Genomic DNA, 55,825 nt, shown 5'->3' with positions numbered 1-55,825 from the left:
TGCGTAAGGCCTCGGACGCAGCCTTCGGCAGCTGCTACGGGGTTTACAGGCCGTACAGCTCGCGGTACTCGTCCCAGCTCATGCCGGCCATCTCGGCCACTTCCTTGTGCACCTCCAGGCGCTGCGCCTGGAATTCCTCTGGCGTCGCCGCCGTCAATTGCAAGGTCAGCTCCCAGGCGAACAGGCCCTGGGCCTCGGCTTCCTGCTCGAACGCCTCGTGCAGGCGCTCGGCGCGGTACTGCGCGGCGGTCATGCCGGCCGCCTGGGCTTCCAGCGGGTTGAGGTGGTCCAGCTGCTGGCGGAGCTCGTCGCGGGCGGCCAGGAAACGCTCCAGGGCGGCGGGGTGACGCTGTTCGGGGTCGATCATCATGTACCTGATGGGCAGTGGCAGTGCCCCTAGTCTACGCCAGGCTTTCTTCCTGATGCACCGCCAGCGTGCCCTTGAGCAGGTCGCTGCGGCTGACCACGCCGATCACCTCGCGGCTCTGCGCGTCGCGCACCACCGGCAGGCTTTCCAGCCCCAGCGCCACCATGCGCCCGGCCACGGCGCGGCAGGTTTCCCGGGGCAGGGCGAACGCCTGGCCGGCCGCCAGCGGCACCTGCGCGTGGCTCATCACCTCGCTGACCTCGTGGCGCTCCAGCGGGTCTACCGAATACTCGCGGTAGATGTGCAGGCCGCGCCGGGCGATTTTCTCGGTCATGATCGAGCGCTTGGCAATCACGATGGTGACCGTGTACGCCACGGTCACGGTCAGCAGCAACGGCAACAGCGCATTGAGGTCGTGGCTCAGGCCCAGGGCGAACACCACCGCCGTCAGCGGTGCGCCCAGCACCCCGGCCAGGGTAGCCGCCATGCACACCAGCGGCCACAGCGCGCCGTGGTCGCCGGGCAGCACGTGGCCCAGCGCTGCGCCCAGGCCGGCGCCGAGCATCAGCAGCGGTGCCAGTACGCCGCCCGAGGTGCCGGAACCCAGGGCAATCACCCAGATCACCGCCTTCACCAGCAGCAACGCCAGGGCCGCGCCGAGCAGCAGGTGGTTGTGCAGCAGGTCGCCGATCACATCAAAACCGATGCCCAGCGCTCGTGGCTGGAAATAGCCGCCAATGCCAATGGCCAGGCCACCCAGGGCCGGCCACCACATCCAGTGCAGCGGCAGCTTGCCGAACAGGTCTTCCACCCGGTACAGCGACCACGACAGCAGCGTGCACAGCAGGCCGCTGGCGATGCCCGCCACCAGGCAGCCGAACAGTGCCTCGGGGCCCACCGGCGCGGTCTGCACGGCAAACAGCGGCTCGCTGGCGATCAGCAGCGGGCGCAGGAAGCCGGCCACCGCGCAGGCGATAGCCACCGGCACCAGGCTGCGCGGGCGCAGTTCGAACAGCAGCAGCTCCACCGCCAGCAACACCGCCGCCACCGGCGTGCCGAACACCGCGGTCATGCCCGCCGTGGCGCCGGCCACCAGCAGGGTCTTGCGCTCGGCGGCGCTGAGGTGGAAGCGCTGGGCAACCAGCGAACCCAACGAGCCGCCGGTCATGATGATCGGGCCTTCGGCGCCAAACGGGCCGCCGCTGCCGATCACGATTGCCGACGACAGCGGCTTGAGCAGCGCCACCCGCAGGGACAGGCGGCTCTGGCCGAACAGAATCGCCTCGATGGCCTCGGGAATGCCGTGGCCACGGATCTTGCTGGAGCCGTAGCGGGCCATCAGGCCGACGATCAGGCCGCCCAGCACCGGCAGGCCGATCACCCACAGGCCCAGCTGGTGCTGCGCCGGCGAACTGTTGGCGAACGAGAAGCGCTGGTAGAAAAACAGGTTGCTGCACAGGTGGATCAGCCCCAGCAGCACCGCCGCCGCGCCGACCGCCAGGGCGCCGATCACGGCGGCCAGCAGCACCTGGCGGAACAGCCGCCGGTCCACGGAAAAATCTGCTTTGTGCTGCATGGGCTTACTCCTGCTCGAACGGCACGCGCAAGCGCTTGCCGGCACTTTTCAGTTCTTCACGGTGCAGGAAGGCCAGCTTCGCCAGCACCTCGCTGCCCTTGGCGGTGAGGCTGACGCGCACCTCGCGGCGGTCCTCGTCGCTGCGCTGGCGCTGCACCAGGCCTTGCGCCTCGCAGCGCTTGACCAGCGCGACCGCGCCGTGGGGCACCATTTGCAGGCGCTCGGCCAGCTCGCCGACGGTGGCCCAGTCGCGGCCGTCGAAGCCCATGGTGTGCAGCATCAGCAGGTACTGCTGGGGCGTGACCCCGTGGGCCTGCACGGCTTCCTCGGAAAAACGCAGGAAGCGCCGCAGCTGGTAGCGGAACTCCGACAGGGCTTCGAAATCGGTCTTGGCCAGGGCATCGCTCATGGGCGTGGCTCCGAATGCAGGCGGGCGAGGGTGGCGGTGACGATGGCTTCCAGGTCGTCGGCGTCGACGTCGATGAACTCGTCGCGCTCGTCCAGCACCGCCTGCAATGCCTGGTGCAGCTGTTGGCTGGCGGGCGACACGGCACGGGCGGCGGCGGGCGCCGGCACGTGGCCGTGGGGGTAGCGGTGGCGGCTGAAGCTGTGGAACACCAGGGCCACGCCCAGCAGCACCGCCGAGTTGAGCAGCACCGGGTCGAGCACGAACTGGTAGCCGGCGGCATGAATGCCCGGCCCGCCCAGCACCGCTGTCAGCGCCACCGCGCCCGACGGCGGGTGCAGGCAGCGCAGCGCCAGCATCAAGGCGATGGCCACGCCCACCGCCACGGCGGCGGCGACGATCTCATTACCGATCCACGCCGCGCAGGTCACGCCCACCAGCGACGCCACCAGGTTGCCGCCCAGCAGCGACCAGGGCTGCGCCAGCGGGCTGGCGGGGGCGGCAAACAACAGCACCGCCGAGGCGCCCATGGGGGCGATCAGCAGCGGGATATCGGCGCTCAGGCCCAGGGCCCAGGTGCACAGGGCGGCGGTAAGGCCAATGCCCAACAGCGCGCCGAAGGCTGCACGCAACACTTCACGGGGGCTTAGGTGCAACGGCGCGGGATGCAGGCGTTGCAGGAGGGAGGGGAGCTTCACGGGGCGGGTACCTTGGCTGAAAACGCGGGCATTTATATCACGATGTGATGTATTTACCTAGCCAGACGCCGCCTTGCGGCAGCTGCTACGGATCAACCCGTAGCAGCTGCCGAAGGCTGCGTCCGAGGCCTTAGAACTCCACATATATCCATTAGGTCTTTAAAAATTTATTTAAATGGCAATAGGATATATGTCATCGGGCCACCGAATTCTACAAACACGACACAAGGATGATCGCCACCGTTCGCCATACGGATCGCTCGCCACGAGAGATTCCAGGAGCGGTACATGCAAGGATTCCAACGTCACCCGCTGGCGGCAGCGCTGCTGTCGGCCGGCCTGTTCTGCAGCGTCGAGGCCTTCGCCGACGCCACGCCCGAGGACGGCGCCAAACTGGACATGGTGATCGTCACCGGCACCCGCGCCCAGGAGCGCACCGCCAGCCAGTCGCTGTCACCCATCGATGTGATCTCTGGGGAAAGCCTGCGCAACAGCGGCTCGGACGAGCTGGGCACGGTGCTGGCGCGGCTGATTCCGTCCATCAACTTCCCGCGCCCAAGCCTGGTGGACGGTGCCGAGCTGGCGCGGCCGGCGCAGATGCGCGGGCTGTCGCCCGACCAGGTGCTGGTGCTGGTGAATGGCAAGCGTCGCCACACTGGGGCCTTCGTCAATCTGGGCGGGGCAGTGGGCCGCGGTTCGTCGCCGGCCGACCTCAACGCCATCCCGCTGTCGGCTATCGACCATATCGAGGTGCTGCGCGACGGCGCCTCCGCGCGCTATGGCTCGGACGCCATCGCCGGGGTAATCAACATCATCCTCAAGGACGCCAACCACGGCGGCTCGTTGTCGGCCAAGTACGGTGGCTACAAGAAGGGCGACGGTATTCAGCGTGAACTGGACGGCAACACCGGCTTCGCCCTGGGCGACCGGGGTTTCTTCAACGTTTCCGGCGAGGGCGCCAACAACGACTACACCGACCGCGCCGGCGACGACTACCGCACCGCCAGCATCGGCTCCACTACCTACGGCCAGCACGTGTTCCGCCAGGGCGAGCCGGCCACCAAGGATGGCAAGGTCTTCTTCAACAGCGAGTTCGACCTCAACGACAACGCCCAGCTCTACAGCTTCGGCGGCTACAGCCACCGCAGCGGTGAGACCGCGGCGTTCTACCGGGCCAGCAATGCTTCCAACAACATCCCGGCGCTGTACCCCAACGGCTACCTGCCGCTGATAGAGGGCACGCTAGAGGACCGCTCGCTGGTGGTGGGCGTGCGCGGCCAGTGGCTGGACGACTGGCATTACGACCTGTCGGCCAACTACGGGCAGAACAGCTATGAGATCAACACCCGTACCATCAACACCTCGCTGGGCCTGGCCACGCCCACGCACTTCTACAACGGCACGCTTGAGAACGACCAGAAGCAGCTGAGCCTGGACCTGTCCCGCGAGTTCCGCCTGGGCTGGCTGGCCAACCCGGTGTCGCTGTCGGTGGGCACCGAGTACCTGCGCCAGGACTACCAGATCAAGGCCGGCGACCCCGATTCCTACTTCGGCAGCGGCAGCTCGGGCCTGGGTGGTTTCCGCGCCGCTGACGCCGGCAGCTACAGCCGTCACGACGTGGCCGAGTACCTGGACCTGGAAACCGACTTCACCGACAAACTCAGTGGCTCGGCCGCAGTGCGCCGCGAGGACTACAGCGACTTTGGCGCCAACACCACCGGCTCGCTGTCGGCGCGTTATGCCTTCACCCCGCAGGTGGCGCTGCGCGGCAGCATATCCACTGGCCTGCGCGCGCCGTCCCTGGCGCAACAGAACTTCACCTACACCTCGTCGCAGTTGATCGGCAATACCGTGCAGGAGGCCGGCACCTTCCCGGCCAACAGCCAGGTGGCGCGCCTGCTCGGCGCCGAAGACCTGAAGCCGGAAAAGTCGCGCAACTACAGCCTGGGCCTGGTGCTACAACCCACCGACAACCTGACCCTGACCGCCGACGTGTACCGCATCGACATCGACGACCGCATCACCCTGTCGTCCAACCTGGTGCTCAACAACGCCGCCATCGCCTACCTGCAGGCCAACGGCGTGGGCGACATCAACTACACCAGCGCCCGCTACTTCACCAACGCCGTCGACACCAGCACCGACGGCATCGACCTGGTGGCCAACTACCGCTACCAGTTCGACAACGGCGTGCGCTGGAACAGCACCCTGGGCTACAACTACAACCACACCAGGGTCACCGACGTGAAGGCCAACCCGGCAGTGCTCGACGCCCTGGCGGTGAACCTGCAACGGGTGGACCGCCGCGAGAAGGACGGCCTGCTGGGCGACACCACGCCTGAGCACAAGCTGACCCTGGGCAACGACTTCAACTACGGCAACTGGGCGCTGCACAGCACCCTGGTGCGCTATGGCGAATACACCAGCTACCAGGCCGACGCCGTCAACGACCAACACTTCCAGGCCGCCTGGGTGCTGGACCTGGCCGTGGACTACCGCTACAAGAACTGGTTGTTCACCCTGGGCGGCGACAACGTCACCGACCAGTACCCGGCCAAGCTCAACGCCTATTCCTCCAGCGGTGGCAACCTGGCCTACAGCACCTTCTCGCCGTACGGCTACAGCGGCGCGTTCTACTACGCAAAGGTGGGCTATAGCTGGTAGCTCCCGAGGGCCCAACCCTCCGTAGCCGCTGCCGCCAGGCTGAGCTGGCCCTCGACATCACTGGAGATTTTCAGGGTTCATGAAGGCCAGCGCAGCCTGCGGCAGCGGCTACGGATTCGCATATTAGCTTATGAGTTAAATGAATTTAAGTTATTAAAAGTCTAGTGTTAAGGTTTTGAAAAATCCCTCGGCGACCGTGCGCGCGGACCCGAACATCCCCACGCTTGCCCAGGGAACCCCCCATGCCATTCAACACCTTGTCGCGCCGCCACCTGCTCGGCCTGGGCGCCGCCGCCCTGGCCAGCCCGCTGCTGCTGTCCTTGCCGCGCAGCGCCTGGGCCGAAGACCACGACCCCATGCAGATGGGCGCCGAGCCGCCCGGCACCGGCGACTTCATCAAGCTGGACGCGCCCTACAAGCTCAAACTGGCCATCAACCTCAACGCCGTGTGCCTGGCGCCGGTGGTCATCGCCCACGGCGAAGGCTTCTTCACTAAGCACAACCTGGACGTGGAGTTCGTCAACTTCGGCAACTCCACCGAAGTGCTGCTCGAAGCCATCGCCACCGGCAAGGCCGACGCCGGCATCGGCATGGCCCTGCGCTGGCTGAAAGCGCTGGAGCAGGGCTTCGACGTCAAGCTCACCGCCGGCACCCACGGCGGTTGCCTGCGCCTGCTGAGCGCCACCAATGGCCCCATCAACAGCCTCACCGACCTCAAGGGCAAGGCCATCGGCGTGACCGACATGGCCGCGCCCGACCGCAACTTCTTCTCCATCCTGCTGAAAAAGCACGGCGTCGACCCGGTGCGCGACGTGGAGTGGAAGCTGTACCCCGCCGACCTGCTCAGCACCGCCCTGGCCAAGGGCGAGGTGCAGGCCATCAGCGGTGCCGACCCGTTCATGTACCGGTTGCTCAAGGATGGCCAGGCGCGCGAACTGTCCACCAACCTGGTTGACGAATACGCCAACCTGTCGTGCTGCGTGGTGGGGGTGACCGGCAAGCTGGTGCGCGACAACAAGCGCGTGGCCGCCGCCTTGACCCAAGCCATCCTCGAAGCCCACGACTACGCCGTGCAGCACCCGGAAGCCGTGGCCAAGGGCTTCCAGAAATTTGCCGTCAACACCAGCGAAGCCGAGGTGCAGGCCATCCTCCATTCCCACACCCACGGCCACCACGCCGTGGGCGCGGCGCTGGCCACCGAGATCGTCACCTATGTCGACGACCTGAAGACTGTGGAGGTGTTCGATGCCAGCACCAACGCCGTCGACTTTGCCAAGGAGATCACGGCCAATGTCTTCAGTTGAATTGAGCCATGCCGCTACCCGCGCCAGCACCCCGCGTGCCCGGGTGGGCTGGCGCCCGGCCGTGGCGGTGGCCGCTTGGCTGCTGGCGGCGCTGTTGACGCGCTGCTACCCGGACGCCACCCGCCACTGGCCGCTGACCGAGGGCCTGGCCAACGTCGAGCTGGCCCTGGCGGTGATCGTCGGCGCGCTGGCGGTGCTGGCGCCGCGCTCGGTGCACCTGGCTCGACGCTTGCGCCACCTGGCGCCTTGGCTGATTGCGCTGGCGCTGCTGCTGAGCGTCTGGGAACTGGCGACGGCGAAACTGGCGCTGCTGCCCGTGCCGTTCTTCGCACCGCCGCAAGCCTTGCTCAACGTCTACCTCAGCGATTGGCCACGGCTGTTCGACAGCCTCTGGCATTCCGCGCTGCTGCTGGGCAGCGGCGTGGCCTTGGGCGCGGTGTTCGGCTTCATCGCCGGGGTGTCCATCGGCTGGTCCCGGGCCATCGGCTACTGGCTGCACCCGGTGCTGCGCATCCTCGGCCCGGTGCCGTCCACGGCGCTGCTGCCGCTGTGCTTCTTCCTGTTCCCCAGCAGCTGGAGCGCCAGCGTGTTCCTGATTGCCCTGGCCACCTGGTTCCCGGTCACGGTGCTGACGTGGTCGGGGGTGGCCAGTGTCGACAAGGCCTACTACGACGTGGCCCGCACCCTGGGCGCCAAGCCCGCTTTCCTGATTTTCAAGGTAGCCATTCCCGCGGCCTTGCCCCATGTATTCGTTGGCCTGTTCATGGGCCTGGGCGCGTCGTTCTCGACCCTGGTGGTGGCGGAGATGATGGGGGTCAAGTCCGGCATCGGCTGGTACCTGCAATGGGCCCAGGGTTGGGCGGCGTACGCCAATATGTACGCGGCGTTGCTGGTGATGGCGCTGGCCTGTTCCGGGCTGATCTCGGCGCTGTTCCATGTGCGAGATCACTTGTTGGCGTGGCAGAAAGGAGCGGTCAAATGGTAGCCCTGCACAAACCCCACAACGCAGGCCTGGCGTTGCACATCGAAGGCCTCAGCCACGCCTTTCACCTGGACGGCGAACCGTTGCCGGTGCTGGAAAACGTCAGCCTCGATGTAGCCCCCGGCGAATTCGTGGCCTTGCTGGGGCCTTCCGGCTGCGGCAAGTCCACCTTGCTGCGCCTGGTCGCCGGCCTTGAGCCCGCCGACCGTGGCACCCTGAACGGCGACGGCCAGCCCATCAGCGGCCCCGACCCGAGCCGCGTGGTGGTGTTCCAGGACCCCACCCTGTACCCGTGGCGGCGGGTGTGGGACAACGTCGCCGTGGGGCTGGAAGCCCAGGGCGTGCTCAAAAGCCAGCGGGGCAGGGTGGACGCCGCCCTGGCCAAGGTGCACCTGACCGAGTTCGCCCGCGCCTGGCCACGGCAACTGTCCGGCGGCATGGCGCAGCGGGTGGCGCTGGCACGGGCGCTGGTCAACGAACCGCGCCTGCTGATTCTCGACGAGCCGCTGGGCAAGCTCGATTCGCTGACGCGCATCGCCATGCAGAAGGAGCTGATCGAACTGTGGCAGCGCCAGGGCTACACCGCGCTGCTGGTGACCCATGATGTGGAAGAAGCGTTGTTGCTGGCCAACCGCATCATCGTCTTCAGCGAGCGGCCGGCGCGGGTGAAGGCCGAGATTGTCGTGGAGCGTGGCTACCCCAGGCGGCGCGATGACCCGTACCTGGTGAACCTGCGTACGCAGATTTTGCAATCACTGGGGCTGGGCGACGCGTGAGGCTACGGCTGCTACACGCGATCTCGTAGCAGCGGCCGCAGGCCGCGTCCTGGAGCAACGCAGGACCGCCGCCGGACGCAGCCTTCGGCAGCTGCTACAGGGGCGCGCCATGCAGGCGCCGGGCTACGCCGAGAAGTGTTGTGCTTCGCGGGCCAGGACATCGGTGACCCACTGGTTGATGCTTTTACGTGCAAGCTCCGCTTTCACGGCAACCGTGGCATGCAGGCTGGGCTCCAGGCGTAGGCTCAGTTTGCCGGAGTAGGCTTTTTGCGGTTCGCGCCCAAGGGTTCGGCAGGTGTCGAGGTAGTCGATGACGGCTTCCTGAAAAGCCTCGCGCAACTCGGAAACCGACTCCCCATGGAAACCGACGATGTCTTTGATCCCGGCGAGATGGCCCACCAGCAGGCCGTCCTCGTCGCTGTATTCGATGCGGGCGGTATAGCCCTGATAGTGCATCACATTCATGGTGTGACTCCTGCTTGTTCCAGAAAACGCCGCGCACCCTTGACCTGATAGGCCTTGGCTTCCTTGGCCGGGTGAGGGCGGTGGAAGGTGGCGACGATTCCATTGAGTTCGAAACGAACGCGCGACCCATGGCCTTCCACCACCATTGCCCCAGCGGCGATAAACAGGCTTTCGATGCGCGACCATTCCAGCGTAACGGGCACAGGGGTGGCAAAGACAGCCACCAGTGTGCTGAGTTGTCGATTATTCATGGTATCAGATTGTGATACCGTAAGCGGGTTGAAGATGTCAGTCACGTGCAGCGCAATCCGTAGGAAACATCAGCTGTTGCCCCAGCAACACCCCTTGTTCACTTTGCCCCATTCGCGACTTCCCATCCCACGCAAACCCCTGTAAACCGGGCCTCCCGCACCCGGCACGGGTTGTGCAATCACTCCCTCAGGATCATTCGCCGAGGGACGTCCGTGCATTCAACCTTCAAGACTTTCACCCTGGCCACGCTCTGCGTGGCGCTGGCTGCCTGCGACCGCAGCGGCCAGGTGGCGCAGCGCAGTAGCACGCCGGTCAGTGGCGGCACGCTGGTGTACGCCACCGACCGCGAGCCCACCTGCCTGGACCCCCACGTGGCGGGCGACATGCCGCAGGTGTTTATCGGCCAGCAGTACCTGGATTCGCTGGTGTCCATGGACGAGAACGGCAAGATCGGCCCCTGGCTGGCGGAAAGCTGGGAGGTGTCGGCCGACGGCACCACCTACACCTTCCACCTGCGCAAGGACGTGCACTTCACCGATGGCACGCCGTTCACGGCCGCGGCGGTGAAGGCCAACCTCGACCACATGGCCAACCCCAAGACCCAGTCCAGCACCGCCGGTGGCTATATTCGCCAGTACCGCAGCACCGACGTGGTCGACCCGTACACGGCAGTGGTGCACCTGGCCACGCCGTATGCGGCGTTCCTGGAGGTGTTGGCGCAAGGCTTCCTGGGCATCGAGTCGCCCACCGCGCTGCTGCGCTCGCGTGACGAGAACTGCGAGTCGCCGGTAGGCTCGGGGCCGTTCAAGGTGGTGCGCTGGGACCGCCAAAGCCAGGTAGAGCTGGTGCGCAACCCCGACTACCACTGGGCGCCGCCCACCGCCAAGCACAACGGCCCGGCGTACCTGGACCGTATTGTGTGGAAATTCATTCAGGAGCCGTCGGTGCGCTTCGCCTCGCTGCAGGCCGGCGAGGTGGACGTCATCGAGGCGCTGCCGCCCGAGTCCCACGAGGCGGCGCGGCACAACCCTGACCTCAGCATCCTGATTGCCCAGCGCCCCGGCAACCCCACCAACGGCACCCTGAACATCACCCGCGCGCCGTTCAACGACGTGCGCGTGCGTGAAGCCTTCGTGCGCAGTGCTGACATTGATGGCGCGCTGAAAAGCGTGTACTTCGGCGAGTTCCCCCGCGCCGGCGGGCCGCTGAGCGTGGCCACGCGTTTCTACAGCCCCGACTTCGAACACGCCCAGGACTACGACCCGGCCCGCGCCGCCCAGCTGCTGGACGCCGCCGGCTACACCCAGCGCGACGCCGAGGGCTACCGCACCAGGGACGGCAAGCGCCTGCAGGTGCACGTGGTGATGGGCAACCGCACGGCGCCGTCCGAGCAGACCCTGTGGGAGCAGGTGCAGGCCACCACGCGCGCCGCCGGTTTCGAGCTGATCATTGACCAGATGAGCGACACCCAGGCCACCGACCGCCAGTCCAAGTGGGACTACGACGTGCGCCTGGGCTACTGGAACACCAACACCGCCGACGTGCTGCGCATCATCTTCAGCTCGCAGTTCCTGGCGGCGGCCGGGGTAGGCGGGTACCACCAGAACACCGCCGGCTACAACGACGCGCATTTCGACCAACTGGTCGAAAGTGCCCTGGCCACCCAGGACCCGGCCCAGCGCCAAACCCTGTACTACCAAGCCCAGGCCCAGGCCAGCAAGGCCTACCTGGAACTGACCACCTACCCGCAAAGCACGCGCCTGGGCATCTACAAGACCACCCAAGGAGTGCGCATCGAGCCGTCCCTGGCGGTGACCTACCTGTATGACGCCTGGGTGGACAAAGGGCAGAACAAAGGAGTGAAGCCATGAATGCCATCGTGACGCTCGACAACCCCCGGCGCCAGCGCCTGGTTCACCTGGGCCAGCGCGCCGCCTGGCGCATGGGCGGCGCCGTGCTGGTGCTGTGGGCCGTGGCCACCCTGACGTTCTTCGCCCTGCGGCTGATGCCCGGCGACCCGGTGCTGGCCATTCTCGGCGGGCCCAGTGGCAACCCCACGGCGGAAACCATCGCCGAGGCCACCCGCGAGTTCGGCCTGGACAAGCCGCTGGCCGTGCAATACGGCGTGTACCTGTGGAAGCTGCTGCACGGCGATTTGGGCGTGTCCTACTCCCAGCACCAGCCGGTGACCCAGGTGCTGGCCGAGCAGAGCGGGCCAACCCTGGAATTGCTGGTGCTGGCCCTGGTGCTGGCGTGGCTGCTGGTGCTGGCCTGGACCCTGGTCACGGCCGGGCGCCGCTCGTGGCTGAGCCAGCTGGGCTCGCTGGCCGAGACCCTGGCGGCGGCCTTGCCGCAGTTCTGGCTGGGCATCGTGCTGCTGGCGGTGTTCGCCTTTGGCCTGAAGTGGTTCCCGCCGGCGGGCAGCGACGGCTTCGCCACCCTGGTGCTGCCGGCCTTCGCCCTGGCGTTTCCGCTGGCCGGGTTCATCGGCCAGGTCACCCGCGAATCGCTGGAATACACCCTGGAGCAGCCCTTCGTGCTCACCGCCCGCACCCGTGGCCTCAGTGACCTGGCGGTGCGCTTCAAGCATGCGCTGCGCCACGCCGTGTTGCCGGGGGTGTCGCTGTCGGGCTGGGCCATCGGCGCGCTGATCAGCGGCGCGGTGGTGGTGGAAGTGATCTTTTCCCGCAAGGGCCTGGGCCGCCAGCTGTACCAGGCGGTGCAGGCCCAGGACCTGCCCCTGACCATCGGCATCAGCCTGGTGGTGGCCGCCGGCTACGTGCTGGCCAACATTCTCATCGACCTGCTGTACGAATGGATCGACCCACGCCTGGCGGAGCAACGCCCATGAGCCAATTAGTCCTTGAAGCACCGGCGCTGGCCCTGTCGCGGCCACGCCTGACCGTCCGCTGGGGCACGCTGCTGGCCGGCCTGTTCATTGCCTGGCTGCTGGCCGCAGCGCTGGTGCCCGGCCTGTTCAGCCACAGCGACCCGCTGGCCATCGTGCCCCGCGACGCCTTCCACCCGCCCAGCTGGGCACACTGGTTCGGCACCGACCAGTCGGGCCGCGATATCTATGCGCGCATCGTCCACGGCGCGCGGCAGTCGCTGTTCATCGGCGTTGCGGCCACGGCGTTGGCCATGTCCATCGCCATCAGCCTGGGGCTGCTGGGCGGCCTGCTGGGCGGCTGGACCGACCGCGCCATCGGCTGGCTGTTGGAAGTGCTGTTCGCCTTCCCGTCGCTGGTGTTGGCGCTGCTGTTCGTGGCGGTGTTCGGCAGCGGCATCGGCCCGCTGATCATCGCCACCGGCATCGGCGGTGCGCCCGGCTACGCGCGCATGGTCCGTGGCCAGGTGCTCAGCGTGCGCAATGCCGGCTACATCGAGGCCGCGCGCGCCCTAGGCCACCGCCCGGCGCGCATCATCCTCCGGCAGCTGCTGCCCAACGCCCTGCGGCCGCTGGTGGTGACCATGACCATGGGCGTCGGCCAGGCCATTGTCTGGGCCTCGGCCCTGAGCTTCCTGGGCCTGGGCGCCAAGCCACCGGCACCGGAGTGGGGGACCATGCTGTCCATGGGCCGCGACTTCGTGGTCAACGCGCCGTGGCTGACCATCGTCCCGGGCCTGTTCATCGTGCTCACCACGCTGTCGACCACGGTGCTGGGCCGCTACCTGCAACAACGCCTGGAGGGCCGCCTGTCATGAGCCGCAAAACCCTGATTGTCGAAGGGCTGTCCATTCGCTTTGGCGAGCACAGCGTGGTCCGTGACCTGAGCTTCACCCTGGCGCCGGGCAAGACCCTGGCGCTGGTGGGTGAGTCCGGTTCGGGCAAGAGCGTCACCGCGCGCAGCCTGATCGGCCTGGCCGGCGCCGGCGCGCAGATCAGCGCGCGCACCCTGCGCTACGGCGACCACGACCTGCTGCAACTGTCCGAACGCCAGTGGCGCCAGCTGCGTGGCCAGGCCATCGGCTTCGTGCTGCAGGACGCGCTGGTGTCCCTGGACCCGCTGCGGCCGGTGGGCAAGGAAATTCTCGAAGTGCTGACCACCCACCAGTGGGGCACCGCCGTCAGCCGCCCGCAGCGGGTACAACAATTGCTGGACCGCGTGGGCGTGCCGGAGCCGGCGCTGCGTGCGCGCCAGCGTCCCGACCAGTTGTCCGGCGGCCTGCGCCAACGCGCGCTGATCGCCAGCGCCCTGGCCCTGGACCCGCACCTGGTGATTGCCGACGAACCGACCACGGCCCTGGACGCCACGGTGCAGGCACAGATCCTGGAAGTGCTGCAGGCGATCAAGGCGCGGGGCGATTCGCTATTGATCATCAGCCATGACCTGGCGGTGGTCGCGCAGCTGGCCGACGAGGTGCTGGTGCTGCGCCACGGCGAAGTGGTGGAGCAGGGGCCCACCGAACAGGTGCTGCGCCAGCCCAGCCACCCCTACACCCAGGCGCTGCTGGACGCGGTGCCCGGCGAGCACGGCCGCGCGGCGCGGCCAGCCACCGGCGAGGTGCTGTTGCGCGCCAGCGGCCTGGGCAAGCGCTACGTGGGCCCGGACCGCCAGGTGCGGCAGGTGGTCAACGACGTCAGCTTCGAACTGCGCGCGGGGCAGACCCTGGGCATTGTCGGCGAGTCGGGCTCGGGCAAGACCACCGCCGCGCGCATCGCCCTGGGCCTGCTGACCCCGGACGCCGGCACCGTGAGCTTCGCCGGCCAACCCTGGAACGCCGTCGGCGATACGGTCAGCGAGGCTCAGCGCCGCTTGCGCCGCCGTGACATCAGCGTGATCTACCAGGACCCGCTCAGTTCGTTTGACCCACGCTGGAGCGTCGGCCAGATCCTCGCCGACGCCCTCGACGTGGCCGGCGTGGCCAAGGCGGAGCAGGGCGCGCGCGTGGCCAAGCTGCTTGACCAGGTGCGCCTGCCCGGCGCCCTGGCCAGCCGCCGGCCGCTGCAACTGTCCGGCGGCCAGCGCCAGCGCGTGGCCATTGCCCGGGCCATCGCCAGCAACCCCAAGGTGATTGTCTGCGACGAGCCGGTGTCGGCGCTGGACGTGTCGGTGCAGGCCCAGGTCCTGGATTTGCTGGCTGACCTGCAGGCCGACCTGGGCATGGCCTACCTGTTCATCTCCCACGACCTGGGGGTGATCCGCCAGGTCAGCGACCAGGTGCTGGTGATGCGCCACGGCCAGGTAGTGGAAAGCGGCCCGGTGGCGCAGGTGTTCGGCCAACCGCGCCACGCCTACACCCGCCGCCTGCTGGCCGCCGTGCCGCGCCTGCCCGGCGCGGGCGTGGAATGGGTGGCACCGCCCCAGGAAGACGAAAACCCGCTGTGGCTCTTCGACGAGTCGCGGCTATGGAAGATTGCCATTTGAACTGCCCAGGAGTACCCATGACCGTTCAGGCCCTGAAAGACCGCATCAACGCCTTGCTGCCCGCCATCGAGGCCGGCGCCGCCGCCCGCGAGCGCGACCGCCAGTTGCCCTACGACGCCGTGCGCCAGCTGGCCGAGGCTGGCCTCTACACCTTGCGCATCCCGCAAGCCGCTGGTGGCCCCGGCGCCAGCGTGCGCGACACCATCGAAGTGCTGCTGGCGGTGGCCAGCGTCGACTCCAACACCGCCCAGGCCCTGCGCCCGGGCCTGGCGTTTGTCGAAGGCCTGCTGGCCAGCAGCGCCGAGGACGCCGACGCCGAACGCCAGCGCTGGTTCGCCCGCTACCTGGACGGCGCCGTGCTGGGCAACGCCGGCTGGGAAGTGGGCGGCGCCAACGGCGCGATCAGCGCGCGCATCGTGCGCCAGGGCGACCACTACCGGGTCAACGGCAGCAAGTACTACAGCACCGGCTCGCTGTACGCCGACTGGATCAGCGTGGTGGCGCTGGACGAGGACGACCTCCCGCGCTCCTTCGTGCTGCCCCGCGACCGCCAGGGCCTGGTGCTGCTGGACGACTTCGACGCCATGGGCCAGCGCCTCACCGCCAGCGGCACCACGCGCCTGGACGACGTGATCGTGTACCCGGACGAGCTGCGCACGCGCACGGTGGAAGAGGGCACGCGGACCATCGTCACGCCGTTCCTGCAGCTGTTCCTCGCCACCGTGCAGGCCGGCATCGCCCGCAACGCCTTTAACGACGCGGTGCGCTTTGCCCAGGACCATGCGCGGCCCATCAAGCACAGCAGCGCCAGCCGCTCGGTGGATGACCCCTATGTGGAGCTGAGCGTGGGCGAGATCGCCGCCCGCGCCTACGCCGCCGAAGCCGTGGTGCTGCGCGCCGCCGACAGCATTGACCGCGCCTGGGCCGCCGGCCAGGCGCCGGCGCTGGTGGAGCAGGCCGCGGTGGAAGTGGCCCAGGCGCAGTTCATCACCGCCGACAGCGCACTGAAGGCCGCCGAGCGCCTGTTCGACGTGGGCGGCGCCTCCACCACCAGCCGCCAGCACAACCTCGACCGGCACTGGCGCAACGCCCGCACCGTGGCCAACCACAACCCGCGCGACTGGAAGGCCGCGGCGGTGGGCGCCTGGGCGCTGAAAGGCACGCCCCCGCCGACGTCCGGGCTGTTCTAAAGGCAAACCGCGTCGCCTGTATCGCGACTAAAGTCGGCTCCTACCACGGGCAGCGTAGGAGCCGACTTTAGTCGCGATGCAGACGACGCGGTCCGCTTGGTGGACGTTTGTACCAACTCTGGCACATTTCATGATTGTCATGCTCGCCACCGTATCCTGCGGATGACTTGCCAAGGAAGCGCTATCCCATGTCCCAGAGCACTGCAACGCCCGAAACATGGAAGGTCGACCACCTTCCGGGCACCCCGTTGGGCTTCGTCCTGCTGTTCCTGCGCCGTTTCAAGGGCTGGTACCTGGCCATCCTGCTGCTGCAGATTGGCGCAGCCGTGTGCACGATCCTGGTCCCCTGGGGGCTGGGGCGCCTGACCGGGCTGATCAGCCACCTGGCCGATATTCACCAGGCCTTCGACGTTCTGCAAACGCCGCTGCTGCTGTTCGCCGGTCTGCTGGTGACGGAAATGCTCATGCTGCGCATCGGCAACGGCTGCCACATCCACGTGGTGCCTATCCAGCGCCGCGCGGTCACCCAGACGCTGTTCGCCTACCTGCAGCAGCACTCCCACCGCTTCGTCAGCAGTAAGTTCGCCGGGGCCCTGGCGCACAAGGTGTCGGAGGTGTCGATGGGGGTGAACATGACCATTGCCATCGTCCTGTTCGACCTGATTCCGGTGGTGGTCACCCTCAGCGTCTCGGTGCTGTTGCTGTACCTGGCCGCCCCGGCGCTGGGCCAGTTCATGCTGGTGTGGGCGCTGCTGTTCACCGGCATCAGTTACTGGCTGGCGCGCCGCAGTCAACCGCTGGCGCAGCAGTTTTCCTCGGCGCGCAGCCTCAGCAACGGCAAGGTGGTGGACGCGGTCAGCAACCTCACCAACATTCGCCTGTTCGCCCGCCACGCCTATGAATACGACTACCTCAACGGCTACCTGAACCGCGAGATGAAGGCCGCCTACCGGGCCTTCATCTACATGGAGAAAATCCGCTGGCTGCTGTCCGGGCTGGGCGTGGCGCTGAAGCTGGGCATGGTGCTGCTGGCCCTGTACCTGTGGCGCGCCCAGCGCCTGGACCTGGCCGGTTTTGTCATGGCCACCAGCTTGTCGTTGCTGATCGTCAACGACGTGGGCAACCTGGCGCGGCGGCTGCTGGATTTCTTCGAGGCCGCCGGCAACATCGCCAACGGCGTACGCACCCTGGTGCGCCCCCACGAGGTCACCGACCAGGCCACTGCCGGGCTGCTGCAAGTGAAGCGCGGCAACATCGAATTTCGCGACGTGACCTTCGGCTACCGCCCCGGGCAGGCGATTTTCCAGGGCTTCAACCTGACCATTCCGGCGGGCCAGCGCGTGGGCCTGGTGGGCTCTTCGGGTTCGGGCAAGTCGACCCTGCTGAGCCTGCTGCTGCGCCTGTACGACGTGCAGGGCGGCGCGGTGCTGATCGATGGTCAGGACGTGCGCCAAGTCACCCAGCATTCCCTGCACGGGCAGATCGGTCTGATTCCCCAGGAGCCGGGGCTGTTCCACCGCACTATCCGTGAAAATATCCATTACGGCCGCCTGGACGCCAGCCACGAGGAGCTGGACGCCGCCATCCACCGCGCGGGCGCCCAGGGCTTCATCGGCGAGATGGAGCACGGCTACGAGTCGCTGGTGGGCGAGCGCGGGGTGAAGCTGTCGGGCGGGCAGCGGCAGCGCATCGCCATCGCCCGGGTGATCCTCAAGGACGCGCCGATCCTGGTGATGGACGAGGCCACCTCGAGCCTGGACTCCATCACCGAGCGCTTCATCCAGGACAAGCTCGACGAGATCATGGACGACAAGACCGTGCTGGTGGTGGCCCACCGGCTGTCGACGGTGGCACATCTGGACCGCATCCTGGTGCTGGACCACGGGCGGCTGGTGGAGGATGGCAGCCATGAGCAGCTGTTGGCCCAACGCGGGCACTACTTCCGGTTGTGGAGCCGCCAGGCCCAGGCCGAGGTAGAACTCACCTCTTGAGAATCGCGATGCCTGCATCGCGACCAAGGTCGGCTCCTACCGCGTGCGTGGTAGGAGCCGGCCTTGGCCGCGATGACGCCGGATCGTTCCACGCGCAAGCACATCGATATATTCTTTGCAGGAATATCAAAAGCACAATCAATTCCTTTTGATTTTAACCGGGCTGGGGCACAGTAAACCCATCGCGGCACTGGGCCGCAGCTTCCATCACAAGGGAATCGTGCCATGACCATCAAAGCCATCAACGTACGCAACCAGTTCAAAGGCGTGATCAAGGAAATCATCGAAGGCCCGGTGGTGTCGGAAATCGACGTGCAGACCGCTTCGGGCATCGTTACCTCGGTGATCACCACGCGCTCCATCCATGAGCTGGAACTGAAAGTGGGCAGCGAAGTGATCGCGTTCGTGAAGTCCACCGAAGTGTCCATCGCCAAGCTCTGACCCAGCTCCCGGCAGCTATCCATTGACCGCGCGGCGCCACGAGACGAAGATCGTGGTGCAGCGAGGCACAAGGAGGCTGGCCATGAACAAATTCGCCCATTACGCGCGCAACCCCAGTGGTCGCGACTTTGCCGTGGGCGATATCCATGGCCACTTCGGCCGCCTGCAAGCCACCCTCGACCGCGTGGGCTTTGACCCGGCCACCGACCGCCTGTTCAGCGTTGGCGACCTGGTGGACCGCGGCCCGCAAAGCGAAGCGTGCCTGGAGTGGCTGGACCGCCCCTGGTTCTTCGCCGTGCAGGGCAACCACGAGGCCCTGGCCATCCAGCACCAGGCCAACATCAGCGTCGACGAGCGCATGTACCGCGCCAGCGGCGGCGCCTGGTTCATTGACGCCAGCGCGGAAAAACAGCAGCTCTACGCCCAGCGCTTCAGCCAGCTGCCGGTGGCCCTGGAAGTGGAGACCAGCCGCGGCCTGGTGGGCCTGGTGCACGCCGATTGCCCGTTTCCCACCTGGCGCCAGTTGCGCGACTTCCTCCAGCACCGCTGGCCCGGCGAAACCTACACCGACGAGGGTTGCCAGTGGTCGCGCGCGCGCATCAAGCGCGGCGACGGCAGCGGCATTCGTGACGTGCGCGCGGTGATCGTCGGCCACACGCCGCTGCGCCGGCCGCGGCGCCTGGGCAACGTCTGGCACATCGACACGGCGGGCTGGAGCGAAGGCTATTTCACCTTGATGGAGCTGGGTGCCCTGGAGCCTTTGAACGTACCTGCCCCCGTGGCGCGCTAAGCGTCACACCTGCTGCGGCTCTGGCTGCACCTGGCGCTGGGGTTGCGGGGGGTAGAGGCGGTTGCGGCCGTGGTGCTTGGCCTGGTACAGGGCCTGGTCGGCCGCCTGGATCAGCAGGTGCGGCTGGGTGTCCTCGCCCTCGGGCACCCACACGTGCACGCCGGCGCTCAGGGTCACCAGGCCACCGTCGTTGCCGGCATGGTGGATGGTTAGCTCGCGCACCCGCTCGAGAATATTGTTGGCCACCAACCAGGTGCCGGCCCAGTCGCTTTCCGGCAGCACCACCAGCAGCTCCTCGCCGCCGTAGCGCACCACCAGGTCGCTGCTGCGGCCCACGCAGTCCAGCACCGCGCGGCCCACGGCGCGCAGGCACTGGTCGCCGGCGGGGTGGCCGTACAGGTCGTTGAAACGCTTGAAGTGGTCGACGTCGAGCATGATCAGCCCCAGCGGCTTGCCGTTGCGCCGCGCGCGGCCGATCTCGTGGGGCAGGGCGGCGTCCAGCTGGCGACGGTTGGCCAGGCCCGTGAGGGCGTCCTGCATGGCCAGGATCTCCAGCGCCGCGTGGGCGTTGCGCAGCTGCGCCTCGGTGCGCTGGCCGTGGCGCAGCTGGCGAATCAACGCCACGCCGAACACCGACAGCGCCGCGCCCACCACCAGGATGAACGCCGCCGAGCGCAGCAGGTTGGCGTGCCAGGTGGCATAGATGGCGTCCTTGGACTGGGCGGCCTCCACCACCAGCGGGTATTTGTCCAAGGACTTGTAGCTGAACAGCCGCGACACGCCGTCGATCAGCGACGGCATCATGCTGCTGCCCGAGGGCTGGTTGGGCAGCAGTTCGCTGAACACCCGGCCCTTGGCCAGGCTGGTGCCGATCACGTGCTCGTCGAAGGGCCGCCGGGCCAGCACTGTGCCGTTGGCCAGGGCCAGCACGATCACGCCCTGACGGTCGAGGTCGAAGGACTGGTAGAAGCGGTTGAAAAATTCCAGGTCCAGGGTCGCCAGGGCCACGCCGGCAAAGGCGCCGTCCGGGCCTTCGATGCGCCGTGACACGGGGATGATCAGCTGGTTGTTGGTGCGGCTGCGAATCACCGGGCCGATGTGCACGGCGTTGCCGCGGTTGAAACGGTGGAACTGGAAGTATTCGCGGTCGGCGTTGTTGACCCCGGCCGGGTCGACGTCGTTGGAGGTCACCAGCCAGCGGCCGTCCTTGTCGTAGATGAACAGGCCGTGCAGTTGGGTGAGTTCGTGGGTGCGCGCCTGCATCAGGCGGTGCAGCCGGGCCAGTTGCGCCGGGCCGGTGCCGTCGGCCTGGACCCGTTCGGTGAGGTCGGCCAGCACCGAGTCGGCTTCCTGCACGGTGCTTTCGGCGTGCTGGGCCAGGGAGCGGGCGAGGTTGGCGGTGTGGGTCTGCGCCACCCGCAGCGCCTGGGTGCGGGCGGTCCAGCTTTGCCAGGTGTCCAGGCCCAGCAACGACAGCAGCACCAGGGCCATGAAGCCGATGGCCAGGCGCTGGGCCGAGGGCCGAGCCTTGAGGATGATGCGCTGCTGCAGATTGTCCAGCATCGGCGGCCATATGAGCGAATGGGCGTCTGCCCAGTGTAGCAGCGGCCACGAGGCGCGGTATGCCTGGGAATACGCGGCGCCTGCGGACGCGGCCTGGCGGCCGCTGCTACGGGGCGTGGTTATCCGCGTAGCAGCTGCCGAAGGCTGCGTCCGGCCACGACGCGGTATCCCTGGGAATACTCGGCGCCTGCGGACGCGGCCTGGTGGCCGCTGCTACGGGGCGTGGTTATCCGCGTAGCAGCTGCCGAAGGCTGCGTCCGGCCACGACGCGGTATGCCTGGGAATGCGCGGCGCCTGCGGACGCGGCCTGGCGGCCGCTGCTACGGGGCGTGGTTATCCGCGTAGCAGCTGCCGAAGGCTGCGTCCGGGCACGACGCGGTATGCCTGGGAATGCGCGGCGCCTGCGGACGCGGCCTGGTGGCCGCTGCTACGGGGTGCAGTGTTACGGGTAATGGTGGAAACCGCGGCCGGCCTTGCGGCCCAGGTACCCGGCGGCGACCATTTCGCGCAGCAGGGGGGCGGCGCGGTATTTGCTGTCGCCGAAGCCTTCCAGGAACGCGTCCATGATCGCCAGCAGGGTGTCCAGGCCGATCAGGTCGGCCAGGGCCAGCGGGCCGATGGGCTGGTTGCAGCCCAGGCGCATGCCAGTGTCGATGTCCTCGGCGCTGGCCAGGCCTTCGCTGAGCACCAGGATGGCCTCGTTGATCATCGGCACCAGGATGCGGTTGACCACGAAGCCCGGGCGGTTGCCGGCGCTGATGGCGGTCTTGCCCAGGCGCCCGCTCACGTCCAGGGCCAGGGCATGGGTGGCGTCACTGGTCTGCAGCCCACGGATCACTTCCACCAGAGCCATCATCGGCACCGGGTTGAAGAAGTGCAGGCCGATGAAGCGCTCCGGCGCGTTGACGCTGGCCGCCAGCTGGGTCACCGACAGCGACGAGGTGTTGGTGGCGATGATGCACTGCTCGCTGACCTGCTCGGCGATTTGCTTGAGGATCTTCACCTTGAGCCCGAGGTTCTCGGTGGCCGCCTCGATCACCAACTGGGCCTCGGCGAGCCGCGCATAGTCGGTGCTGGTGGCGATGCGGGCCAGGGCCTGGTCGGCCTGCGCCGGGGTCAGGGTCTGCTTGCTCACCTGGCGTTGCAGGTTCTTGCCCAGGGTGGCCAGGCCCTTTTCGAGGGCGGCGTCGCTGATGTCCAACAGGGTGACGCGGTAGCCGGAGAGGGCGCACACCTGGGCGATGCCGTTGCCCATGGTGCCGGCGCCGATGACGGCGATGTGTTGCACGGTCATGTCATGTTCCTTCAATTAAACGCGTTCGAACAATACGGCGATACCCTGGCCGCCACCGATGCACATGGTCGCCAGGCCATAGCGGCCCTGGATGCGGTGCAGTTCGTGGATGGCCTTGGTGGCGATGATCGCGCCGGTGGCGCCCACCGGGTGGCCCAGGGAGATGCCCGAGCCGTTGGGGTTGACCTTGGCCGGGTCGAAATCCAGTTCCCGGGCCACGGCGCAGGCCTGGGCGGCGAAGGCTTCGTTGGACTCGATCACGTCCAGGTCCTGCACCCGCAGGCCGGCCTTGAGCAGCACCTGGCGGGTGGCGGGAATCGGCCCCAGGCCCATCAGCGCCGGCTCCACGCCGGCGTGGCCGTAACCCACCAGCCGCGCCAGGGGCACAAGGTTGTGGGCGCGCACGGTCTCGGCGGTGGCCAGCACCAGCGCGGCGGCGCCGTCGTTGAGGCTGGAGGCGTTGCCCGGGGTGACGGTGCCGTCCTTCTTGAACGCCGGTTTCATCTTCGCCAACTGCTCGGCGTCCACGGAGCGCACGTTCTCATCCTCGGCGAAGGTCACCGGGCCTTTGCGCGTGGCAATCTCGATGGGCACGATCTGCGAGGCAAACCGCCCCTCGGCAATGGCGCGGGCGGCGCGTTGCTGGCTGACCAGCGCCAGTTCGTCCTGCATCTGCCGGGTGATGCCGTACTTTTCGGCAATGTTCTCGGCGGTGATGCCCATGTGAATGCCGGCGAACGGGTCGTGCAGCACGCCCAGCATGTAGTCCAGCGCCTGGATATCGCCCATGCGCGCGCCCCAGCGGGTCTGCTGCAGGAAGTACGGGCCACGGCTCATGGACTCGACGCCGCCGGCCAGCACCGCGCCGGCGTCGCCCAGCAGCAGGCTCTGCGCCGCCGAAACGATGGCCTGCAGGCCGGAACCGCACAGGCGGTTGACGTTGAATGCAGGGGTTTCTTGAGGAATGCCGGCGTTGACCGCCGCCACCCGCGACACGTAGGCGTCGCGTGGCTCGGTAGGGATCACCGTGCCGAACACCACGTGGCCGATGTGCTCGGGGGCCAGTTTGGCCCGCTCAAGGGCGGCGCGGGCCAGGTCGGTGGCCAGCTGGGTGGGCGGTACATCCTTGAGCGAACCGCCAAAACTGCCGATGGCCGAGCGCGCGGCGCTGACCACGAAGATTTCCGGGGTGGACATGGGGAGGGCTCCTGACTGGGCGTGTTGTTTTTTGCCCAGTCTAGAGCGCTTAGAGGGGATTTGTCTCTTGCGGAAACTCAGCGGTCCGGGAGCGAACTGCCAGTCAGGCCTGGGGCACCATGGCGAAGCCCACGCCGAAGCGGTTCCAGGCATTGATCGTGGCAATCGCCAGGGTCAGGTTAGCGACTTCCGCTTCGTCGAAGTGTTCAAGCAGCGCTTCATATTGATGCTGTGGCGCGTGATGAATGGACAACTGCGTCAGGCTCTCGACCCAAGCCAACGCCGCACGTTCGCGTGGTGTAAAGAACGGCGTTTCTTCCCACACGGTCAGGGTCTGCAACCGGGCTTCGGTTTCGCCGGCCTTGCGCGCATCGTTGGCGTGCATGTTCACGCAATAGGCGCAGCCGTTGAGCTGCGAGGCGCGCAGGCGCACCAGTTCCAGCAGCGAGTTTTCCAGGCCGGACTTGGCCAGGGCCATCTCCAGGCCAACCATGGCCTTGTAGGCGTCGGGTGCGACTTTGGCCCATTCGATGCGCTTGTTCATTTCGGTGTCTCCGGGGTAGGTGGTGTGTGGGAGCTACCTTAACGCTCAGGCCAATTGCACCGAATAGCCAATGCGGCGCTTTACCGGGGGGCCAATTGCTGGAAGATGTCGCGCACCCGATCCAGGGCCGGGTCGATGTCCAGCAGGTCGATGGCGCCAAAGCCCAGCAACAGGCCTGGCACCGGCGTTTGCCGGCTGTAGAACGGGGTGATCGGGTACAGGCCCACCTCGGCCTGCCGCGCGACCTTGATCAGCACGCCCAGGTCGGCGTCCGACTGGCTCAGGGCGGTCAAGTGGTAGCCGGCAGTGGCTGGCACGGCGGCCAGCCAGGGCGCCAGGTCACCGGCCAGGCGCTGCAGAATGCGCTCGCGGCGGGCGCTGTACACCTCGAAGCAACGGCGCACGTGCTTGAGCAGTTCGCCCTCGCTGATGAACTTGGCCAAGGCCCATTGGCTGAGGGTGGGCGTGTGCCAGTCGGTCAACTGCTTGGCCACTTTCACCGCTTGCAAAATGGCCGCCGGCAGCACCGCGTAGCCCAGGCGCAGTTCGGGCAGCAGGGTCTTGGAGAAGGTGCCGATGTAGGCCACCAGGCCGTAGGGGTCCAGGCTCTGCAGCGAGTCCGTCGGTGGCCCCTCGTAGCGGAACTCGCTGTCGTAGTCGTCCTCGATGATGATCGCCCCCAGCTGTGCGGCGCGGGCCAACAGTGCCTGGCGGCGGGCGAGGCTCATGGGCATGCCCAGCGGGAACTGGTGCGAGGGGGTGACGTAGATCAGCCGGGTGCCCTCGGGGATCAGCTCTACGCACAGGCCTTCATCATCCACCGGCACGTCCACCACCTCGGCGCGCTGGGCGGCGAACAGCTGGCGGGCGAAGGGGTAGCCGGGGTCTTCCATGGCCACCTTGCAACCGGGCTCGATCAGCACCCGGGCGATCAAATCCAGGGCCTGCTGCGCGCCGTTGGTGATCAGCACGCTGTCGACGCTGGCGCGCACGCCGCGGGCAAAACCGATGTGCCGCGCCACCGCTTCACGCAGTTCCGGCAGGCCCTGGGGGTCGCCGTGCAGGGCGCGGGAGCGATTGAACTGGCGCAGGGCGTAGAGGGTGCAGCGCCGCCACTGGTCGAAGGGGAAGTGGGTTTTCAGCGACGCACCACCGATGAACTCATAGCGGGCGCGGCCCTGGGCGGCGGCGTGGCTGAGTGGCATGGGCATGTCCCGCCACAGCGCCAGCACGGCGGCGCTGGCCAGCGGCGAGGCTGGCTGTACTTCTGGCTGGGTGATGGGCCGGGCGTTGACGAAGGTGCCGCTGCCCACGCGGCCGCTGAGCAGGTTGTCGTAGGTCAGGCGCGAATAGGCATCGGCCACGGTCTTGCGCGACACGCCCAGCTGCGTGGCCAGCAGGCGCGTGGGCGGCAGCTGGGTGCCGGCGGCCAGGCGACCGCTGTCGATGGCGTCGTACAGCTGGCGGTAGAGTTGCTCGCCCAGGTCCTTGCGGGTGGGGAAGGTGATGTGCAGTTCCATGGGGGCAGGCAGGCAGCGGATGATCCCGCCATCGTAGCAGCTGCCGAAGGCTGCGTCCGGGGGCGGTCCTGCGTTGCTCCGGGACGCGGCCTCTGGCCGCTGCTACAGGTGCGATGTGCGCAGGATTTCGCGTAGCCGCTGCCGCCAGGCTGCGCTGGCCCCTGAGTTCACTGAAGGTCTCCAGCGAGGGTGAATGCCTGCGCAGCCTGCGGCAGCGGCTACAAATTCGCGTAGCAGCTGCCGAAGGCTGCGTCCGGCGGCGGTCCTGCGTTGCTCCGGGACGCGGCCTTCGGCGGATGGCCGCCCCGCCGCTGCTACCGGTGCGATGTGCGCAGGATTTCGCGTAGCCGCTGCCGCCAGGCTGCGCTGGCCCCTGAGTGCACTGAAGTTCTCCAGCGAGGGTGAAGGCCTGCGGCAGCGGCTACAGATTCGCGTAGCAGCTGCCGAAGACTGCGTCCTGCGGCGGTCCTGCGTTGCTCCAGGACGCGGCCTTCGGCCGCTGCTACGGGCGTTAGCGGCTCAGTCCCATTGGGGGGCGACGCTGGCGGGGCTGGTGAGGCGTTCGCCGCGGTCCAGGGCGGCGATCGCGGCCAGGTCGGCGTCGCTCAGGCGCAAGTCAGCGGCGGCCAGGTTGCTGGCCAGGTTGTCGCGGCGGGTGGAAGAGGGGATCACCGCATAGCCCAGCTGCATGGCCCAGGCCAGGGTGACCTGGGCGGTGGTGGCCTGGTGGCGCGCGGCGATGGCGGCGATCACCGGGTCATTGATGACCTTGCCGTAGGCCAGGGTCATGTACGAGGTGACCTGGATGCCCTGGCTGCGCGCGAACTCGGCTACCTTGCGGTTCTGCAGGTAGGGGTGCAGCTCGATCTGGTTGGTGGTGATCTCGCCGGCGCCGACCACGGCGATGGCTTGCTGCATCAGCTCAATGGTGAAGTTCGACACGCCAATCTGGCGGGTCAGCCCCAGCGCCTTGGCCTCGGCCAGGGCGGTCATGAATTCGCGCACGGCCACGGCGTTTTTCGGCGATGGCCAGTGGATCAGGGTCAGGTCGACATAATCGGTGCGCAGCTTGGCCAGGCTCTCGCGCAGGCTGGGAATCAGCTTGTCGGCGGCGAAGTTGTCGACCCAGATCTTGGTGGTGATGAACAGCTCGTCGCGGGGCACCTGGCTGTCGGCGATGGCCTGGCCGATCTCGGCCTCGTTGCCGTAGATCTGCGCAGTGTCGACGGTGCGGTAGCCCAGTTCCAGCGCGGTGCGCACCACGTCGATGACAACCTGGTCTTTGAGGCGGAAGGTGCCGAGGCCGAAGGCGGGGATGCTCATGGGGCGTTTCCTGTGACAGGTGATGGGGAATAGGCGGCCAGTATCCAGACCACGCGCTGGGGGAAAAATAGCCGCCCCGGCATTTGATATTTGCTTGATAGTCACGAATGGCTGCGCGACGGCGCCCCGCAGCGACGTAACCGCGCATAAACAAAACGCATGCCCCCCTCAAACGAACGCATTTCCCCAGCAAAATCCATCCATGCAAACCTCGTTCGACATAAAAACAACAACGAGGTACACCCATGAAATGGCTTGGCAAGCTATATGTCCAGGTGCTCATCGCCATGGCCCTGGCCATCGCCCTGGGGCTGCTGGCACCGGAGACCGCCGTGCAGATGAAGCCCCTGGGCACGGCGTTCATCGCCCTGTTGAAGATGCTGCTGGGGCCGATCATCTTCTTCACCGTGGTCCACGGCATCGCCCACATTGGCGACTTTCGCCGCCTGGGCCGCATCGGCATCAAGACCCTGGTGTATTTCGAGGTGGTCAGCACCCTGGCCATGCTCACCGGCTTCGTGGTGGTGTCGCTGGTGCGGCCCGGTGACGGCCTGCACCTGCACATGGCCGACACCCTGACCGGCGAGGCGGCCGGGCAAACCGCTGCCCTGGCCGCCGACAGTTTCAGCCTCAGCCACTTCATGCTGTCGATCATCCCGCGCACCCTGGGCGCGGCCTTCGTCGATGGCGAGATCCTGCCGGTGCTGTTCGTCTCGGTGCTGGTGGGCGTGGCCCTGGCCCAGTGTGCCAAGCCCGACTGGGTGGGCCTGCGCCTGCTCAACGAAGGGCAGGTGGTGATCTTCAAGCTGCTGGGCTACATCATGCGCCTGTCGCCCCTGGGGGCGTTCGGCGCCATGGCGGCGGCCGTGGGCAGCTATGGGCATTCGACGCTGCTGTACCTGCTGCGCTACGTGCTGACCTACTACGCCAGCGTGCTGATTTTCATCTTCCTGGTCCTGGGCAGTGTCGCGGCGCTGGCGGGGTTCTCGCTGCTGAAGATTCTGCGGGTGATCAAGGAAGAAGCGATCATCGCCATGGGCACCGCCTCCAGCGAAGCGGCGTTCCCGCGGCTGGTGGACAAGCTCAAGCAGGCCGGTTGCGATGAAGCGGTGGTGGGCTTCGTGCTGCCGGCCGGCTACAGCTTCAACATCGACGGCGCCTGCCTGTACATGGCCTGCGGCCTGGGCTTCCTGGCCCAGGCTACCGACACCTCGTTGTCCTGGGGCCAGCAGCTGAGCCTGCTGGCGGTGATGCTGCTGACCTCCAAGGGCGGCGCCGGCTCGGCCGGGGGCGCGGTGATCAAGCTGGCCGCCACCCTGCAGACCGTGCGCGTGCTGCCCATGGGCGCCGTGGGCTTGCTGTTCGGCATCGACCGGGTGCTGGCCATCGCCACCTCCACCACCAACGTCATCGGCAACAGCGTGGCGGTGTTCGTGATCTGCCGCTGGGAAAAACTCTTCGACCGCCAGCGCTTCGACGCCTACCTCGCTACCCCTGAACGCGCCGCCACGGCGCCCGTTGCCACCTTGCCAGAGAGCTCAAAATGACAGACCACAGCCTTCGCATTGCCCTGATCGGTTTCGGTGAAGCCGGCGGTATTCTTGGCCACGACCTGGCGGCCCAGGGCCTGGCGGTGCGTGCCTGTGACCGCCTGGGCGAGGCCCTGCGCGCCAAGGCCACGGCCAGTGGCGTGGCCCTGTTTCATACGGCCGCCGAAGCCATTGCCGGCGCCGACCTGATCATCAGCGCCGTCACCGCCGGCTCCGCCCTGGGCGTGGCCGAGCAGGTGGCCACGCTGATCGCGCCGGGGCAGGTGTTCATGGACATCAACTCGGTGGCGCCCAACACCAAGCGCAGCGCCTGCGCGGCCATCACGGCCGCCGGCGGCAGCTACCTCGACGCCGCGGTGATGGCGCCGGTGCCACCGCAACGGCTGCAGACGCCGATCCTGCTCGGCGGCGAGCGCGCCGAGGAAGTGGCCGGCTGGTTGGCGCCGTTGGGTTTCAATGTGCGCGTGGTCGCCGAGGAGGTGGGCGTGGCCTCGGCCATCAAGATGTGCCGCAGCGTGATGATCAAGGGCCTGGAGGCGCTGACCACCGAGTGCCTGTCCACCGCCCGCCAATATGGCGCCGAGGACGCGGTGCTGGCGTCGCTGCACAAGAGCTTCCCCAGCATGGGCTGGGACGCCGAGCTGCCGCACTACCTGATCAGCCGCGTGGCCGAGCATGGCCGCCGGCGTGCCGAGGAAATGGAAGAGGTGGCCAAGACCGCGGCCGATGTCGGCGTGGCGCCGAACATGAGCTTGGCCATTGTCGCTACCCAGCGTGGGTTGGTGGAGCGCATGGCAGCGCAGGGCATGACCTACGCCGATACGGTGCCGTTTGATTGGACGCGGTTGGTGGATGCGCTGCTCGACTGACGCAGCTCACTGCTTGGGCAGGAACGGCGCCAAGGCCGGGTGCAGGCGCCGGGCATCCCCCAGGGTGCGCAACTGGGCCTTGGCCGCCTGCCAGTCCTGGGGCCGTGGCGCACGGCCGCTGGCCTCGATGTTGGCCATCATCAGCACCGCGCGCTGCTGGTCGTGCAGCGGCGTGGCGTCAGGCATCGGCTGCGCTGCCAGGCCGGCCACGGCCGCTTGCAACTGAGCGATTTCTGCCTTCAGCGAGGGCCAGGGCCTGGGCTGGGTGAGCGGCAACACCGGCGCCAGGGTCGGCGCGGCGGCAATGCGCGGGCTGGGCAGCTGTTGTTTGAACGCGGTTTGCAGGCCCAGCCAGTCGCGCACCGTGGCCAGCACCGAGGTGTGGTCGAACGGCACCCCCGTGGCGCTGCGGAACACGGCGCCCTGGGGCGTATAGGAAGACATCACAATGGCCGGCACGCGCACGCCGAAGCGGTCGAAGGCGAACGGCTGGCCATCGGTTGGCGCCGTGGCATAGGGCAGTGGCGGCTGCGCACCGGAAGGTGGTTGCACGTGGTCGAACGTCCCGCCATGTTCGTCGAACAGCAGCACGAACAAGGTGCGATCCACCTTGGGACTGCTGGCGATCATCTCGTAGACCTGGGCCAGCAGCAGTTCGGCCGGGCGCACGTCGTAGGGCGGGTGGTAGCTGCGGTCGTGCCCCAGGTTTTCCGAGAGGCCGAAGCTGGGTTCCAGGAAGGTCAGCGGCGGCAGCGTACCTTGGCTCACGGCGTGCTGGAATTCGTCCAGCTTGCCGAAGTTGTGCGTGTTGTCGAAGTAGTTCTCGGCGAACAATGTCTTGACCAGGGAGGGCAGGGTGCCGGCGTTATAGACCTTCCAGTCGATATTCTGGCTGCCCAGCACGTCGAACACCGTGGTCAGCTTCCACGGCCAATGGTCATTGTTGACCTGGCCGAACGAAGAGCCGGTCAGCAGGAAACTGCGGTTGGGCCAGGTCTGGCTGGGCACCGAGGCGTGCCAGGCGTCACTGACCGCGAACGCCCTGGCCAGCTTCGACAGCACCGGCAACTGCGCAGGGCTATAGCTTTGCATGATCTGGCCGGTATCGGTGGGTGTGCTGGGCAGGCTGGCGTAATCCTTGAGGAACCCGCCCATGTTGTTCGCGACTTGGGCGCTGACGTGGTCGAACTCCTCGCCCGGGTCGGGCGTGGGCACCGTCCAGCCGCTGGCACCGCAGCACGCCGCCAGCGGCATGCCGCCATTGACGCCGGGCGCGGTATTGCTGGCGGGGCTGTAGGCCAGCCCGCGGAAATCGGCGTTGGCCGCCGGTGGAATGTTAAGCGCAGGCGGGTGTGTGGGGCTGTAGAGGTAGCCCAGCACGTTATCGAACGAGCGGTTTTCCATCATCATCACGATCACGTGGTCGATCTGCGCCAGCGCCCGCTGGCCGATGGAGAATTGCACGTTGTCGTAGCCCAGGCCCTGGCCCTGGTAGGTGCCAGTGATGCTGTAGTGGCGGTTGTCCTGGCCTACGAAGTCGAGGCTGACGTTGGCGTCGCCGGACCATGGAGTGCTGTTTCCGCCAGCGCTGATGCGGATCAGGATCGTGCTGCCGGCAAAGGTGCCGGTCAATTGCGCCTGCAGTTGCACCGCCACGTCGCCCAGGGTCAGGGTGCTGGTGAAGAGCCAGGTCTGGCCGTCGGTGATCCCTTCGTCGCGGTTCATCCACCACACCGGCTGGTGCAGCAGGGGCGGCAGCTGGGTGTTGTTCACGCCCCAGTCGGCAGTGCTGAGGGCGGGGCTGACCACTGTGGTCATGGCCAGCGCCGAATCGAGGTTGTTGATCAGGTAGACTTGGGTCGTCATGACGGCTGCTCCGGGTGGAACAACCAGCATAGATCACGGGGGTTCAGGCTTGGTTGTACGATGACTGACCGTCTGTCGTGCGTTGGCAGGCAGATGTGGAATTAACCAAATAGTACATGTAAAATCGCCAGCATTCGGCCAACAGAGCCGCAGGAGCACGCCTCCTTCCTTCTTATAAAAAAGCCCGTCCATGCGACGGGCTTTTTCGTTTCCGCTTTTTGATTCACAGCCGCGCACGGACTGCGCCCCCCTGTACCTTTTAGAGAGACTGAAAACCCATGCTGCGCCTGGTCCTGCTTTTCCTGTTGCAAACGTTCCGCCGCCTGTTCAGCGGCACCTCCGTCAGCCCGCGCGCCGAACTGCAGGGCGCCCACGAAGAACACGACGAAGGCCGCTGGACCGCCACCTCCATCGCCATCATCTGCGCCCTGGTGCTGTACATCATCGGCGGCTTGGGGCTGTACGGCAAAACTCACATCTGGGATACCCTGACCCCTGCGCAGAAAGACTTCATCGTGCAGTCGATGATTACTGACCAGCAGGTGCTTTAAGCGCGCTTTCGGTGCGCCAGCACGCGCCCCAGAACGGGTAGTCGGCGGGACACACCACGATCCCGGCGCGAATCGGATTGGCGACCACATAACGGGCCATGCGCATGAGATCCTCTTCATGGCGCAGGGCATGGTCGTGATAGCCCCGTTGCCAGACGGGGCCCGTGGTGCCCCCAGCGCGATTGATACCAAGCGTTGATCGAGACTTAAGGCGCCCCATCAGCCCAGCCAGGGTGCCTTGGCGCAGCTCTGCCAGCCAATGTAGATGGTCAGGCATCAGCACCCAGCAGAGGGTGCGTGCGGCTTGCTCGCGCTCGGCTGTTTTGATGGCATCTATCACCGGGCATGCAAGGTGCCGGTGTGTGAAGAGCGTCTTGCGATCAAGGGTGACCGTGGTCAACAGGTACACGCGATTCAATTCCGAGAAGCGACCGTTCCGCAGGTTGGGTGATTTGTGCATGGGGGAGTGCCTCCTTGGCAAAACCCAAACCTAGTGCATGCGGGCGCGTCGCGTGGCGTTGAATAGCTTCCGATTATTGCCGGCTCGGCGATTCGCGGTGGCTGCCTCTACCCCGGTTGGCGGTTGGCCACGACGCTGATTGCATGACCGATTGATTCGCGGTGTGTGCATCGCGACCAAGGTCGGCTCCTACCACGGTGGGCGGTAGGAGCCGGCCTTGGCCGCGATGGCCACGACGCCGGTTGCATGGCAGGTTCAGTCGCGGCGGCTGCATCGCGACCAAGGTCGGCTCCTACCACGGTGGGCGGTAGGAGCCGGCCTTGGCCGCGAAGGCCACGACGCCGGTCGCATGGCAGGTTCATTTGCGGTGTGTGCATCGCGACCAAGGTCGGCTCCTACCACGGTCGGCGGTAGGAGCCGGCCTTGGCCGCGACGCCGGTTGCATGGCAGGTTCATTTGCGGTGGCTGTATCGCGACCAAGGTCGGCTCCTACCCGGTGGGCGGTAGGAGCCGGCCTTGGCCGCGATGGCCACGACGCCGGTTGCATGGCAGGTTCAGTCGTGGTGTATGCATCGCGACCAAGGTCGGCTCCTACCACGGTGGGCGGTAGGAGCCGGCCTTGGCCGCGAAGGCCACGACGCCGGTTGCATGGCAGGTTCATTTGCGGTGTATGTATCGCGACCAAGGTCGGCTCCTACCACGGTGGGCGGTAGGAGCCGGCCTTGGCCGCGATGGCCACGACGCCGGTCGCATGGCAGGTTCATTTGCGGTGTATGTATCGCGACCAAGGCGGATGGCCGCCCCGTGGCTCCTACCGGCTCGACTTCAACCCACTGCGCCGCCCGTGCCGCTCCAACGCCAATTCAATCAACCGGCTCACCAGCTCGGTATAGGTCATGCCCGCCGCCAGCCACAGCTGCGGGTACATGCTGATGCGGGTGAAGCCGGGCAGGGTGTTGAGCTCGTTGATGATCACCTCGCCGCTGTCGGTCAGGAACACGTCCACCCGCGCCAGGCCGCTGCAGCCCAGCACCTGGAACGCTTCCACCGCCAGCGCGCGAATGCGCTCGCTGGCCGCTGCGGGGATGTCTGCCGGCACCAGCACCTGGGCGGCATCGCCGTCGATGTATTTGCTGTCGTAGGAATAGAAGCCGCCCTTGACCACGATCTCGCCGCAGCCGCTGGCCAGCGGCTCGTCGTTGCCCAGCACGGCGCATTCTATTTCGCGGCCCTTGACCGCGGCTTCCACCAGCACTTTTTCATCGAAGGCCAGGGCCAGTTCCACGGCCTGCCAGTAACCGGCCTCGTCCTCGACCTTGCTCACGCCCACCGACGAGCCCAGGTTCGCCGGCTTGACGAAAAGCGGCAGGCCCAGCTCGGCCTGCACCTGGGCGAAGTCGCGGCGGCGGGCGGTGGCGCGGTTGAGGCTGATGAAGGGGGTAATGGCCAGGCCCGCGTCGCGCAGCAGGCGCTTGCTGACGTCCTTGTCCATGCACACCGCCGAGCCCAGCACATCAGAGCCCACGAAGGGCAGGTCGGCCATGCGCAGCAGGCCTTGCAGGCAGCCGTCCTCGCCCTGGGTGCCGTGCACCACCGGGAAGATCACGTCGATGTGCGCCAAGGGCGAGGCGCCGGTTTCCACCAGCTGGTGCTGGGCCTTGCCGGGCACCAGGGCCAGTTCGCGGTTGGAGCGGTTGAGGGCGATCAGCGCCGGGTCTTCCTGGTTCAGCAGGTAGTTGGAGGCATCATTGAGGTGCCACTGGCCGTCCTTGTCGATGCCGATCAGCACCGGCTCGAAGCGCTCGCGGTCCAGTGCCTCGACGATGTTGCGCGCCGACTGCAGCGACACTTCATGCTCGGCCGAACGGCCCCCGAAAATTACCCCTACGCGCAGCTTGGCCATGATGGTTCCCTTGATGAATGCGAGGCCCTGGCAGGCACTGTTACAATAGCTGCAAGAATGCATTGTCAAAGCCGATTTGTCCTCAACGCCGGACAGGCATAATCTGACGCACTGAATTGTCATCTTCAACACAGGATTTCCGATGTCCCAGTTCCCTATCGCTCGTCCACGGCGCCTGCGGCGTTCCGAGAACCTCCGTTCGCTGTTCCAGGAAACCGAGTTCAGCCTGGACGACCTGGTGCTGCCGATTTTCGTCGAGGAAGAAATCGATGACTTCGTGCCGATCACCAGCATGCCGGGCGTGATGCGCATTCCCGAATCCAAGCTTGCCGGCGAGATCGAGCGCTACGCCCGCGCCGGCATCAAGTCGGTGATGACCTTCGGCGTGTCGCACAAGCTGGATGCCGACGGCAGCGACACCTGGCAGGAAAACGGCCTGGTGTCGCGTATGGCGCGCATCTGCAAGGACGCCGTGCCGGAAATGATCGTGATGGCCGACACCTGCTTCTGCGAATACACCTCCCACGGCCACTGCGGCGTGCTGTGCGACCACGGCGTGGACAACGACGCCACCTTGCGCAACCTGGGCAAGCAGGCCGTTGCCGCCGCCCGCGCCGGTGCCGACTTCATCTCGCCGTCGGCGGCGATGGACGGGCAGGTGCAGGCCATCCGCAGCGCCCTGGACGAGGCGGGCTTCATCGACACCTCGATCATGGCCTATTCCACCAAGTTCGCCTCGGCCCTGTACGGCCCGTTCCGCGAAGCCGGCGGCTCGGCGCTCAAGGGTGACCGCAAGGCCTACCAGATGAACCCGATGAACCGCCGCGAAGCCGTGCGCGAGTCGCTGATGGACGAGCAGGAAGGCGCTGACGCCATCATGGTCAAGCCGGCCGGTGCGTACCTGGACATCATCCGCGACATCCGCGAAGCCTCGCGCCTGCCGCTGACCGCCTACCAGGTGAGTGGCGAATACGCGATGATCAAGTTCGGTGCCCAGGCCGGTGCCATCGACGAAGCCCGCGTGGTGCGTGAAAGCCTGGGCGCCATCAAGCGCGCCGGTGCCGACCTGATCTTCACCTACTTCGCCATGGACATCGCCCGCGACGGCATCTGATGGGCTTCCCGTAGCAGCTGCCGCAGGCGGCGTCCGGCCCCACCGCATTCCGACTTAATGGCTGCGGTGGTGGGGGACGCAGCCTGCGGCAGCTGCTACGGGGGTGGGCTTTTTCGTTTTGGGGGAATAGCCTTTTCATCCTGCGGAATAATCATTCCGCATCTGTGTGTGACAATTGCAGCTTCACCATCCAAGAGGCATTCGATGGACACTCTGCAAAATATGCGCACCTTCGTCTGCGTCGCCGAGGCTGGCAGTTTCAGCCATGCCGCCAAACAACTGAACGTGGCCGTGGCCACCGTCTCGCGCAGCGTCGCCGCGCTGGAGACACACCTGCGCGCCCGCCTGCTGAACCGCAGCACCCGCCACGTCGCCCTCACCGAAGTGGGCCAGCGCTACCTGGCCCGCTGCGAACAGATCATCGCCCACGTCGACGAAGCCGAAGTCGAAGCCGGTGACACCCAGCTGCGCCCCAGCGGCCGCCTGCGCGTGCATTCGATGATGGGCGTGGGCCGCCACTACGTGGTGCCGGCCATTGCCGACTACCGCCAGCAATACCCCGACGTCAGCTTTGAACTGACCATGGCCAACCGCATGCCGGACCTGATCGAGGAGGGCATCGACGTCGCCATCGTGCTGGCCCCGCAACTGCCCGACTCGGGCTACGTCAGCCAGCGCATCGGCCAGTCCTACAGCGTGCTGTGCGCCTCCCCCGACTACATCGCCCGCCATGGCGCACCGGCCACGCCCCAGGCGTTGCAGCGCCACGAGTGCCTGCGGCTGGTGAACCCCAGCAGTGCCAGCAACCAGTGGGAGTTTCATGGGGACGAGGACGTGCAGCGCATCACCCTGGGGCCGTCGGCGTTCCAGGTGAACATGGGCGATGCCATGATCGAGGCGATCGAATCAGGGATGGGGATAGGCTCGCTGCCGGTGTTCTCGGCCCAGAAGGGCATCGACAATGGCAGCCTGGTGCGGGTGTTGCCGCAGTATCGGTTGCAGTGCTTGAACGTCTATGCGGTGTACACCAACCGGCGCTACCTGGATGCCAAGATCAAAGTGCTGATCAGCCATCTGCGGGCGGTATTGCCGGGTGGGCAGGCGTCGTTGCAGTAGGCGTCAGTCTTGGGCGCGGGTGTGCTGCGAAGCCACCAGCGCCCGGCGACGGGCCTGACCACGGCGGTACTCGCGGCGATGATCGACGGCAATGCCGCACGAAATCAACAGCAGCAGTGCGTAGGCGACGAGACGAAGCATGGGCGTTCCTTACAGGTTCTTTCAATCCGGCGCTACTCTACCAACGGCTAGGGTGCGACGCTAGGTCGCAGGTCGTAAGTCTGTTTTCCAAATCAGGTAACAATCGCCCCAATCAGGCCCTCCACCTTCGCGTAGCCGCTGCCGCCAGGCTGCGCTGGCCCTGCGCCTCGCTCTGGATCTGCAGTGCACACGAGGGGCACCGCAGCCTGCGGCAGCGGCTACGCGAAGGTACTGCGGCGACAAAACAGCGCAAAACGGCGTGTAACGGACAACCCATACCGCCCAGCTCCCAATAACCGCCCCAGCCATAGGCGCCCACCCCCGCGCCCGCTACCATCAACGCCATCCCTACACGGCTGGAGCCCTGCATGTCGTTGCCTGAAACACCCCTGGCCACTCGTTCACCGGTGCGCGCCACCGCCGCCCTGGTTTTCGTGGTACTGCTCACCGGCATCGGCGCCGGCCTGGGCGGCATGCTGCTGGCGTTGCTGCTGCACGGCATCCAGCACCTGGCCTACGGCTACAGCCAGGACCACCTGGTGGGCCATGAAAGCTTCCTGTTCGGCGTAACCGCCGCCGCGCCCGAGCGCCGCGTGGCTGCCCTGGCGCTGTGCGGCCTGGTCGCAGGGCTGGGCTGGTACCTGCTGTACCGCTTTGGCAAACCCTTGGTCAGCATCAAAAAAGCCGTCAACACCGCCGAAGCGCGCATGCCCGGCAAGGCCACCTTGGTGCATGTGTTGCTGCAGATCATCACCGTGGCCCTAGGCTCACCCCTGGGCCGCGAAGTGGCGCCCCGCGAACTGGGCTCGCTGATCGCCGACCGCCTTTCGCGCTGGAGCGGCCTGGACAGCGACACCCGCCGCCTGATGATCGCCTGCGGCGCCGGCGCTGGGCTGGCGGCGGTGTACAACGTGCCGCTGGGCGGTGCGGTGTTCGTGCTGGAAGTGTTGCTGGCAAAATTCGCCTGGCGGGAGGCAATCATTGCCTTGGCCACCTCGGCCATCGGCGCATCAGTGGCCTGGCTGGGCCTGGGCGCGGAGGCGCAATACACAGTGCCGGCGTTCGTCGTCAGCCCTGGCTTGATCACCTGGGCCGTACTGTGCGGGCCGTTGTTCGGCCTGGCCGCCTACGGTTTCACGCGCTTGACGGGGGCCGCTCGCGAGCGCGCGGCGCGCGGCTGGCAACTGCCGCTGCTGTCGCTGCTCAACTTCACCCTGATTGGCTGCCTGGCCATCTACCTGCCGCAGGTGCTGGGCAACGGCAAGGGCCCGGCGCAGCTGGGCTTCGACGACCAACTCACCATTGGCCTGGCGGCGGTATTGCTGCTGGCCAAACTGGTGGTCACCAGCAGTAGCCTGCGTGCCGGTGCCGAAGGCGGCTTGCTAACCCCGGCGCTGGCCTGCGGTGCCTTGCTGGCTGTGATACTGGGCGGCGGCTGGAACCTGCTGTGGCCCGGCGTGCCCCTGGGCGCGTTCGCCATTGTCGGTGCGGCGGCGTTCCTGTCGTCCTCCATGAGCATGCCGCTAACGGCTATCGTGCTGGTGGTGGAATTCACCCGCATCGAGCACGATTTCCTGGTGCCGATCATTTTGGCGGTGGTGGGGTCGGTGTGCGTCAGCCGCTTGTGTGCACGGCTGGCTGCGCGCTGATCAGCCCTTGTCGCAGCTGTCGCCCAGGCGGGTGTAGTTCAGCTCGTGCTGTACGCCCTTGCTGTCGATGTAGGTCATGTGGCCTTGCACCGGGCCACACTGGTTGCCGGGCGCGGTGTTCATGCGCACCACCTTGGCAATGTCCAGGTCCTGGGAGTAGTCATAACCAGCGCTGGCCTGGGTTTGTACGGCGGCCTGCACCGGTGCCGCTTCGGCGGCGTGGGTGAAGGAGCTGAACGCGGCCAGTACGGACAGCGCGAGTGCGATCAGGTATTTCATATCAAGGCCCTCCATTCGGGTATGGCGCCATTCTACGAAGGCGCCATGCCGGGGTTGAAATGGAGGGTGTCGATATCAGGCATCAGTGAAAGTGATGTCGATATCCGTGTGTCACTTCAATTCTTTACGAATGCGCTGGATTTCCTCGTCTGCTAACTCCCATTGGCCAGATGGCGACAGCCCTAGATTGAAGCTGCCGATAATTTCCTTACCATTTTCAAGTGTCGCATGAAAGGTTGCGGTACTTGCTTCGGTTGTTTTAAAGCTGAAATCGATCTGGCCGCTCACTGTCGGGGAATAGGTGTAGCCCCAATCAGTAAGCCAGCCGTAAAAGAACGTGTCTTCTGTTAGCGGCGCCGAGCCGCTCTGGTTTTCGAAGGCACCAGCAATATCAAACGCGAATATCCCCTTGGTATTCGATGCCGCGAGGACTGTTCGTAGCTGCCAGGTGTTGTCACTGTGCCTCCAAGCGGCGTACCCCGTTTCTTCCGGTCCGTTATTGTCTCGCCATTGAATGGTGTCTGGAATGGCATTGATGGATGCAGACATGATGATTTTCCTTTTGTGCGGGTGTTTGCCGAATGCAATCCCGCCGCCATTCTGGAGTCATCACGTGTTGCTGACACCTGTCAGAACTTACAGTTGTTAACCTTTTTCAATCTGCGGTTACATGAATAGTTCCAACCATCTGCGGGTGCACCGTGCAGAAATACTGGAACGTACCCGCCGTGGTAAAGGTCCAGGAAAAGGTGTCATCGGTATCCAGCGCCCCCGAGCGAAACAGATGCCCGCTCTCCGCCACCGTGTGCGGGATGGGGTCGTGGTTGACCCAGGTCACCGTGGTGCCGGTGGGTATCTGCAGCGGCTGCGGGTCGAACATGAAGCCCTTGATGTCGATGCGCACCTCGGCGGCCTGGGCGCTGCCGGCCAGCAGCAGCGCCAACAACAGCCAGGCCTTCATGACGTCACCAGGGTGGCGTCGAGCAACGCCAGCGGGTGGTCTCCCTGGGTGGCGCGCACCTCGGTCAGGCCCAGGTAGTTGCGCAACTGGTCGGCGGCCACGGTCATGGGCCCGGGGTTGGGCGCCGCGCCCGGCGCCGGTTGCGGGTAGGCGGTGCCGCGTGCGGTGTGGAAGGTGATGTTGCCTTCCACCTTCTGGATCACCTGGTGGATGTGGCCGTTGAGCACCGTCACCGAGCCGTAGTCGCGCAGCAGGGCGATGGCCTGGGCGCCGTCCTCGGTGCCCCAGCCCCAGGGCTGGTAGATGGTCCACAGCGGGATGTGCGTGTACACCACCACCGGCGTGCTCTTGCTCACCGCGCGCAGGTCGTCGGCCAGCCAGGCCAGCTGGTCGCTGCCCAGGGTGGCCTCGTGGCCGGCCTGGAAGTTGAACACGTTCACCAGCGCGATGAAGTGCACGCCGTGGTCATCGAAGCTGTACCAGCCGTTGCCCTGGGTGCCTTTGCCGTAGCGTTGCAGGTACAACTTGCCGCCGCCTTCGTCCATGGTGTCGTGCTCGCCGGGCACGTAGTGCACCGTGGCGGGCAGGGCCTTGAAAGCCTGGTCGGCCAGATCGAACTCGTCCGGCCGCGACAGGTGGGTAATGTCGCCGGTGTGCAAAATCAACGCCGGGCGCACGGGCAGGGCGATGACCTTGTCGATGGCTATTTGCAGGGTTTTCAGCGGCTCGGGGTTGGCCTCCTTGTTGAAGCCGATGTGCGAGTCGCTCAGTTGCACGAACTGAAAGCCCGTGGCCAGCGCCTTGGGGTCAGTGGGCTGGCCGCTGCTGTCGAGGGCAAAGGCGCGGGGGATGCCGCCGCTCAGCGCCCACACCACGCCCGCGCCGGCCCAGGCCGAGCATTTGAGCAACTCGCGGCGCGTGGGGGCGTAGGCGGCTAAGCTGTCGGTGCGGGGGTGTCGGGTGGTCATGGCATGGCTCCGTCGCAGTTGGCTGACAGTCATCTAAACGGGGCAGGGGTGGGGTTTATTCCGCACATTTTTTTTATTTTTGCGGGAATAAAACCGCGCCCCTGGCGGTTACTTCACACAGGTCAGGTCAAAAGCCGCCATGAAGCGCTTCGAAGCCTTGTTCGCCCCGCACCTGCCAGCAGCCTACAACCTGGCACGCTGGCTGACCGCCAGCGACGCAGCCGCCCACGACGTGGTGCAGGAAAGCGCCTACCGCGCCTTCAAGTACCTGGACAGCTTCGACGGCGCAAACCCGCGCGCCTGGTTCCTGAGCATCGTGCGCAACGAAAGCATGAGCTGGCTGCGCCTGGCCGCGCACACGCCGTGGGTGGCCATGGACGACGACATCAGTGACGACGCGGCGCTGAACCCCGAGGGCATGGCCATGCAGGCCGAACACGCCCACTTGCTGCAACAAGCCCTGCAGGCACTGGCGCCGGGGTACCGGGAGGTCATCGTGTTGAAAGACCTGGAAGGCCTGCCGTACAAGGACATCGCCCAGGTGACGGGCGTGCCCATCGGCACCGTGATGTCGCGCCTGGCCCGCGCGCGGGCGGCGTTGCGGGTGCACTTGCAGGGGCTGCTGCCATGATCGACCACAGGGCGTGCCAGGCGTTGTTGACGGCCTATGTGGACCAGGAGTTGGCGCCCCAGGAGCGCGAGAATGTGCAGGCGCACCTGGCGCAATGCCCTGACTGCGCACGGCAAATGGCCGAACTGACACGCTGGGTGGCCAGCGTGCAAACCACCGCGCCACGCTTTGCCGTGCCGGCTGACCTGAGGGTGCTGCTGCGCGACATGGACGCACCGGCAGCCGCCAAACCCTGGCGGCAATGGTTCGCGCCGCTGGCCTCGGCGGCCATGCTGGCCCTGGCGCTGGTGCTGTATATCCACACGCCCACCACCGCGCCCGACCTTGTCGACGAAGCCGTCTCCAGCCACGTGCGGTCGCTGATGGGCCAACACCTCAACGACGTGGTGTCCTCCGACCGCCACACCGTCAAGCCGTGGTTCACCGGCAAGCTGGACTTCTCACCGCCGGTGACGGACTTCGCCGCGCAAGGCTTTCCGCTGCTGGGTGGGCGGCTGGACTACCTCCAGCACCAGACGGCGGCCGCGCTTACCTATGGCCACGGGCAGCACACCATCAATGTGTTCGTGATGCCCAGTGCGCAGCCCGACGCCGCGCGCCAGGCCCTGAGTAGCCGTGGCTTCAACCTGGTGACGTGGCGGCAAAACCACATGCAGTTCATCGCCGTCTCCGACGTTGAACCCGCCGAACTGCAGCGCCTGGCGCAATTGCTCTCCCCGTAGCAGCTGCCGCAGGCGGCGTCCGGGCCCAACGCGTAGTCAACTGATACACCGCTGACGCAGCCTTCGGCAGCTGCTACGGGGCTCGACACAACCCTTAACATTCCTTTGATTGCCACCTGGCCTGGTGCAGCCTTACCCTGCGCACCGTCTCCGAAGCCTCGGGGATCAGGTTTGACGACCTGCGTGGCACACCGCAGCACCATACCGCTTGTTTCAGGCCCCAACGCCTGAGATAAGTGTTATGGCAGCTGCGTGTGGGAGGCCTTCGCGCCTGCCGGTGCCACCGGTTCGTCAACCTGCACGCAGCTGCCACCCCGAAACTCAACCACCGTGGCAGCCCTTCACCCGCAAGGAGCTTTCGCCATGGACGCCTTCGTCGCCACCACCTTCTTCCGCCACAAGATCCCCTTGCGCGCCCTGATGATCGAAGGCCAGGCCTGGCTGTGCCTGCACGACCTGGGCCGGTTGATGGGCGTGCACTTCATCGAGCGCCGCACCCGCAGCCTCGACGACGACCAGCACCAGGAAGCCTGGGTCAAGGCGGACGGCCAGTGGGCCAAGCACCTGCTGGTGAGCGAAACCGGCGCACTGGCGCTGATCCTGCACAGCCACATGCCGGAAAACCGCGCCTTGCGGCAGTGGCTGACCCAGCAGGTGGTGCCCGCGCTGCGCCAGTCAGGTGCCGGCACCGCGCCGGCCATGGGCGCGATGCACGCCCAGGGCGGCGAGGTGACGGTGCTGTATTGGCAGGATGAGCCGTGGGTGCGCCTGAAGGACATGCCAGCCGTATTGCCCCGCAGCCGGCCGACGAAAGGGCAGTGGTGGCGGGTGTGGGGTTGATCCCTGTAGCAGCGGCCGCCGGCCGCGTCCGGAGCCCCGCGTTACACCTGTTACACCGCTGACGCAGCCTTCGGCAGCTGCTACGGGGTTTCAGCCGCACCTGTCAGTTCTTACAGTTGCGGGCCTCCCACCAGAAGCGCCCAATGATCGCTCCAGCCATTCGCGGAGCCCCAGACCATGCCCCTTAACCTCCGGCTACAAAAAAACCGGCTCTTGATCCACCCCATCATCCCCGGCCAACCGGCCGTGGTCGGCACAGCCCTGCCTGCCGCGGCCAATAGCCCCCGGGCAGTGCCCGACCTGAAGATTCCCGCCTCGGTCGACATCAGTGCCGCCCTGGGCGGCATCGGCTTGGGCCTGGTCAACGCTATCACCGGCTTGCACGTGGTGGTCGATCCCTACGTCAACATGAGCAGCAATGATGAAATCAAGGTGTTTTTCGACAACGTCCAGGTGCACATCCACACCGTGGCCATTCCCAATATTGCTGTCGACCTGCACATTCCCTACGGTGCGTTCAGGCCGGGCACCGACCAGACGGTCTCCATCCACTACACCGTGACCCGTGTCGCGGGCGCACAAGAAGCCTCGGTGCCGCGCCTTTATCGCATCAAGCTCACCCGCCCCGGCGGCGTCGACCCCAGCCCTGACCCGCAACACCAGAACCTCGTGGCTCCCGTGTTGCCGGCGCACATCATTGCCGACGGCGTCAGCGAGGCGGACGCCCAGGCGGGCTTCAAGGTGACCATCCGGCCATACCCCTACATGGCCGCCTACGACGTCATTGATCTGCGCTGGAACGGTTTTGCGCTACCGCCTCGGACGGTGCTCCCAAGCGAGGTGGGCGCCAGCATCGATATCGACATCACCGCCGCAGTCATCGCGCTGGGCGGCGATGGCCGGGATTTAATGGTTTTTTACCGGGTGTACGACCAGGTCAACAACATCTCGGAGGACAGCGTAGGCCAACCGTGGTCGGTGATTACGCTGGTGTTCGTGCACGCCAACCCCAATGCACTGCCAGTGCCAGAGGTACCCGACGCCCCCAATGATGTGTTGCGGCTGGACCACTTGGGCACTAATGACGTGTACGTGTACGTGTATCCCTACCCGCCCGTCTTTGTGCGGGGCGACCAGGTAACGGTTCGCTGGGATGGGCAAACCTCGACGGGCCAGCCGGAGGCATTCGAACAGACCTTGCCGGTAGGGAACGTGCCGGGATTGTTGCTGTTCACCGTGCCCAACGCCAAGGCGGCGGCCATTGGGGGCGGGCATGTGGATGTTTCGTACCTGCTGCAGGACGCGGGAGGGACCGCGCCGCCCAAGCCGTCCAAGTACCTGCGCATCGACGTCATCGGCGAGGCGGTTGGCGAGCCGTGGGCGGCGCCGCTGGTGCGTGATGGGACGGGGGCGTCGGTTAACCCGCTGAACCCGATCAAGCCGGGTACGAGCAATGAGGAAAACACCGCCACGCTGACGGTGACCGATGCACGGCTCAAGGTGGGCAATGTGCTGGCCGGCTTGTGGACGGTGGCGGGTGCACAGACCTCCTATGTGCCATGGGTGACAGTGACCACCGAGGGGCAGGCGCAGGCGCCGGTGCCGCGCGAGTTTATTGCGGCGGCAGTGGGCAAGCAGGTGGTGGTGGAGTATGTGGTGTTTCGTGATAGCGGCGGGGAGGCGATTGGTGCTTCCTTGCCCATGACGTTGACGGTATCGACGATTGCGCAAAGCGCATTGCCGCGTCCTTCTATTACGGAAGCAGGGGGCACGGATGAGCTAGATGTATCGGCGTTGACGGCGGATGCCACGGCTACGGTCGCGGCCTGGCCGTTTATTGATACGGCGCAGCGGTATTGGTTGGAGGCGCGTGGGACGTTGGCGGATGGAAGTGCTACTGAAATCATAGTCGCGGATAACTTACCAGTGCCAAGTTTGAGTGGGGTTGTGCAAGCAGTTCCTCTAGGTCGCCTGCAAGCTCTCAAAGATACAAGTATCTTGAGGTTGGAAATGCGTGTGGCGATCGGAACTGATCAAATATCTTATTTTCCGCTCCGGGAATATGTTGTCCGTGTGTTGGTGGACTTGCGTCCTGTAATCACGGATCTAAGGGACTCAAGAGGCACTGTTGCGAACGGCGAAACCACCACTGACTCGAGCATCACCTTGATAGGAACGGCTTCGCCGGGCAGGCAGATTCAAGTTTTGGATAATGGTGTTCCTGGTCAGATAGTTAATGTTGATGTTGGCGGGAGCTGGACTTCAGCGATATCATTATTAAATATTGGGCAGCATGTAATTTCAGCTAAGCCTCTTTACGGAAACGGGCTTCCTTCGGTAAATCGTGAGGTGATTCGGGTTGCCGAGTTGAGCATTGATAGCAGCAGAGCTGTGATCAGTGGAATGCATCTTTACTTGGATCCTACCTATCCTCCACCTTGGGCAAGGACGTCCTACGTACCAGCGGGTACGACGCTTGTTCGCCAGGCAACTGGCGGTATTGGTAGGATTGTCTATTCATCCGCTAACCCTCGGATTGCCGAAGTTAATGCGAACACCGGCGAGGTGAAAAGTGTTGCTAATGGCCAAACGACGATTTTTGCTGGAGACGCAGTGGGTAGTCAAGTCAGCTATCCGGTGACATGCTCTAGGGTGTACACAATAATTGCACACCCGCCTGGGCGGACGTTTACCTACCAAGAAGCGCGAAATTGGGTACTGTCTGATCCGCGCAATAGTGTGTTCGATCCCATACAAACTGAGTTTGGTAGGGAGATGTCTGACTGTCTATGGAGTTCGTTTGTCGGAGTGACGGACGCAGCTCATCACTCAGGCGCTTACCTTGCGTCCAATCCTACACAAACAAGCTTTTGGAGTTCAGTGCCTGGTCGAGCTATTGTATACGCTGGCCCGATATCGATGGAGAAGAGGTATGGGGCTTCTGGGTATAGACCGAAACTTCCTTGAATAGATTATTCAGATGTCGGCGCTCAGTTCGTCGGTTTTATAGGACTTGCGCTAAAGTACGGCAGCACCGTATCGTTTGTTTCGGGCGTCACGATTGAGATAAACGTTACGGTGCTCCGCAAGGGAGGCCTTCATGCAGCTCTTACCTCAAAATTCACCATCCGTGGCAGTCCTGCTACCAGTCGCCCGGCGAAAGGGAGTGGTGACGGGTGTGGGTGGTAAAAGGCAGAGGGCATACCGCCCCGTAGCAGCTGCCGGAGGCTGCGTCCCAGGCGCCGCAGTTTTCCAGGGAGAGCGCAGCGGGACCGGACGCAGCCTTCGGCAGCTGCTACAGGTGCGCACGGAACCCGCCGATCCGCGTCGCCTCCATCGCGGTCAAGGCCGGTTCCTACCGCGAACGGCGTAGGAACCGGCCTTAGCCGCGATGCAGGCGACGGCATTTCAAGACAGTTGCTGCGGGAGTCAAGAGTGACCGGCGGCAACGCCGCCCCCCGTTTCCGGGTCTATCGTTAACCCTGACACCCCCAAAACCAGGAGTTGCACGATGGACCTCAACCGTCGTCAGTTCTTCAAGGTCGCCGGCATTGGCCTGGCCGGCGCCAGCATCGGCGCGCTGGGCATGGCGCCGGCGCCGGCGTTTGCCGAGCAGATCCGCCATTTCAAGCTGGCCCACACGAAAGAGACCCGCAACACCTGCCCGTACTGCTCGGTGGGCTGCGGGCTGATCATGTACAGCCAGGGCGACGCGGCGAAGAACGTTGCGCAGAACATCATTCACATCGAAGGCGACGCCGACCACCCGGTGAACCGCGGCACGCTGTGCCCCAAGGGCGCCGGCCTGCTGGACTTCATTCACAGCCCCGACCGGCTGCAATACCCGCAGGTGCGCAAGCCGGGCAGCAATGAATGGACGCGGGTGAGCTGGGACGAGGCGCTGGACCGCGTGGCGGCGCTGATGAAGGCCGACCGCGACGCCAATTTCGTCGAGAAGAACGACAAGGGCCAGACGGTGAACCGCTGGGTCACCACCGGTTTCCTCGCCGCTTCGGCGGCCTCCAATGAAGCAGGCTACCTGACGCACAAGGTGGTGCGCAGCCTGGGCATGCTGGGGTTCGATAACCAGGCGCGTGTCTGACACGGCCCGACGGTGGCAAGTCTTGCCCCGACGTACGGCCGCGGTGCCATGACCAACACATGGACCGACATAGGCAACGCCAACTTGATTCTGGTGATGGGCGGCAACGCAGCCGAGGCGCACCCGTGCGGGTTCAAATGGGTGACCGAAGCCAAGGCGCACAACCAGGCGCGGCTGATCGTGGTGGACCCACGCTTTACCCGCACCGCCTCGGTGGCCGATTACTACGCGCCGATTCGCACCGGCAGCGACATCGCCTTCATGGGCGGGCTGATCAATTTCCTGCTCACCGAAGACAAGATCCAGCACGAGTACGTGCGCAATTACACGGACGTGTCGTTCATCGTCAAGGCCGGCTTCGGCTTCGAAGACGGGCTGTTCACCGGCTACGACGCGGCCAAGCGCACCTACACCGACAAGTCCACCTGGGGCTACGAACTGGGTGACGACGGCTTCGCCAAGGTCGACCCGACGCTGCAGGACCCGCGCTGCGTGTACCAGCTGATGAAGCAGCACTACAGCCGCTACACCCTGGAACTGGCCAGCCAGACCTGCGGCATGCCCATGGACGCCATGCGCAAGGTCTGGGACGAGATCGCCACCTGCGCGGTGCCCGGCAAGACCATGACCATTCTCTACGCCCTGGGCTGGACCCAGCACTCCATCGGCTCGCAGATCATCCGCAGCGCGGCTATGGTGCAGCTGTTGCTGGGCAACGTCGGCATGCCCGGCGGCGGCGTCAACGCCTTGCGCGGGCACTCCAATATCCAGGGGCTGACCGACCTGGGGCTGCTGTCCAATTCCCTGCCGGGCTACCTCACCCTGGGGCTGGACGCCGAGCAGGACTACGACGCCTTCATCACCAAGCGCACCCAGAAGCCGCTGCGGCCGGGGCAGTTGTCCTACTGGCAGAACTACAGCAAGTTCCACGTCAGCCTGATGAAGTCGTGGTACGGCGCCAACGCCACGGCCGACAACCACTGGGGCTACGACTGGCTGCCGAAGCTGGACATCCCCAACTACGACATCCTGAAAATGTTCGACCTGATGGGCCAGGGCAAGGTCAACGGCTACATCTGCCAGGGCTTCAACCCCATCGCCGCGCTGCCCGACAAGAACCGGGTGATGAAGGCCCTGGCCAAGCTGAAATGGTTGGTGGTAATGGACCCGCTGGCCACCGAGACCTCGCAGTTCTGGGAGAAGGTGGGGCCGTTCAACGACGTCGACACCGGCGCCATCCAGACCGAGGTCATCCGCCTGCCCACCACCTGTTTTGCCGAGGAAGACGGCTCGCTGGTCAACAGCAGCCGCTGGCTGCAGTGGCACTGGAAAGGCGCCGACGGGCCGGGCGAGGTGCGCACCGACGTGTCGATCATGAGCGCGCTGTACATGCGTTTGAAGGCCATGTACCAGGCCAAGGGCGGCGCGTATGCCGAGCCGCTGCTGAAGCTGTCGTGGCCGTACAAGATCCCCGACGAGCCCTCGCCCGAAGAGCTGGCCAAGGAACTCAACGGTGCGGCGGTGGTGGACTTCACCGACGCCACCGGCGCGGCCGTCAAGGGCGGCAGCCAGCTGGCCGGTTTCGCCCAACTCAAGGACGACGGCAGTACCGCCTCGGGCTGCTGGATTTTCTGCGGCAGCTGGACCGAGCAGGGCAACCAGATGGCTCGGCGCGACAACAGCGACCCCTACGGCATGAAGCAGCACCTGGGCTGGGCCTGGGCGTGGCCGATGAACCGGCGCATCCTTTACAACCGCGCCTCGGCCGACCCTGCGGGCAAGCCCTGGGATGAGAAAAAACGCCTGGTCTGGTGGAACGGCAAAAGCTGGGGCGGCACCGACGTGCCCGACTACAAGGCCGACGTGCCGCCGGAAGCGGGCATGAACCCATTCATCATGAACCCCGAGGGCGTGGCGCGTTTCTTCGCCGTGGACAAGATGAACGAGGGGCCATTCCCCGAGCACTACGAGCCGTTCGAGACGCCCATCGGCATCAACCCGCTGCACCCGGGCAACAAACAGGTGGTCAGCAACCCGGCGGCGCGCATCTTCGACTCGGTGTGGGATTCGCTGGGCCAGGCCAAGGACTACCCGTATGCAGCCACCAGCTACCGGCTCACCGAGCACTTCCACTTCTGGAGCAAGCACTGCCGCCTCAACGCCATTGCCCAGCCCGAGCAGTTCGTGGAGATCGGCGAGGTGCTGGCGGGCGAGAAGGGCATTGCGGCCGGCGACCGCGTGCGCGTCAGTTGCAAGCGCGGCTTCATCGAGGCGGTGGCGGTGGTGACCAAGCGCATCCGGCCGCTGCAGGTGAACGGCCAGGTGGTGCACCACATCGGCATCCCGCTGCACTGGGGCTTCACCGGGGTGACGCGCCACGGCTTCCTCACCAACACCCTGGTGCCGTTCCTGGGCGATGGCAATTCCCAGACCCCGGAATCCAAGTCGTTCCTGGTCAACGTGGAGAAAATCTAGATGGCCATTCAAGACATACTCGCGCAGTCGGCCACCACCACGCCGCCTTCGTCGGTGCGCCAGCTGGAGGAGGTGGCCAAGCTCATCGACACCACCAAGTGCATCGGCTGCAAGGCCTGCCAGGTGGCGTGCTCGGAGTGGAACGAGCTGCGCGACGAGGTGGGGCACAACCACGGCACCTACGACAACCCCATGGACCTCACGGCCGAAAGCTGGACGGTGATGCGCTTCACCGAACACGAAAACACCGCCAACGGCAACCTCGAGTGGCTGATTCGCAAGGACGGCTGCATGCACTGCGCCGACCCCGGCTGCCTGAAGGCCTGCCCCAGCCCCGGGGCCATCATCAAGCACGCCAACGGTATCGTCGACTTCAACCAGGACCACTGCATCGGCTGCGGCTATTGCATCACCGGCTGCCCGTTCAACATTCCGCGCATCTCGCAGAAGGACCACAAGGCCTACAAGTGCACGCTGTGCTCGGACCGGGTGTCGGTGGGCCTTGAGCCGGCCTGCGTGAAGACCTGCCCCACGGGCGCCATCGTCTTCGGCACCAAGGCGGACATGAAAGAACACGCTGCCGAGCGCATCGTCGACCTGAAAAGCCGCGGCTTTGACCAGGCCGGTCTCTACGACCCGGACGGCGTCGGCGGCACCCACGTGATGTACGTGCTGCACCACGCCGACCAGCCCGCGCTGTACGCCGGCCTGCCCAACCAGCCCACCATCAGCCCGCTGGTGGGGCTGTGGAAGGGCGTGACCAAGCCTCTGGCGCTACTGGCCATGGGGGCTGCGGTGCTGGCCGGGTTCTTCCACTACGTGCGCGTGGGCCCGCAGTTGACCGAAGAGGATGAAGAGCCGCACGTTGACCCGGCCGTGCACCAGGTCGACCCGGCGGTGCACACCTACGACCCCCGCGGGGAGGACCGGCCATGATGCCCAAGCAGATCCTGCGCTACACCGCCAACCAGCGCACCAACCACTGGCTGGTGGCGATCCTGTTCTTCATGGCCGGGTTGTCGGGCCTGGCGCTGTTCCACCCGGCGCTGTTCTGGCTCAGCAACCTGTTCGGCGGCGGGCCGTGGACGCGCATCCTGCACCCGTTCATGGGCGTGGCCATGTTCGTGCTGTTCATGGGCCTGGTGATTCGCTTCTGGCGCGCTAACTTTTTCATTCACAACGACAAGCTGTGGCTCAAGCGCATCGACCGGGTGATGCTCAACGAAGAGGAGGGCGTGCCGCCCATCGGCAAGTACAACCCCGGGCAGAAGCTGCTGTTCTGGACCTTGCTGGCCTGCATGCTGGTGCTACTGTTGAGTGGCGTGGTGATCTGGCGGGTGTATTTCAGCCAGTGGTTCGGCATCACCACCCTTCGCCTGGCGGTGCTGGCCCATGCCGCAGCCGCCTTCGTGCTGGTGACCAGCATCATCGTGCACATCTACGCCGGTATCTGGATCAAGGGTTCGGTGGACGCCATGCTGCATGGCTGGGTCAGCCGGGCGTGGGCGCGCAAGCACCACGCGTTGTGGTACCGCGAGGTGACCGGCGACAAGGTCACCGATCATCCCCCCAGGAGCAAACCTTGAGCAGGATTCTCGAACCGCAACACATAGCCGCCTCCAGCAGCTCGCCGCCGTTGTTCAGCCTGCCGCCGGAGGGGCTGTTCAGCCACCGCGCCGCGCGCTTGCACAGCCTGGCGGCTGGGCACGCGCTGGGCGAGTACCTGAATCTGGCAGGTGATTTATGCCAGGTGCAGCAGAGCCTGCTCGACCACCCACCGGCAGCGCCGACGCCTGCGCCCGAGCGCCTGCAGATGTGCCACCAGCACGGCCTGCCGCCGCTGGTGTTCGACAGCTTGGTGCGCGAAGGGGCCTGGCAGCCGTGGCTGGACGCCTTGCTGCTGCGCTATTCGCCGCCGGCGCAACCGGCGGTGCTGCAGGCGTTGCTGCAACTGGAAGGGGCCAGCACTGACCAGCGCAAGGTCTGGGCCCTGGGCCTGCTGAGCGGGCAATACAGCGCGGTGCCTGCCGCCGTGGCGCCGTTCCTCGGCGCGGCCCTGCAGGCAGCGTGGACCCACTGGCTGCTGGACATGCCGGGCATGGCGCTCACGCCCGGCCCGCACCTGAACCAGTGCCCGGCCTGCGGCTCGCCGGCCATGGCCGGGGTCATCCGCCACCGCGGCGCGTACAACGGCCTGCGCTACCTGGTGTGCTCGCTGTGCGCCTGCGAATGGCACGCGGTGCGGGTCAAGTGCATCTACTGCGAGAAAAGCCAGGGCCTGCAATACACCAGCCTTGCCACCGACCGCCACGCCCCGGGCACGGCGCCGCTGCGCGCCGAAACCTGCCCCCATTGCGGCAGCTACCTGAAGCTGCTGTACCTGGAGCACGACGCCGACGCCGAAGCGCTGTCGGCTGACCTTGCCAGCCTGCCGCTGGACCTGCGCCTGGACGAAGAAGGCTACCAGCGCCAGGCGCCGAACCTGCTGCTGTCCCCCGGCGCGTCCTGACGCGGCATTTCCCGTAGCAGCAACTGTCTTGAAATGGCGTCGTCTGCATCGCGACTAAAGTCGGCTCCTACACTATTCGTGGTAGGAGCCGGCCTTGGCCGCGATGCAGGCGACGCGGTCCACGGGGTATCCACGTTCGCGTAGCAGCTGCCGAAGGCTGCGTCCGGCCCCCCGGTGTTTCAAGGACTTCGCGGCGCGTTCGGACGCAGCCTGCGGCAGCTGCTACGGCACCTGGGTCCAGGCGCAGATTTGCGTGGGGCCCAGCAGCTGGGCGTGGGCCTGCACGCAGGCCGTGCGCAAGCGCTGCTCCAGGCTCGCCACATCGGCGTCTGCTTCGCTTGTCACCCCCAGGCGCACCAAGTGCGGCAACACGCCACGAATAGCCTCCGCTGCCCAGCGGTAAAAGGGCGACTGCGCGCCACCGCCCACCGGCCTTTCGCAGAACAGCCCCGGTTGCGGCAACCCGGCTTGGTCAAAGCACTCGATCATTCGCCCCGCCACCTCGCAATGCGGCGCGCCCGCGCGCAGGGCCGTGACGAACCACCGGCCCAGCTGGTCCCACAGTGCAACGCCCGGATGGGATTCAACGATCGGTTCCATGATCAGCAGCTCATGCAAGCCCATCACGCCCCCCGGCCATAGAAACCCCGCCGCCTTGCGCAGGAACTCCACAGGGTTCGCCTGGTGCACCATCACGTAACGGCCAATCACTGCATCAAAAGGCTGGCGGCTGGTGAATGTGTCGATTTCGTCGACGACAAAGCTTGCCTGCGCCAACCCCGCCAACCTGGCACGGTGGCGGGCCAGCGCTACGGCCTCGGCGCTGCGATCAATGCCGATGACCGCGCCCTCAGGCCCCACCCATTCGCTCACCAGCAGGGTCACGTCGCCCGCGCCGCAGCCCAGGTCCAGGACGCGCATGCCGGGCTCGATGCCCATTTGCTGGATCAGGCGCGTAGTGAAGGGTTCCAGCACTTGGGCCTGAAACATCAGGCGCTCCAGCTCCTGGGGCGAATGGCCAAATACATAGTCCACCATGATGATGCCTCCTCCGGGGTTTCAGGGCTGGGGCGCCAGGCGCGTGCGTTGCCGTTGCACCAGATGCTTCATGTGCGCCAGGTTCGCTGGCGACAGGCGCAACGCGGCGTCCACCCACTGGGCAGTGATGGTCAGCAGTTGCTCATGGCTGATGGGCATGGCCACCTCTCGCGCCGCATGCAACGCCGCAAGGCCGTTGTGGTGTGCCTGGGTTTCGTCGACGAAGGCGTGTAGCGCGGCCACGCCCGTGCCGGTGGGCACCACCCGGTCGACAACCCCCATGGCCAGGCACGCCTGGGCCGAGTAGGTAGCGCCGCCACTCATCATCGCCTCTGTGGCACGCGTGCCGATGCGCCGGCACAGCAGGCTGTAGCCGCCCATGCCAGGGAACAGGTTGAACACAATTTCCGGAAAGCCGAAGGTGGCTTGCTCCTCGGCTATCAGTACATCATTGGCCAGCGCCGCCTCCAGCCCACCGCCCAAAGCCGGGCCTTGCACCAGTGCCAGGGTAATCAGCGGCGACGCCTGATAGTGCATTATCCGCCGGTGCAGGATATCCACGCACTGCGTCGCGTATGCCAGCAAAACCTCGCGGTCGCGTCGTTCGATGCAGTCGACGAAATGTGCCAGGTCGCCACCCAGGCTGAAGTAGCCCGGCGTTCGCGACGCCCATGCATAGTAATCCACGGGCTGAAGGGCGCTGGTACGAAGCGGGCCTTCGGCGGTGCTCAGCGATTGGTCGTGCGCTTGGACATCGTCCAGCAGCTGTGGCGTGAAACTGGGCACGGCAAGCGGGGCAAAATACCCCCACAGCAAACGCCGGGTGGTGTCGTAGTGCGTGAGGTATTGCATGGCATGCCCTCGGTGTGGGATTAGCCATACCGTAGAGAAGCGCCGCAGAGGGCGATACTGGTAGGTTTGACAGGAAGCCATTGGCCAGCACCGACCTGGCACCGTAGCAGCTGCCGCAGGCTGCGTCCGGTAACCCCGCCGTTCCTGATGTTGCGTGGCGCGGCGGACGCGGCCTGGCGGCCGCTGCTACGCGCGTTCGAGGTTCAGCGGCTACGCTGTGGGGGTATTCACACCGGAGCCCCCTGATGCCCCCGCGCCTGCCCTCGGTCGACAGCCTGTTGCGCCACGCTGCCTGCCTGCCTTTGCTCGACCGCTACGGCCGTCCGGCCACCCTTGAAGCGTTGCGTGGGCTGCTCGATGACCTGCGCCAGGGCGAGGCTTCGCACGCTGTGGAACACACGCCTGAGGTGCTGCTGGGCCGCGTCAGCGAGCGGCTGCACGTGCAGCACCAGAGCCGCGTGCGCCGGGTGTTCAACCTCACCGGCACGGTGCTGCATACCAACCTGGGGCGGGCGCTGTTGCCCGAGGTGGCGATCGAGGCGGTGCTGGCCGCGGCGCGCTACCCGTTGAACCTGGAATTCGACCTGGCGACCGGCAAGCGCGGCGACCGCGACGACCTGATCGAGGGCCTGATTCGCGAGCTGACCGGCGCCGAGGCGGTGACGGTGGTCAACAACAACGCCTCCGCCGTGCTGCTGGCCCTCAACAGCCTGGGCGCGCGCAAGGAGGGCATTATCTCGCGCGGCGAGCTGATCGAGATCGGCGGCGCCTTTCGCATTCCCGACATCATGGCCCGCGCCGGGGTGAAGCTGCACGAGGTGGGCACCACCAACCGCACCCACGCCCGCGACTACGAGGCCGCCATCAACCCGCGCAGCGGCCTGGTGATGCGCGTGCACAGCAGCAACTACAGCATCCAGGGCTTTACCGCCCAGGTGCCCACCGCCGAGCTGGCGCAGCTGGCCCACCAGCACGGCCTGCCGCTGCTGGAGGACCTGGGCAGCGGCAGCCTGCTGGACCTGACGCGCTGGGGCCTGCCCGCCGAGCCCACGGTGCGGCAGGCCCTGGCCGACGGCGCCGACATTGTCACCTTCAGCGGCGACAAGCTGCTGGGCGGCCCCCAGGCGGGGCTGATCGTGGGCCGCAAGGAGCTGATCGCGAAGATCAAGAAGAACCCGCTCAAGCGCGCGCTGCGGGTCGACAAGCTGACCCTGGCGGCGCTGGAAGCGGTGCTGGGCCTGTACCGCGACCCCGACCGCCTGGCCGAACGCCTGCCCAGTTTGCGCCTGTTGACGCGCCCGCCAGAGCAGTTGCTGGCCCAGGCCGGGCGCCTGCTTCCTGCCGTGGCGCAAGCGGTGGGGCAGGGCTGGACCGTGTCCGTCGAGCCTGCGCTGGGCATGATCGGCAGCGGCAGCCAGCCGGTGGCGCGCTTGCCCGGCGCGGCGCTGTGCCTGCGCCCGCAGGTGTCCAAGCGCCTGCGCGGGCGCCAGTTGCTTGGCCTGGAGGCGCGCCTGCGCGGCCTGCCGATACCGGTGCTGGGGCGCCTGGACGACGACGCCCTGTGGCTGGACGTGCGCCAGTTGGACGATGAACCGGCGTTCCTGGCGCAGTTGCCTGGGTGGGCCGCGCCGTGATCATTGGCACCGCCGGCCACATCGACCACGGCAAGACCGCGCTGCTGGCGGCCCTCACCGGGCAGGCCGGCGACCGTCGCCGCGAGGAGCGCGAGCGCGGTATCACCATCGACCTGGGCTACCAGTACGCGGCGCTGGAACGTGATGCGCCGCTGACCGGCTTCATCGACGTGCCCGGCCACGAGCGCTTCGTGCACAACATGCTCGCCGGCGCCCAGGGCATCGACCTGGTGCTGCTGGTGGTGGCCGCCGACGACGGCATCATGCCGCAGACCCTGGAACACCTGGCCATCGTCCAGCTGCTGGGCATTCCCCAGGCGCTGGTGGCCATCACCAAGTGCGACCGGGTGCCGCCGGAGCGCGTGCGCGAAGTGCAGGCCCAGGTCGACCGGCTGTTGGCCGACGGGCCGTACGCGGCGGCGCGGCGCATTCCCGTGTCCAGCGTCACCGGCGCCGGCATCGACACGCTGCTCAAGACCCTGGTGATGATGCAACGCGAGCTGCGCCAGGCCCGCGACAGCGGTGGCTTTCGCCTGGCCATCGACCGCGCGTTCACGGTACCGGGCGCCGGCATCGTGGTGACCGGCACGGCCATCGCCGGCCAGGTGCAGGTGGGTGACGCGCTGCTGTTGGGCGCCGAAGGGCGGCCGGTGAAGGTGCGCGGCCTGCACGCGCAAAACCAAGCGGCCGCGCAGGCAGTGGCCGGCCAACGGGTGGCACTGAACCTCAGCGGCGAGCGCCTGGCGCTGGAACACATTCACCGCGGCGACTGGCTGGTGCCCGAATGGCTGTTCGCGCCCAGCCAGCGCATCGACATCGAACTGCAGCTGCTGGCCAGCGAAGCCAGGCCCTTCGAGCATTTCAGCCCGGTGCACGTGCACCT

At 66.3% G+C, this 55,825-nt stretch carries 50 protein-coding genes (1 of these 50 cut by a window edge); 28 read left to right on the top strand and 22 right to left on the bottom strand.

Annotated elements, in window-relative coordinates; translation table 11 throughout:
• Nucleotides 1-43: 43 nt before the first annotated feature.
• The 4 genes from AC0Z2B_RS17755 to AC0Z2B_RS17740 are packed head-to-tail and all read right to left on the bottom strand — an operon-like array spanning nt 44 to nt 3,047.
• The gene (locus tag AC0Z2B_RS17755; RefSeq protein ID WP_476298372.1) at nt 44-367 is read right to left on the bottom strand and encodes a DUF6388 family protein; all 324 of its coding nucleotides are present in this window, start codon (nt 365-367) and stop codon (nt 44-46) included.
• Nucleotides 368-401: 34 nt separating this feature from the next.
• The gene (locus tag AC0Z2B_RS17750; protein ID WP_476298370.1) at nt 402-1,943 is read right to left on the bottom strand and encodes a chloride channel protein; all 1,542 of its coding nucleotides are present in this window, start codon (nt 1,941-1,943) and stop codon (nt 402-404) included.
• Between the two features lie 4 nt (nt 1,944-1,947).
• Nucleotides 1,948-2,352, bottom strand: a complete 405-nt coding sequence (locus AC0Z2B_RS17745; RefSeq protein WP_476298368.1) for a MarR family winged helix-turn-helix transcriptional regulator — start codon at nt 2,350-2,352, stop codon at nt 1,948-1,950.
• A complete protein-coding gene (locus AC0Z2B_RS17740; RefSeq protein WP_476298366.1) occupies nt 2,349-3,047 on the bottom strand; it encodes an HPP family protein in 699 nt (232 codons plus the stop codon). The genes AC0Z2B_RS17745 and AC0Z2B_RS17740 overlap by 4 nt, the downstream gene beginning before the upstream one ends.
• Nucleotides 3,048-3,335: 288 nt before the next feature.
• Between AC0Z2B_RS17740 and AC0Z2B_RS17735 the strand changes: the two genes are divergently transcribed.
• From AC0Z2B_RS17735 to AC0Z2B_RS17720, 4 genes are all read left to right on the top strand, one after another.
• Nucleotides 3,336-5,711, top strand: a complete 2,376-nt coding sequence (locus tag AC0Z2B_RS17735; protein ID WP_476298364.1) for a TonB-dependent receptor plug domain-containing protein — start codon at nt 3,336-3,338, stop codon at nt 5,709-5,711.
• A gap of 242 nt (nt 5,712-5,953) precedes the next feature.
• Nucleotides 5,954-7,015: an ABC transporter substrate-binding protein gene (locus AC0Z2B_RS17730; RefSeq protein WP_476298362.1), complete on the top strand. Its 1,062-nt coding sequence runs from the start codon at nt 5,954-5,956 to the stop codon at nt 7,013-7,015.
• Nucleotides 7,002-8,000, top strand: coding sequence for an ABC transporter permease (locus tag AC0Z2B_RS17725; RefSeq protein WP_476298360.1), 999 nt, complete (start codon nt 7,002-7,004; stop codon nt 7,998-8,000). The genes AC0Z2B_RS17730 and AC0Z2B_RS17725 overlap by 14 nt, the downstream gene beginning before the upstream one ends.
• On the top strand, nt 7,994-8,773 hold the full coding sequence (locus AC0Z2B_RS17720; RefSeq protein ID WP_476298358.1) for an ABC transporter ATP-binding protein: 780 nt from the start codon (nt 7,994-7,996) through the stop codon (nt 8,771-8,773). Before AC0Z2B_RS17725 ends, AC0Z2B_RS17720 begins: the two co-directional genes overlap by 7 nt.
• Before the next feature lie 123 nt (nt 8,774-8,896).
• Here AC0Z2B_RS17720 and AC0Z2B_RS17715 read toward each other — a convergent pair whose 3' ends face one another.
• Nucleotides 8,897-9,238, bottom strand: coding sequence for a type II toxin-antitoxin system HicB family antitoxin (locus AC0Z2B_RS17715; protein ID WP_476298357.1), 342 nt, complete (start codon nt 9,236-9,238; stop codon nt 8,897-8,899).
• Nucleotides 9,235-9,489 carry a type II toxin-antitoxin system HicA family toxin gene (locus AC0Z2B_RS17710; RefSeq protein WP_476298410.1) on the bottom strand — a complete coding sequence of 85 codons (255 nt, stop codon included), beginning with the start codon at nt 9,487-9,489 and terminating at the stop codon, nt 9,235-9,237. The genes AC0Z2B_RS17715 and AC0Z2B_RS17710 overlap by 4 nt, the downstream gene beginning before the upstream one ends.
• Before the next feature lie 213 nt (nt 9,490-9,702).
• On the opposite strand from AC0Z2B_RS17710, the gene AC0Z2B_RS17705 reads away from it, so the two are divergent.
• The 8 genes from AC0Z2B_RS17705 to AC0Z2B_RS17670 all read left to right on the top strand — a co-directional run bounded on the left by AC0Z2B_RS17705 (nt 9,703) and on the right by AC0Z2B_RS17670 (nt 19,271).
• Entirely contained in the window at nt 9,703-11,361 is a 1,659-nt protein-coding gene (locus AC0Z2B_RS17705) for an ABC transporter substrate-binding protein (RefSeq protein ID WP_476298355.1), read from the top strand.
• Complete coding sequence (locus tag AC0Z2B_RS17700) at nt 11,358-12,341, top strand: ABC transporter permease (RefSeq protein WP_476298354.1); 984 nt, start codon at nt 11,358-11,360, stop codon at nt 12,339-12,341. Before AC0Z2B_RS17705 ends, AC0Z2B_RS17700 begins: the two co-directional genes overlap by 4 nt.
• A complete protein-coding gene (locus AC0Z2B_RS17695; protein ID WP_476298352.1) occupies nt 12,338-13,195 on the top strand; it encodes an ABC transporter permease in 858 nt (285 codons plus the stop codon). Before AC0Z2B_RS17700 ends, AC0Z2B_RS17695 begins: the two co-directional genes overlap by 4 nt.
• Nucleotides 13,192-14,859, top strand: coding sequence for a dipeptide ABC transporter ATP-binding protein (locus tag AC0Z2B_RS17690; protein WP_476298351.1), 1,668 nt, complete (start codon nt 13,192-13,194; stop codon nt 14,857-14,859). The genes AC0Z2B_RS17695 and AC0Z2B_RS17690 overlap by 4 nt, the downstream gene beginning before the upstream one ends.
• A gap of 17 nt (nt 14,860-14,876) precedes the next feature.
• Nucleotides 14,877-16,049 carry an acyl-CoA dehydrogenase family protein gene (locus tag AC0Z2B_RS17685; RefSeq protein ID WP_476298349.1) on the top strand — a complete coding sequence of 391 codons (1,173 nt, stop codon included), beginning with the start codon at nt 14,877-14,879 and terminating at the stop codon, nt 16,047-16,049.
• A gap of 188 nt (nt 16,050-16,237) precedes the next feature.
• Nucleotides 16,238-18,040, top strand: coding sequence for an ABC transporter ATP-binding protein (locus tag AC0Z2B_RS17680; protein ID WP_476298348.1), 1,803 nt, complete (start codon nt 16,238-16,240; stop codon nt 18,038-18,040).
• Nucleotides 18,041-18,265: 225 nt separating this feature from the next.
• The gene (locus tag AC0Z2B_RS17675) at nt 18,266-18,481 is read left to right on the top strand and encodes a TOBE domain-containing protein (protein ID WP_008370939.1); all 216 of its coding nucleotides are present in this window, start codon (nt 18,266-18,268) and stop codon (nt 18,479-18,481) included.
• Between the two features lie 82 nt (nt 18,482-18,563).
• Complete coding sequence (locus tag AC0Z2B_RS17670; protein ID WP_416424452.1) at nt 18,564-19,271, top strand: metallophosphoesterase; 708 nt, start codon at nt 18,564-18,566, stop codon at nt 19,269-19,271.
• Between the two features lie 3 nt (nt 19,272-19,274).
• On the opposite strand, the gene AC0Z2B_RS17665 is transcribed toward AC0Z2B_RS17670, so the two are convergent.
• The 6 genes from AC0Z2B_RS17665 to dkgB form a co-directional block, all read right to left on the bottom strand.
• Entirely contained in the window at nt 19,275-20,834 is a 1,560-nt protein-coding gene (locus AC0Z2B_RS17665; protein WP_476298346.1) for a sensor domain-containing diguanylate cyclase, read from the bottom strand.
• Between the two features lie 442 nt (nt 20,835-21,276).
• Nucleotides 21,277-22,128 carry a 3-hydroxybutyryl-CoA dehydrogenase gene (locus AC0Z2B_RS17660; RefSeq protein WP_476298344.1) on the bottom strand — a complete coding sequence of 284 codons (852 nt, stop codon included), beginning with the start codon at nt 22,126-22,128 and terminating at the stop codon, nt 21,277-21,279.
• Between the two features lie 15 nt (nt 22,129-22,143).
• Entirely contained in the window at nt 22,144-23,325 is a 1,182-nt protein-coding gene (locus AC0Z2B_RS17655) for an acetyl-CoA C-acyltransferase family protein (protein WP_476298342.1), read from the bottom strand.
• Nucleotides 23,326-23,428: 103 nt separating this feature from the next.
• The gene (locus AC0Z2B_RS17650; protein ID WP_476298340.1) at nt 23,429-23,869 is read right to left on the bottom strand and encodes a carboxymuconolactone decarboxylase family protein; all 441 of its coding nucleotides are present in this window, start codon (nt 23,867-23,869) and stop codon (nt 23,429-23,431) included.
• Nucleotides 23,870-23,949: 80 nt separating this feature from the next.
• Nucleotides 23,950-25,389 carry a MocR-like pyridoxine biosynthesis transcription factor PdxR gene (gene pdxR, locus AC0Z2B_RS17645; protein ID WP_476298338.1) on the bottom strand — a complete coding sequence of 480 codons (1,440 nt, stop codon included), beginning with the start codon at nt 25,387-25,389 and terminating at the stop codon, nt 23,950-23,952.
• Between the two features lie 519 nt (nt 25,390-25,908).
• Entirely contained in the window at nt 25,909-26,712 is an 804-nt protein-coding gene (gene dkgB, locus AC0Z2B_RS17640) for a 2,5-didehydrogluconate reductase DkgB (protein WP_476298336.1), read from the bottom strand.
• A 245-nt stretch (nt 26,713-26,957) separates the two neighbouring features.
• On the opposite strand from dkgB, the gene AC0Z2B_RS17635 reads away from it, so the two are divergent.
• The gene (locus AC0Z2B_RS17635; protein WP_476298335.1) at nt 26,958-28,259 is read left to right on the top strand and encodes a cation:dicarboxylate symporter family transporter; all 1,302 of its coding nucleotides are present in this window, start codon (nt 26,958-26,960) and stop codon (nt 28,257-28,259) included.
• Nucleotides 28,256-29,131, top strand: a complete 876-nt coding sequence (locus AC0Z2B_RS17630; RefSeq protein WP_476298333.1) for an NAD(P)-dependent oxidoreductase — start codon at nt 28,256-28,258, stop codon at nt 29,129-29,131. Before AC0Z2B_RS17635 ends, AC0Z2B_RS17630 begins: the two co-directional genes overlap by 4 nt.
• A 6-nt stretch (nt 29,132-29,137) precedes the next feature.
• Here the strand turns inward: AC0Z2B_RS17630 and AC0Z2B_RS17625 are convergent, their stop codons facing one another.
• Nucleotides 29,138-30,997: an alkaline phosphatase family protein gene (locus AC0Z2B_RS17625; protein ID WP_476298332.1), complete on the bottom strand. Its 1,860-nt coding sequence runs from the start codon at nt 30,995-30,997 to the stop codon at nt 29,138-29,140.
• A gap of 278 nt (nt 30,998-31,275) precedes the next feature.
• On the opposite strand from AC0Z2B_RS17625, the gene AC0Z2B_RS17620 reads away from it, so the two are divergent.
• On the top strand, nt 31,276-31,548 hold the full coding sequence (locus AC0Z2B_RS17620) for a hypothetical protein (RefSeq protein ID WP_416424441.1): 273 nt from the start codon (nt 31,276-31,278) through the stop codon (nt 31,546-31,548).
• On the opposite strand, the gene AC0Z2B_RS17615 is transcribed toward AC0Z2B_RS17620, so the two are convergent.
• Both AC0Z2B_RS17615 and ddlA read right to left on the bottom strand, forming a co-directional pair.
• Nucleotides 31,526-32,008, bottom strand: coding sequence for an REP-associated tyrosine transposase (locus AC0Z2B_RS17615; protein WP_476298330.1), 483 nt, complete (start codon nt 32,006-32,008; stop codon nt 31,526-31,528). The genes AC0Z2B_RS17620 and AC0Z2B_RS17615 overlap by 23 nt on opposite strands.
• 811 nt (nt 32,009-32,819) lie before the next feature.
• Nucleotides 32,820-33,911: a D-alanine--D-alanine ligase gene (ddlA, locus tag AC0Z2B_RS17610; RefSeq protein ID WP_476298328.1), complete on the bottom strand. Its 1,092-nt coding sequence runs from the start codon at nt 33,909-33,911 to the stop codon at nt 32,820-32,822.
• A 142-nt stretch (nt 33,912-34,053) separates the two neighbouring features.
• On the opposite strand from ddlA, the gene hemB reads away from it, so the two are divergent.
• Nucleotides 34,054-35,025, top strand: a complete 972-nt coding sequence (hemB, locus tag AC0Z2B_RS17605) for a porphobilinogen synthase (protein WP_416424438.1) — start codon at nt 34,054-34,056, stop codon at nt 35,023-35,025.
• 204 nt (nt 35,026-35,229) lie between these two features.
• A complete protein-coding gene (locus tag AC0Z2B_RS17600; protein ID WP_416424437.1) occupies nt 35,230-36,141 on the top strand; it encodes a LysR family transcriptional regulator in 912 nt (303 codons plus the stop codon).
• Between the two features lie 3 nt (nt 36,142-36,144).
• Here the strand turns inward: AC0Z2B_RS17600 and AC0Z2B_RS17595 are convergent, their stop codons facing one another.
• Nucleotides 36,145-36,282, bottom strand: coding sequence for a hypothetical protein (locus AC0Z2B_RS17595; RefSeq protein ID WP_416424436.1), 138 nt, complete (start codon nt 36,280-36,282; stop codon nt 36,145-36,147).
• Between the two features lie 368 nt (nt 36,283-36,650).
• On the opposite strand from AC0Z2B_RS17595, the gene AC0Z2B_RS17590 reads away from it, so the two are divergent.
• Nucleotides 36,651-37,931, top strand: coding sequence for a chloride channel protein (locus tag AC0Z2B_RS17590; RefSeq protein ID WP_476298326.1), 1,281 nt, complete (start codon nt 36,651-36,653; stop codon nt 37,929-37,931).
• Here AC0Z2B_RS17590 and AC0Z2B_RS17585 read toward each other — a convergent pair whose 3' ends face one another.
• From AC0Z2B_RS17585 to AC0Z2B_RS17570, 4 genes are all read right to left on the bottom strand, one after another.
• The gene (locus AC0Z2B_RS17585) at nt 37,932-38,210 is read right to left on the bottom strand and encodes a DUF2790 domain-containing protein (protein ID WP_416424434.1); all 279 of its coding nucleotides are present in this window, start codon (nt 38,208-38,210) and stop codon (nt 37,932-37,934) included. It abuts the gene before it with no gap.
• Nucleotides 38,211-38,321: 111 nt separating this feature from the next.
• Entirely contained in the window at nt 38,322-38,759 is a 438-nt protein-coding gene (locus tag AC0Z2B_RS17580; protein ID WP_476298324.1) for a hypothetical protein, read from the bottom strand.
• Between the two features lie 106 nt (nt 38,760-38,865).
• Nucleotides 38,866-39,171: a plastocyanin/azurin family copper-binding protein gene (locus AC0Z2B_RS17575; RefSeq protein WP_476298322.1), complete on the bottom strand. Its 306-nt coding sequence runs from the start codon at nt 39,169-39,171 to the stop codon at nt 38,866-38,868.
• Nucleotides 39,168-40,139 carry a metallophosphoesterase family protein gene (locus tag AC0Z2B_RS17570; protein WP_476298320.1) on the bottom strand — a complete coding sequence of 324 codons (972 nt, stop codon included), beginning with the start codon at nt 40,137-40,139 and terminating at the stop codon, nt 39,168-39,170. Before AC0Z2B_RS17570 ends, AC0Z2B_RS17575 begins: the two co-directional genes overlap by 4 nt.
• Before the next feature lie 139 nt (nt 40,140-40,278).
• Between AC0Z2B_RS17570 and AC0Z2B_RS17565 the strand changes: the two genes are divergently transcribed.
• The 8 genes from AC0Z2B_RS17565 (at nt 40,279) to fdhE (ending at nt 51,418) form a co-directional block, all read left to right on the top strand.
• Complete coding sequence (locus tag AC0Z2B_RS17565; RefSeq protein ID WP_476298318.1) at nt 40,279-40,770, top strand: sigma-70 family RNA polymerase sigma factor; 492 nt, start codon at nt 40,279-40,281, stop codon at nt 40,768-40,770.
• On the top strand, nt 40,767-41,492 hold the full coding sequence (locus AC0Z2B_RS17560) for an anti-sigma factor family protein (protein WP_476298316.1): 726 nt from the start codon (nt 40,767-40,769) through the stop codon (nt 41,490-41,492). Before AC0Z2B_RS17565 ends, AC0Z2B_RS17560 begins: the two co-directional genes overlap by 4 nt.
• 363 nt (nt 41,493-41,855) lie before the next feature.
• Nucleotides 41,856-42,332, top strand: a complete 477-nt coding sequence (locus AC0Z2B_RS17555) for a BRO-N domain-containing protein (RefSeq protein WP_476298314.1) — start codon at nt 41,856-41,858, stop codon at nt 42,330-42,332.
• Nucleotides 42,333-42,509: 177 nt separating this feature from the next.
• A complete protein-coding gene (locus AC0Z2B_RS17550; RefSeq protein ID WP_476298312.1) occupies nt 42,510-45,299 on the top strand; it encodes an Ig-like domain-containing protein in 2,790 nt (929 codons plus the stop codon).
• Between the two features lie 544 nt (nt 45,300-45,843).
• On the top strand, nt 45,844-48,909 hold the full coding sequence (gene fdnG / locus AC0Z2B_RS17545; RefSeq protein ID WP_476298310.1) for a formate dehydrogenase-N subunit alpha: 3,066 nt from the start codon (nt 45,844-45,846) through the stop codon (nt 48,907-48,909).
• On the top strand, nt 48,910-49,845 hold the full coding sequence (fdxH, locus tag AC0Z2B_RS17540) for a formate dehydrogenase subunit beta (RefSeq protein WP_476298308.1): 936 nt from the start codon (nt 48,910-48,912) through the stop codon (nt 49,843-49,845).
• Complete coding sequence (locus tag AC0Z2B_RS17535) at nt 49,842-50,495, top strand: formate dehydrogenase subunit gamma (protein ID WP_473002281.1); 654 nt, start codon at nt 49,842-49,844, stop codon at nt 50,493-50,495. The genes fdxH and AC0Z2B_RS17535 overlap by 4 nt, the downstream gene beginning before the upstream one ends.
• Nucleotides 50,492-51,418, top strand: a complete 927-nt coding sequence (gene fdhE, locus AC0Z2B_RS17530; protein WP_476298306.1) for a formate dehydrogenase accessory protein FdhE — start codon at nt 50,492-50,494, stop codon at nt 51,416-51,418. Before AC0Z2B_RS17535 ends, fdhE begins: the two co-directional genes overlap by 4 nt.
• Nucleotides 51,419-51,640: 222 nt before the next feature.
• Here fdhE and AC0Z2B_RS17525 read toward each other — a convergent pair whose 3' ends face one another.
• Together AC0Z2B_RS17525 and AC0Z2B_RS17520 are read right to left on the bottom strand one after the other, a co-directional pair.
• Nucleotides 51,641-52,456, bottom strand: coding sequence for a class I SAM-dependent methyltransferase (locus AC0Z2B_RS17525; protein ID WP_476298305.1), 816 nt, complete (start codon nt 52,454-52,456; stop codon nt 51,641-51,643).
• Nucleotides 52,457-52,477: 21 nt separating this feature from the next.
• Nucleotides 52,478-53,389, bottom strand: a complete 912-nt coding sequence (locus AC0Z2B_RS17520; RefSeq protein WP_476298303.1) for a crotonase/enoyl-CoA hydratase family protein — start codon at nt 53,387-53,389, stop codon at nt 52,478-52,480.
• 164 nt (nt 53,390-53,553) lie between these two features.
• Here AC0Z2B_RS17520 and selA point away from each other — a divergent pair, with 164 nt between their 5' ends.
• Entirely contained in the window at nt 53,554-54,942 is a 1,389-nt protein-coding gene (gene selA / locus AC0Z2B_RS17515) for an L-seryl-tRNA(Sec) selenium transferase (RefSeq protein ID WP_476298301.1), read from the top strand.
• Nucleotides 54,939-55,825, top strand: the start of a protein-coding gene (gene selB, locus AC0Z2B_RS17510; RefSeq protein WP_476298299.1) for a selenocysteine-specific translation elongation factor. It continues 1,027 nt past the right edge of the window; the window shows 887 of its 1,914 coding nt (coding positions 1-887); the start codon lies at nt 54,939-54,941; its stop codon lies off the right edge, out of view. The genes selA and selB overlap by 4 nt, the downstream gene beginning before the upstream one ends.

The organism is Pseudomonas sp. GYB4201, from assembly GCF_056312595.1.
This window is presented reverse-complemented; position numbering and strand designations above follow the sequence as displayed.

Bases quoted from the DNA above. Each gene is read 5' to 3' on its own strand.
- AC0Z2B_RS17755 (WP_476298372.1), bottom strand. From the start codon at position 367: ATGATCGACCCCGAACAGCGTCACCCCGCCGCCCTGGAGCGTTTCCTG.
- AC0Z2B_RS17750 (WP_476298370.1), bottom strand. From the start codon at position 1,943: ATGCAGCACAAAGCAGATTTTTCCGTGGACCGGCGGCTGTTCCGCCAG.
- AC0Z2B_RS17745 (WP_476298368.1), bottom strand. From the start codon at position 2,352: ATGAGCGATGCCCTGGCCAAGACCGATTTCGAAGCCCTGTCGGAGTTC.
- AC0Z2B_RS17735 (WP_476298364.1), top strand. From the start codon at position 3,336: ATGCAAGGATTCCAACGTCACCCGCTGGCGGCAGCGCTGCTGTCGGCC.
- AC0Z2B_RS17730 (WP_476298362.1), top strand. From the start codon at position 5,954: ATGCCATTCAACACCTTGTCGCGCCGCCACCTGCTCGGCCTGGGCGCC.
- AC0Z2B_RS17725 (WP_476298360.1), top strand. From the start codon at position 7,002: ATGTCTTCAGTTGAATTGAGCCATGCCGCTACCCGCGCCAGCACCCCG.
- AC0Z2B_RS17720 (WP_476298358.1), top strand. From the start codon at position 7,994: ATGGTAGCCCTGCACAAACCCCACAACGCAGGCCTGGCGTTGCACATC.
- AC0Z2B_RS17715 (WP_476298357.1), bottom strand. From the start codon at position 9,238: ATGAATGTGATGCACTATCAGGGCTATACCGCCCGCATCGAATACAGC.
- AC0Z2B_RS17710 (WP_476298410.1), bottom strand. From the start codon at position 9,489: ATGAATAATCGACAACTCAGCACACTGGTGGCTGTCTTTGCCACCCCT.
- AC0Z2B_RS17700 (WP_476298354.1), top strand. From the start codon at position 11,358: ATGAATGCCATCGTGACGCTCGACAACCCCCGGCGCCAGCGCCTGGTT.
- AC0Z2B_RS17695 (WP_476298352.1), top strand. From the start codon at position 12,338: ATGAGCCAATTAGTCCTTGAAGCACCGGCGCTGGCCCTGTCGCGGCCA.
- AC0Z2B_RS17690 (WP_476298351.1), top strand. From the start codon at position 13,192: ATGAGCCGCAAAACCCTGATTGTCGAAGGGCTGTCCATTCGCTTTGGC.
- AC0Z2B_RS17685 (WP_476298349.1), top strand. From the start codon at position 14,877: ATGACCGTTCAGGCCCTGAAAGACCGCATCAACGCCTTGCTGCCCGCC.
- AC0Z2B_RS17680 (WP_476298348.1), top strand. From the start codon at position 16,238: ATGTCCCAGAGCACTGCAACGCCCGAAACATGGAAGGTCGACCACCTT.
- AC0Z2B_RS17675 (WP_008370939.1), top strand. From the start codon at position 18,266: ATGACCATCAAAGCCATCAACGTACGCAACCAGTTCAAAGGCGTGATC.
- AC0Z2B_RS17670 (WP_416424452.1), top strand. From the start codon at position 18,564: ATGAACAAATTCGCCCATTACGCGCGCAACCCCAGTGGTCGCGACTTT.
- AC0Z2B_RS17665 (WP_476298346.1), bottom strand. From the start codon at position 20,834: ATGCTGGACAATCTGCAGCAGCGCATCATCCTCAAGGCTCGGCCCTCG.
- AC0Z2B_RS17660 (WP_476298344.1), bottom strand. From the start codon at position 22,128: ATGACCGTGCAACACATCGCCGTCATCGGCGCCGGCACCATGGGCAAC.
- AC0Z2B_RS17655 (WP_476298342.1), bottom strand. From the start codon at position 23,325: ATGTCCACCCCGGAAATCTTCGTGGTCAGCGCCGCGCGCTCGGCCATC.
- AC0Z2B_RS17650 (WP_476298340.1), bottom strand. From the start codon at position 23,869: ATGAACAAGCGCATCGAATGGGCCAAAGTCGCACCCGACGCCTACAAG.
- pdxR (WP_476298338.1), bottom strand. From the start codon at position 25,389: ATGGAACTGCACATCACCTTCCCCACCCGCAAGGACCTGGGCGAGCAA.
- dkgB (WP_476298336.1), bottom strand. From the start codon at position 26,712: ATGAGCATCCCCGCCTTCGGCCTCGGCACCTTCCGCCTCAAAGACCAG.
- AC0Z2B_RS17635 (WP_476298335.1), top strand. From the start codon at position 26,958: ATGAAATGGCTTGGCAAGCTATATGTCCAGGTGCTCATCGCCATGGCC.
- AC0Z2B_RS17630 (WP_476298333.1), top strand. From the start codon at position 28,256: ATGACAGACCACAGCCTTCGCATTGCCCTGATCGGTTTCGGTGAAGCC.
- AC0Z2B_RS17625 (WP_476298332.1), bottom strand. From the start codon at position 30,997: ATGACGACCCAAGTCTACCTGATCAACAACCTCGATTCGGCGCTGGCC.
- AC0Z2B_RS17620 (WP_416424441.1), top strand. From the start codon at position 31,276: ATGCTGCGCCTGGTCCTGCTTTTCCTGTTGCAAACGTTCCGCCGCCTG.
- AC0Z2B_RS17615 (WP_476298330.1), bottom strand. From the start codon at position 32,008: ATGCACAAATCACCCAACCTGCGGAACGGTCGCTTCTCGGAATTGAAT.
- ddlA (WP_476298328.1), bottom strand. From the start codon at position 33,911: ATGGCCAAGCTGCGCGTAGGGGTAATTTTCGGGGGCCGTTCGGCCGAG.
- hemB (WP_416424438.1), top strand. From the start codon at position 34,054: ATGTCCCAGTTCCCTATCGCTCGTCCACGGCGCCTGCGGCGTTCCGAG.
- AC0Z2B_RS17600 (WP_416424437.1), top strand. From the start codon at position 35,230: ATGGACACTCTGCAAAATATGCGCACCTTCGTCTGCGTCGCCGAGGCT.
- AC0Z2B_RS17595 (WP_416424436.1), bottom strand. From the start codon at position 36,282: ATGCTTCGTCTCGTCGCCTACGCACTGCTGCTGTTGATTTCGTGCGGC.
- AC0Z2B_RS17590 (WP_476298326.1), top strand. From the start codon at position 36,651: ATGTCGTTGCCTGAAACACCCCTGGCCACTCGTTCACCGGTGCGCGCC.
- AC0Z2B_RS17585 (WP_416424434.1), bottom strand. From the start codon at position 38,210: ATGAAATACCTGATCGCACTCGCGCTGTCCGTACTGGCCGCGTTCAGC.
- AC0Z2B_RS17580 (WP_476298324.1), bottom strand. From the start codon at position 38,759: ATGTCTGCATCCATCAATGCCATTCCAGACACCATTCAATGGCGAGAC.
- AC0Z2B_RS17575 (WP_476298322.1), bottom strand. From the start codon at position 39,171: ATGAAGGCCTGGCTGTTGTTGGCGCTGCTGCTGGCCGGCAGCGCCCAG.
- AC0Z2B_RS17570 (WP_476298320.1), bottom strand. From the start codon at position 40,139: ATGACCACCCGACACCCCCGCACCGACAGCTTAGCCGCCTACGCCCCC.
- AC0Z2B_RS17565 (WP_476298318.1), top strand. From the start codon at position 40,279: ATGAAGCGCTTCGAAGCCTTGTTCGCCCCGCACCTGCCAGCAGCCTAC.
- AC0Z2B_RS17560 (WP_476298316.1), top strand. From the start codon at position 40,767: ATGATCGACCACAGGGCGTGCCAGGCGTTGTTGACGGCCTATGTGGAC.
- AC0Z2B_RS17555 (WP_476298314.1), top strand. From the start codon at position 41,856: ATGGACGCCTTCGTCGCCACCACCTTCTTCCGCCACAAGATCCCCTTG.
- AC0Z2B_RS17550 (WP_476298312.1), top strand. From the start codon at position 42,510: ATGCCCCTTAACCTCCGGCTACAAAAAAACCGGCTCTTGATCCACCCC.
- fdxH (WP_476298308.1), top strand. From the start codon at position 48,910: ATGGCCATTCAAGACATACTCGCGCAGTCGGCCACCACCACGCCGCCT.
- AC0Z2B_RS17535 (WP_473002281.1), top strand. From the start codon at position 49,842: ATGATGCCCAAGCAGATCCTGCGCTACACCGCCAACCAGCGCACCAAC.
- AC0Z2B_RS17525 (WP_476298305.1), bottom strand. From the start codon at position 52,456: ATGGTGGACTATGTATTTGGCCATTCGCCCCAGGAGCTGGAGCGCCTG.
- AC0Z2B_RS17520 (WP_476298303.1), bottom strand. From the start codon at position 53,389: ATGGCTTCCTGTCAAACCTACCAGTATCGCCCTCTGCGGCGCTTCTCT.
- selA (WP_476298301.1), top strand. From the start codon at position 53,554: ATGCCCCCGCGCCTGCCCTCGGTCGACAGCCTGTTGCGCCACGCTGCC.